General features: G+C 45.5%; 53 protein-coding genes, 3 pseudogenes and 1 other annotated feature (1 of these 57 running past the window's edge). Of the genes and pseudogenes, 2 read left to right on the plus strand and 54 right to left on the minus strand.

Annotation, left to right across the window (positions count from 1 at the left end; all coding sequences use genetic code 11):
- Positions 1–152 precede the first annotated feature (152 nt).
- From G4V62_RS04800 to G4V62_RS04830, 7 genes are all read right to left on the minus strand, one after another.
- Entirely contained in the window at positions 153–1,016 is an 864-nt protein-coding gene (locus G4V62_RS04800; protein WP_165199778.1) for a primosomal protein N' family DNA-binding protein, read from the minus strand.
- 7 nt (positions 1,017–1,023) lie between these two features.
- A complete protein-coding gene (gene coaBC, locus G4V62_RS04805) occupies positions 1,024–2,226 on the minus strand; it encodes a bifunctional phosphopantothenoylcysteine decarboxylase/phosphopantothenate--cysteine ligase CoaBC (RefSeq protein ID WP_165199780.1) in 1,203 nt (400 codons plus the stop codon).
- Positions 2,227–2,485: 259 nt separating this feature from the next.
- Positions 2,486–2,734 carry a DNA-directed RNA polymerase subunit omega gene (gene rpoZ / locus G4V62_RS04810; protein WP_312855437.1) on the minus strand — a complete coding sequence of 83 codons (249 nt, stop codon included), beginning with the start codon at positions 2,732–2,734 and terminating at the stop codon, positions 2,486–2,488.
- On the minus strand, positions 2,731–3,351 hold the full coding sequence (gmk, locus tag G4V62_RS04815) for a guanylate kinase (RefSeq protein ID WP_165199784.1): 621 nt from the start codon (positions 3,349–3,351) through the stop codon (positions 2,731–2,733). The genes rpoZ and gmk overlap by 4 nt, the downstream gene beginning before the upstream one ends.
- 3 nt (positions 3,352–3,354) lie before the next feature.
- The gene (gene remA, locus G4V62_RS04820) at positions 3,355–3,618 is read right to left on the minus strand and encodes an extracellular matrix/biofilm regulator RemA (protein ID WP_165199786.1); all 264 of its coding nucleotides are present in this window, start codon (positions 3,616–3,618) and stop codon (positions 3,355–3,357) included.
- A gap of 70 nt (positions 3,619–3,688) precedes the next feature.
- Positions 3,689–4,567 (minus strand): YicC/YloC family endoribonuclease, encoded by an 879-nt coding sequence (locus G4V62_RS04825; protein ID WP_165199788.1) that lies wholly within the window; start codon positions 4,565–4,567, stop codon positions 3,689–3,691.
- A 79-nt stretch (positions 4,568–4,646) separates the two neighbouring features.
- Complete coding sequence (locus tag G4V62_RS04830; RefSeq protein WP_376768270.1) at positions 4,647–7,325, minus strand: cation-translocating P-type ATPase; 2,679 nt, start codon at positions 7,323–7,325, stop codon at positions 4,647–4,649.
- 91 nt (positions 7,326–7,416) lie between these two features.
- Here G4V62_RS04830 and G4V62_RS04835 point away from each other — a divergent pair.
- Positions 7,417–9,122, plus strand: a pseudogene (locus tag G4V62_RS04835) (Rqc2 family fibronectin-binding protein).
- 98 nt (positions 9,123–9,220) lie between these two features.
- On the opposite strand, the gene pyrE reads toward G4V62_RS04835, so the two are convergent.
- From pyrE to G4V62_RS05065, 46 genes and pseudogenes are all read right to left on the minus strand, one after another.
- Positions 9,221–9,853, minus strand: a complete 633-nt coding sequence (gene pyrE, locus G4V62_RS04840) for an orotate phosphoribosyltransferase (protein ID WP_165200050.1) — start codon at positions 9,851–9,853, stop codon at positions 9,221–9,223.
- Positions 9,846–10,568, minus strand: a complete 723-nt coding sequence (pyrF, locus tag G4V62_RS04845) for an orotidine-5'-phosphate decarboxylase (protein ID WP_165199792.1) — start codon at positions 10,566–10,568, stop codon at positions 9,846–9,848. Before pyrF ends, pyrE begins: the two co-directional genes overlap by 8 nt.
- On the minus strand, positions 10,540–11,478 hold the full coding sequence (locus G4V62_RS04850) for a dihydroorotate dehydrogenase (protein WP_212508668.1): 939 nt from the start codon (positions 11,476–11,478) through the stop codon (positions 10,540–10,542). The genes pyrF and G4V62_RS04850 overlap by 29 nt, the downstream gene beginning before the upstream one ends.
- Positions 11,478–12,254, minus strand: coding sequence for a dihydroorotate dehydrogenase electron transfer subunit (locus tag G4V62_RS04855; RefSeq protein ID WP_165199796.1), 777 nt, complete (start codon positions 12,252–12,254; stop codon positions 11,478–11,480). The genes G4V62_RS04850 and G4V62_RS04855 overlap by 1 nt, the downstream gene beginning before the upstream one ends.
- Positions 12,251–15,462: pseudogene (gene carB, locus G4V62_RS04860) on the minus strand (carbamoyl-phosphate synthase large subunit). The gene G4V62_RS04855 and the pseudogene carB overlap by 4 nt, the downstream one beginning before the upstream one ends.
- Positions 15,449–16,543 carry a carbamoyl phosphate synthase small subunit gene (locus G4V62_RS04865; protein WP_165199798.1) on the minus strand — a complete coding sequence of 365 codons (1,095 nt, stop codon included), beginning with the start codon at positions 16,541–16,543 and terminating at the stop codon, positions 15,449–15,451. The pseudogene carB and the gene G4V62_RS04865 overlap by 14 nt, the downstream one beginning before the upstream one ends.
- Entirely contained in the window at positions 16,540–17,820 is a 1,281-nt protein-coding gene (gene pyrC, locus G4V62_RS04870; RefSeq protein WP_165199800.1) for a dihydroorotase, read from the minus strand. Before pyrC ends, G4V62_RS04865 begins: the two co-directional genes overlap by 4 nt.
- A complete protein-coding gene (locus G4V62_RS04875; protein ID WP_165199802.1) occupies positions 17,777–18,712 on the minus strand; it encodes an aspartate carbamoyltransferase catalytic subunit in 936 nt (311 codons plus the stop codon). The genes pyrC and G4V62_RS04875 overlap by 44 nt, the downstream gene beginning before the upstream one ends.
- Positions 18,713–18,889: 177 nt before the next feature.
- The gene (locus tag G4V62_RS04880; protein WP_165200052.1) at positions 18,890–20,179 is read right to left on the minus strand and encodes a solute carrier family 23 protein; all 1,290 of its coding nucleotides are present in this window, start codon (positions 20,177–20,179) and stop codon (positions 18,890–18,892) included.
- A 169-nt stretch (positions 20,180–20,348) separates the two neighbouring features.
- Complete coding sequence (gene pyrR, locus G4V62_RS04885; protein ID WP_165199804.1) at positions 20,349–20,888, minus strand: bifunctional pyr operon transcriptional regulator/uracil phosphoribosyltransferase PyrR; 540 nt, start codon at positions 20,886–20,888, stop codon at positions 20,349–20,351.
- Between the two features lie 228 nt (positions 20,889–21,116).
- Complete coding sequence (locus tag G4V62_RS04890; protein ID WP_165199806.1) at positions 21,117–22,034, minus strand: RluA family pseudouridine synthase; 918 nt, start codon at positions 22,032–22,034, stop codon at positions 21,117–21,119.
- Entirely contained in the window at positions 22,034–22,507 is a 474-nt protein-coding gene (gene lspA / locus G4V62_RS04895) for a signal peptidase II (RefSeq protein WP_165199808.1), read from the minus strand. Before lspA ends, G4V62_RS04890 begins: the two co-directional genes overlap by 1 nt.
- A 41-nt stretch (positions 22,508–22,548) precedes the next feature.
- The gene (ileS, locus tag G4V62_RS04900; RefSeq protein ID WP_165199810.1) at positions 22,549–25,320 is read right to left on the minus strand and encodes an isoleucine--tRNA ligase; all 2,772 of its coding nucleotides are present in this window, start codon (positions 25,318–25,320) and stop codon (positions 22,549–22,551) included.
- Positions 25,321–25,389: 69 nt separating this feature from the next.
- Positions 25,390–25,620 (minus strand) — a binding site (T-box leader).
- Positions 25,621–25,711: 91 nt separating this feature from the next.
- The gene (locus G4V62_RS04905) at positions 25,712–26,215 is read right to left on the minus strand and encodes a DivIVA domain-containing protein (RefSeq protein ID WP_165199812.1); all 504 of its coding nucleotides are present in this window, start codon (positions 26,213–26,215) and stop codon (positions 25,712–25,714) included.
- A 131-nt stretch (positions 26,216–26,346) separates the two neighbouring features.
- A complete protein-coding gene (locus G4V62_RS04910; RefSeq protein WP_165199814.1) occupies positions 26,347–27,129 on the minus strand; it encodes a YlmH family RNA-binding protein in 783 nt (260 codons plus the stop codon).
- Positions 27,129–27,392, minus strand: coding sequence for a YggT family protein (locus tag G4V62_RS04915; RefSeq protein ID WP_165199816.1), 264 nt, complete (start codon positions 27,390–27,392; stop codon positions 27,129–27,131). The genes G4V62_RS04910 and G4V62_RS04915 overlap by 1 nt, the downstream gene beginning before the upstream one ends.
- A gap of 4 nt (positions 27,393–27,396) precedes the next feature.
- Positions 27,397–27,846, minus strand: coding sequence for a cell division protein SepF (locus G4V62_RS04920; RefSeq protein ID WP_165199818.1), 450 nt, complete (start codon positions 27,844–27,846; stop codon positions 27,397–27,399).
- 26 nt (positions 27,847–27,872) lie between these two features.
- Positions 27,873–28,553, minus strand: coding sequence for a YggS family pyridoxal phosphate-dependent enzyme (locus tag G4V62_RS04925; protein WP_212508670.1), 681 nt, complete (start codon positions 28,551–28,553; stop codon positions 27,873–27,875).
- A gap of 18 nt (positions 28,554–28,571) precedes the next feature.
- Positions 28,572–29,360, minus strand: a complete 789-nt coding sequence (pgeF, locus tag G4V62_RS04930) for a peptidoglycan editing factor PgeF (RefSeq protein ID WP_165199820.1) — start codon at positions 29,358–29,360, stop codon at positions 28,572–28,574.
- Positions 29,361–29,452: 92 nt separating this feature from the next.
- Positions 29,453–29,716 carry a YlmC/YmxH family sporulation protein gene (locus tag G4V62_RS04935; RefSeq protein WP_165199822.1) on the minus strand — a complete coding sequence of 88 codons (264 nt, stop codon included), beginning with the start codon at positions 29,714–29,716 and terminating at the stop codon, positions 29,453–29,455.
- Positions 29,717–29,985: 269 nt separating this feature from the next.
- Positions 29,986–30,765: an RNA polymerase sporulation sigma factor SigG gene (sigG, locus tag G4V62_RS04940; RefSeq protein WP_165199824.1), complete on the minus strand. Its 780-nt coding sequence runs from the start codon at positions 30,763–30,765 to the stop codon at positions 29,986–29,988.
- An 87-nt stretch (positions 30,766–30,852) separates the two neighbouring features.
- Positions 30,853–31,578 carry an RNA polymerase sporulation sigma factor SigE gene (gene sigE, locus G4V62_RS04945; RefSeq protein ID WP_165199826.1) on the minus strand — a complete coding sequence of 242 codons (726 nt, stop codon included), beginning with the start codon at positions 31,576–31,578 and terminating at the stop codon, positions 30,853–30,855.
- A 16-nt stretch (positions 31,579–31,594) separates the two neighbouring features.
- A complete protein-coding gene (locus G4V62_RS21095; RefSeq protein ID WP_165199828.1) occupies positions 31,595–31,918 on the minus strand; it encodes a sigma-E processing peptidase SpoIIGA in 324 nt (107 codons plus the stop codon).
- The gene (locus tag G4V62_RS21100) at positions 31,915–32,499 is read right to left on the minus strand and encodes a sigma-E processing peptidase SpoIIGA (protein ID WP_165199830.1); all 585 of its coding nucleotides are present in this window, start codon (positions 32,497–32,499) and stop codon (positions 31,915–31,917) included. Before G4V62_RS21100 ends, G4V62_RS21095 begins: the two co-directional genes overlap by 4 nt.
- A gap of 293 nt (positions 32,500–32,792) precedes the next feature.
- Positions 32,793–33,956 (minus strand): cell division protein FtsZ, encoded by a 1,164-nt coding sequence (gene ftsZ, locus G4V62_RS04960; protein WP_165199832.1) that lies wholly within the window; start codon positions 33,954–33,956, stop codon positions 32,793–32,795.
- A gap of 29 nt (positions 33,957–33,985) precedes the next feature.
- Positions 33,986–35,266 (minus strand): cell division protein FtsA, encoded by a 1,281-nt coding sequence (ftsA, locus tag G4V62_RS04965; protein WP_165199834.1) that lies wholly within the window; start codon positions 35,264–35,266, stop codon positions 33,986–33,988.
- Positions 35,267–35,488: 222 nt separating this feature from the next.
- Entirely contained in the window at positions 35,489–35,860 is a 372-nt protein-coding gene (locus G4V62_RS04970; protein WP_165199836.1) for a small basic family protein, read from the minus strand.
- A 2-nt stretch (positions 35,861–35,862) separates the two neighbouring features.
- Positions 35,863–36,573, minus strand: a complete 711-nt coding sequence (locus G4V62_RS04975; protein WP_165199838.1) for a DUF881 domain-containing protein — start codon at positions 36,571–36,573, stop codon at positions 35,863–35,865.
- A complete protein-coding gene (locus G4V62_RS04980; RefSeq protein WP_246218266.1) occupies positions 36,566–37,291 on the minus strand; it encodes a DUF881 domain-containing protein in 726 nt (241 codons plus the stop codon). Before G4V62_RS04980 ends, G4V62_RS04975 begins: the two co-directional genes overlap by 8 nt.
- Positions 37,266–38,087, minus strand: a complete 822-nt coding sequence (locus tag G4V62_RS04985) for a cell division protein FtsQ/DivIB (protein WP_165199840.1) — start codon at positions 38,085–38,087, stop codon at positions 37,266–37,268. The genes G4V62_RS04980 and G4V62_RS04985 overlap by 26 nt, the downstream gene beginning before the upstream one ends.
- A 177-nt stretch (positions 38,088–38,264) precedes the next feature.
- Positions 38,265–39,182 (minus strand): UDP-N-acetylmuramate dehydrogenase, encoded by a 918-nt coding sequence (gene murB / locus G4V62_RS04990; protein ID WP_165199842.1) that lies wholly within the window; start codon positions 39,180–39,182, stop codon positions 38,265–38,267.
- 18 nt (positions 39,183–39,200) lie between these two features.
- Positions 39,201–40,292: a stage V sporulation protein E gene (gene spoVE / locus G4V62_RS04995; RefSeq protein WP_165199844.1), complete on the minus strand. Its 1,092-nt coding sequence runs from the start codon at positions 40,290–40,292 to the stop codon at positions 39,201–39,203.
- Between the two features lie 51 nt (positions 40,293–40,343).
- Positions 40,344–41,696, minus strand: a complete 1,353-nt coding sequence (gene murD, locus G4V62_RS05000; RefSeq protein ID WP_165199846.1) for a UDP-N-acetylmuramoyl-L-alanine--D-glutamate ligase — start codon at positions 41,694–41,696, stop codon at positions 40,344–40,346.
- A 1-nt stretch (position 41,697) separates the two neighbouring features.
- Positions 41,698–42,671 (minus strand): annotated as a pseudogene (gene mraY, locus G4V62_RS05005) (phospho-N-acetylmuramoyl-pentapeptide-transferase).
- A 16-nt stretch (positions 42,672–42,687) separates the two neighbouring features.
- The gene (locus G4V62_RS05010) at positions 42,688–44,046 is read right to left on the minus strand and encodes a UDP-N-acetylmuramoyl-tripeptide--D-alanyl-D-alanine ligase (protein WP_165199848.1); all 1,359 of its coding nucleotides are present in this window, start codon (positions 44,044–44,046) and stop codon (positions 42,688–42,690) included.
- On the minus strand, positions 44,046–45,518 hold the full coding sequence (locus G4V62_RS05015; RefSeq protein WP_165199850.1) for a UDP-N-acetylmuramoyl-L-alanyl-D-glutamate--2,6-diaminopimelate ligase: 1,473 nt from the start codon (positions 45,516–45,518) through the stop codon (positions 44,046–44,048). The genes G4V62_RS05010 and G4V62_RS05015 overlap by 1 nt, the downstream gene beginning before the upstream one ends.
- Positions 45,519–45,601: 83 nt before the next feature.
- Positions 45,602–47,560, minus strand: coding sequence for a stage V sporulation protein D (locus tag G4V62_RS05020; protein WP_165199852.1), 1,959 nt, complete (start codon positions 47,558–47,560; stop codon positions 45,602–45,604).
- 67 nt (positions 47,561–47,627) lie between these two features.
- A complete protein-coding gene (locus tag G4V62_RS05025) occupies positions 47,628–49,841 on the minus strand; it encodes a penicillin-binding protein (RefSeq protein ID WP_165199854.1) in 2,214 nt (737 codons plus the stop codon).
- Positions 49,842–49,911: 70 nt separating this feature from the next.
- Positions 49,912–50,280, minus strand: coding sequence for a cell division protein FtsL (gene ftsL, locus G4V62_RS19755; protein WP_165199856.1), 369 nt, complete (start codon positions 50,278–50,280; stop codon positions 49,912–49,914).
- Between the two features lie 16 nt (positions 50,281–50,296).
- Entirely contained in the window at positions 50,297–51,238 is a 942-nt protein-coding gene (gene rsmH / locus G4V62_RS05035) for a 16S rRNA (cytosine(1402)-N(4))-methyltransferase RsmH (RefSeq protein WP_165199858.1), read from the minus strand.
- A gap of 40 nt (positions 51,239–51,278) precedes the next feature.
- Positions 51,279–51,710, minus strand: coding sequence for a division/cell wall cluster transcriptional repressor MraZ (mraZ, locus tag G4V62_RS05040; RefSeq protein WP_165200058.1), 432 nt, complete (start codon positions 51,708–51,710; stop codon positions 51,279–51,281).
- Positions 51,711–51,895: 185 nt separating this feature from the next.
- Positions 51,896–53,515, minus strand: coding sequence for a bacillithiol biosynthesis cysteine-adding enzyme BshC (gene bshC, locus G4V62_RS05045; protein WP_165199860.1), 1,620 nt, complete (start codon positions 53,513–53,515; stop codon positions 51,896–51,898).
- A gap of 93 nt (positions 53,516–53,608) precedes the next feature.
- Positions 53,609–53,986, minus strand: a complete 378-nt coding sequence (locus G4V62_RS05050; RefSeq protein WP_165199862.1) for a DUF3397 domain-containing protein — start codon at positions 53,984–53,986, stop codon at positions 53,609–53,611.
- A gap of 177 nt (positions 53,987–54,163) precedes the next feature.
- Positions 54,164–54,661, minus strand: a complete 498-nt coding sequence (locus tag G4V62_RS05055) for an RsfA family transcriptional regulator (protein WP_165199864.1) — start codon at positions 54,659–54,661, stop codon at positions 54,164–54,166.
- A 168-nt stretch (positions 54,662–54,829) separates the two neighbouring features.
- Complete coding sequence (rpmF, locus tag G4V62_RS05060; protein ID WP_165199866.1) at positions 54,830–55,003, minus strand: 50S ribosomal protein L32; 174 nt, start codon at positions 55,001–55,003, stop codon at positions 54,830–54,832.
- 23 nt (positions 55,004–55,026) lie between these two features.
- Entirely contained in the window at positions 55,027–55,563 is a 537-nt protein-coding gene (locus tag G4V62_RS05065) for a YceD family protein (RefSeq protein ID WP_165199868.1), read from the minus strand.
- A 150-nt stretch (positions 55,564–55,713) separates the two neighbouring features.
- Between G4V62_RS05065 and G4V62_RS05070 the strand changes: the two genes are divergently transcribed.
- Positions 55,714–56,940 (plus strand): nucleotidyltransferase, encoded by a 1,227-nt coding sequence (locus G4V62_RS05070; RefSeq protein ID WP_165199870.1) that lies wholly within the window; start codon positions 55,714–55,716, stop codon positions 56,938–56,940.
- Between the two features lie 3 nt (positions 56,941–56,943).
- Here the strand turns inward: G4V62_RS05070 and G4V62_RS05075 are convergent, their stop codons facing one another.
- A protein-coding gene (locus tag G4V62_RS05075; RefSeq protein WP_165199872.1) for a SepM family pheromone-processing serine protease crosses the window boundary here: on the minus strand, positions 56,944–57,671 show its 3' portion. It continues 313 nt past the right edge of the window; 728 of the gene's 1,041 nt are visible here — the last part of the coding sequence; its start codon lies off the right edge, out of view — the gene reads right to left on this strand; its stop codon occupies positions 56,944–56,946.

Below are 57,671 nucleotides of genomic sequence, written 5' to 3' on the forward strand. Positions count from 1 at the left end.
GGAGAACAGCAACCTTAGAGCCAAAACGTTCTTTGAAGCGCTGCACCATCATCGGCGTTAACGATATTTCTGGCACGAGAACGATCGCTTCCTCACCTCTGCTAGCACATTGGCAATCGCTTGCAAGTACACTTCTGTTTTTCCGCTGCCAGTTATCCCATGCAGTAAAACGGCTTCGCTACCTTTTGATCGCATGCTTGCTTGATGGCATGTAACGCGTGCGCCTGGTCTTTCGAGAGCGTCAATGGTGGTTTAAGTGGACTGTCTATTGCAAAAGGGTCTCGATATTGCTCTCGCTCCTCAATCGAGACGATCCCTTTTTCTTCTAAAGCTTTTACAGTGGCATAACTTGCCTGGGCCATCTCTGTTAAACGGCTTAAAGCAAGACCGTCTCGTGCTTCCTGCAGGTGTTGAACGACGTCTTTTTGCCGAATGGCTTGGGCAGACAAGCGTTCATAAGCTCGCTCGGCGTCTATCGTGAGCGTGACCCATTTCACCTTTTTAATCGAGCCCTTGTCTTTTGCTTCATAAATGAGATCAAGCGCGCCCTGTTTTAAAGCAAGCTGTACTTCTCGCATGACATCAGGGTGCGCATCGATATCCTCCCAAAGCACTTCTTTGTTTCCAGCAAAAAAAGAACGCACTGTTTGTGATAACGCTTCTTCTTTTTGAAGAATGATTTTTTTTCGATAGGTTGATTTTAACGCCGAAGGAAGCATCGCTTGATAAGCAGAGATGAGAAAACAAAGCGTCGATTCAGCCAGCCACTTTCCCAGTGTCAATAACTCCTCTGTGAGTACAGGCTCCGGATCAAGCAACTCAACAATTGGCTTCGTTTTTAAAATGTCTGTCGTTGTTTTTACTTCAATGACCATGCCTTGAATTTTTCGTGGTCCAAAAGGAACGAGAACCCGCATGCCCGGTACAACCAGTCCTTCCCATTTTTCGGGAATCTCATAATCAAACAGCCGATCGGTCTGACGGACTGGCACATCGACAATGATAGATGCATACATCGTCAGTTCATCCTTTGTTCATAAGCTGATATATTTCACGAATTAGCTCTTCTGCAACTCGCTGTTTACTCATTCGTTGTAACGGTTTTTCCATGTCTTCTGTTATCATCGTCACTTCATTCTCATCAGATTGAAAAGCACTGTTTGGTCCGGCGATGGAATTGGCGACGACGAGATCCAGATTTTTCTTTTTCAATTTGGTTCTAGCATATTGCAGCACATTAGTTGATTCTGCTGCAAACCCGACGAGAAACGGCTTATCGGCTGCTTGGCCTAGATGCTCTAAAATATCCTTCGTTCGTTTCATTTCAATAACAAACGAACGATCTTTTTGTTTTTTTATTTTTTCCGTATGCACGTGAGCAGGCGTATAGTCTGCTACTGCTGCCGTTTTCATAATAAGATCATATTCACGATAAGCACTCATGACCGTACGGAACATGTCTTCTGCCGTAACGACTGGCACAAGCTGAACACCTTGAGGTTTATCGAGATGAACAGGACCTGAAACGAGAGTGACCTCTGCACCTTGTCGAGCCGCCTCAGCCGCCAGAGCGTACCCCATTTTCCCAGAAGAGCGATTGGTAAAAAAGCGAACTGGATCAAGCATTTCCTGGGTTGGTCCAGCCGTGACGAGTACTTTTTTCCCGTGAAGCAGCTGAGTCGACGAGTCTGCAAAAAAATGACTGATCGTCGCGACGATTTTTTCTGGTTCTTCGAGCCTTCCTTTGCCAACGTAACCACATGCAAGGTAGCCTTCATCCGGCTCGATAAAGCGTACACCTCGCTGAAATAACGTTTCGATATTGTCTTGGACAGCTGGGTGACCATACATATGTACATTCATTGCCGGCGCTACCCAAATCGGCGCAGACGTTGCTAGTAGAATCGTCGTGAGCATATCATCGGCAATGCCATGTGCCATCTTTGCCAATATATTGGCCGTTGCTGGGGCGACAATCACAAGATCCGCCCAATCTGCCACATCAATATGAGCAACGACCTCAGGATGATCTTCTTTAAATGTGTCCGTATATACGGGCTGCCGTGTTAATGCTTGAAAGGTAATCGGCTGAACAAATTTTTGGGCGGAATCTGTCATCACAACACGGACAGAGGCCCCCTTCTGCGATAATTGACTCGCCAGATTACACGCTTTATAGGCAGCAATTCCTCCAGAGACGCCTAAGACGATACGCTTTCCTTTCATCTCTTCACCTACTTTCATAAAATCATCACAGGCCATCGGATATCACAAACAATTGATGTGTCGCTGCTGCAGGCGCGTTACATTCGCCTAATAATCGACTAACGAACAACAGGCTCGTTAAAAAGAAAACAACCTATACCATTAGGTTGTTCACATTGTAGACAAAGTCGACCTTGACTTTGTCTGTTGCTTTTGTCCATTGTTATGTTTTAAAACGTGCCTATTTTTCAACCTGATTTGAAAACGAAGTTGAAAGTTGTTAAGTCGTCTGTGAATCTTCCTCAGAGTAATCTCCACGCAACGGCACAGTATCAACATAATCTACTGCTAATCGCCCGTTTCGAATTTCTTCAAGTGCCACACCAACATTTTTGTGCGAATGCGGAGACTTAATATAAGGCTGGTCATTCTCAAGCAATTGTCTTGCTCTTCTTGCGGAAACCGTTACAAGTGTATATTTGGAATCTATTGACTCCATCAGCGAATCAATCGATGGGTATAACATTATTGATCACTCTCCAGTGCTTTTTGATAAACAGATGCCACACGGCTGCGTTTGCAATGCTCAGCTGTGACAATGGCTTCGACACGTGAACACGCTTTTTCAATATGATCGTTCACGACGACATAATCATACTCGTCCATTAACTCAATTTCTTCTCTCGCTGCTTCCAGGCGGCGCGTGATCGTTGCTTCATCTTCTGTCCCACGCCCGAGAATACGCGAGCGAAGCTCAGCAAGAGACGGAGGGGCAAGAAAGAGAAAAACACCTTCAGGGAAGGCTTTCTTCACTTGCATGGCACCTTTTACTTCAATTTCTAAAAATACATCTTGACCCCTGTTTAACGTGTCATTGACGTAATCGATTGGTGTTCCATAATAATTTCCTGCATACTCGGCCCATTCTAACAGGCGATCCTCTTTAATGAGCTGCTCAAATTCGTCACGGGTTTTAAAAAAATAATCAACGCCTTCCACTTCACCAACGCGCGGAGCTCGTGTTGTCATCGAAATTGAATACTGTAATGATGTCTGCCTTTCAAATAAGGCTTTACGTACGGTTCCTTTACCTACCCCAGAAGGTCCGGACAGAACCAACAGTAGTCCCTTTTCTTTTAATTCCATCGTTTATCCTTCCTCCGGTAGTTCTTCTTTGTTCACTAACCGCTGAGCAACGGTTTCTGGCTGCACAGCTGATAAAATGACGTGGTCGCTATCCGCGATGATGACAGCGCGTGTCCGCCTTCCATATGTAGCATCAATAAGCATATTACGATCTCTTGCTTCTTGAATAATTCGTTTAATAGGTGCTGACTCTGGACTAACGATTGAAATGATTCGATTTGCAGAAACAATATTTCCAAAGCCAATATTAATGAGTTTAATACTCAACTGCCATTCCCCTCTCGCTTTATCATTCTAGCCTTTTGTCTTTCATTTTAAAATCAGGTACCGGTCAAATTTATTCAATATTTTGCACCTGTTCCTTCATTTTTTCGAGTTCAGCCTTCACGAGGATTACAGCCTCTGCGATGGAGAAGAGATGAGATTTTGAACCAATGGTATTGGCTTCCCTATGCAGTTCCTGCGTAATAAAATCCAATTTACGGCCCACAGGCTCTTCACTTTGAAGTGTTTTTTCAAACAGATGAATATGGCTATCAATACGAACTAGCTCTTCAGTGATGTCATACTTTTCAGCAAGAATCGCCACTTCAGCAAGCAGACGCTCCTCCGATGCTTCCGAAATGGCGTCATTTGCCTGCATATCCTTTAAGCGGGCAATCAACTTTTTTTCATATACGTCTGTAGCTTCAGAAGCATGGGCACGCACCTCACTGACGAGATGGCGTATCGTGTCAAGCCGCTTCATTAAATCGTTGTACAAGGTGTGCCCCTCTTCAGCTCTCATTTGTTGAAGCTGAGAGAGTGCCTCATCAGTGGCTTGCTGAATGTCATCCAGAAGGAAGGAAGGGACATTCTCTGATTCTTCCATTATTAAAACGCCTTCATGGTGAAAAAGAGACTCTAGCGTTACATCGTCATTCTTTTGAAACCTCTCTTTAGCTTGACGATAAGCCGTGACAATTTGTTCAGCCAATGCCCAATCAACCTTCACCTCTTTAGTGATCAGCGATTGTTCGTTAAAACTAATATGGACATCGATCTTCCCTCTTTGGATCTTTGAGGAGACGAGTGCCTTTATGCGTTCTTCAGCAGATGGAAGGGGGGAAGAGAGCTTGACGTTTATCTCTTTAAAGCGATGGTTAATGGATTTAATCTCTACGACGGTGCCATCCTTTGCAATCCCCCTACCGTATCCGGTCATACTTTTAATCATGGCTATCACATCCATACTTCATTTTAATGGATTTTACTGTGACAGACAAGTGGTGTACCGATTTAGGCTTCCAAATGCCTTAAGACTTCTTCAAGTGAAAGATGGATAATAAGAAAGTTGGAATAGCTGCCATACCCATCACGAGTAGCCATTCGCGAGCATCGAGCGGGACTGTATGAAAAATAGGCTGTAAAGCCGGAACGTACACAACTGCAACGACCATGACGAATGAAAGCAACACTGCCCCGACGAGATACATATTTTGAAAAGGGTTGCGATGAAAAATCGAGTGATCGCTCCGACAATCAAAAACGTGTACGAGCTGCGCCATGACGAGTGTTAAGAAAGCAACAGTCTGTGCTTCTATGAGTACACCGGTTTCCTCATAGGTGATTAGAAACGCCAAGAGTGAAACGATCCCGATGAGAAATCCGCGTGAAATAATTTTCCATGCGAGCCCACGGGAAAACACGCCTTCGTTTGGCGGACGGGGTTTTCGTTTCATTACATCGCCCTCGGGCTGGTCCATCCCTAAAGCAAGCGCGGGTAGCCCGTCGGTCACGAGGTTGACCCATAAAATTTGGATCGGAACGAGCGGCAGTGGCATCCCGAGAAGCATTGCAAAGAGCATCACTAAAATTTCACCGACGTTAGATGCCAATAAATAGCGAATAAATTTACGGACATTTTCGTAAATGTTCCGCCCTTCTTTCACTGCGGACTGGATTGTTTCAAACCGGTCATCAGTTAATATTAAATCCGACGCCTCACGAGCGACTTCGGTCCCTGTTTTACCCATAGAAATACCGATGTCAGCGGCTTTAATAGCTGGAGCATCATTGACACCATCACCTGTCATCGCACAGACGTGACCCCGTTTTTGAAACGCTTGGACAATCCATAGCTTATGCGCTGGTGACACTCTCGCAAAGACGTCAATGTTGTCGATCTCATTCGCGAGATCGTTTACAGTCATTTCTGCCATGTGACGCCCTTCCATCACCCTTCCACCCGTTCGGAGAATCCCTAAATCAGCTGCAATGGCTTCGGCAGTTTTTGCATGATCGCCTGTAATCATGACAGTTTTAATGCCAGCTTGCTGACATTCACGAATGGATTGCTTCACCCCTTCTCGTGGTGGGTCAAGCATTCCAGCCAGCCCGACAAGAATGAGCTGATCCTCTGCTAGCTGGAGCGTCGCTGCTTCTTCAAGCGAAGGTATTCGCTTATATGCGATGGCAAGCGTACGCAGTGCATCTTGAGCCATTTCGTCCACTTGCTTCGTCACTAGCGCTTTTTCAGAGGCACCGATTCGTTCGACTCGACCGTTCGACAATCGACGATTACAGCGGCTGAGGACGTAATCAGGTGCACCTTTGACAATAACGAAATACTCCTGTTTTCTGTTTTGGACAACAACACTCATCATTTTCCGGTTTGAATCAAATGGGTATTCCTTCTGTACCGAAAATTCCTCACGTAATTGAGCTCGCGAGATTCCAGCCTTCATCGCTAGTGTGAGCATCGCACCGTCTGTTGGATCGCCATTTAACACGTACGCACCTTCGTCATTTTCTTGAATGTCTGCATGGTTGCACAGCATGCCAAACGTTGCTAGCTGCAGCAAATGCTGCGATTGCTTTGGGTCTGCTTCACCGATCTGATCTCGTCGTTGAAAGGTGCCCTCAGGCGAATAGCCTGTACCGTGGACCCGCCACTCTTCTTCGCCTACACGTACACATTTTACCGTCATCTCATTTTTCGTCAGTGTCCCGGTTTTGTCAGAACAAATGACCGATGTACATCCGAGCGTTTCTACAGCTGGGAGCTTCCTTATAATGGCGTTGCGTCGGATCATTCGCTGCACACCTAAAGCAAGTGCAACGGTAACGATCGCAGGCAACCCCTCCGGAATGGCGGCAACCGCTAATGAAACACCAGCAAGCACCATCGTATACATATCATGACCTTGGACGATGCCTAAAAAGACGACCGCAGCTGTCAATAGCAGCGCACCAACGATTAATATTTTACCGAGCTCAGCAAGCTTTCTTTGCAATGGCGTTGTCGTTTGACCTGACGTATTCATCAGTTCAGCAATGCTCCCCATCGCCGTTTGCATTCCTGTCCCTGTCACGACCAATGTGCCGCTACCACGGGTGACGAGCGTTCCCATAAAACTCATATTGCTTTGATCGCCAAGCGGCAAGCTATCGTCCTCAAGCACATTCGTTTGTTTATCTACCGGCAGTGATTCTCCAGTCAATGCGGACTCGTCGATTTGCAAACGATCTGCTGACAAAAGCCGCCCATCAGCACCTACCCGATCACCTGCTTGGAGACGAATAATATCCCCGCGAACAAGGTCGGTTGAAGGAACCTTTTGCCAAAGACCTGAGCGTAGCACCATCGTTTGTGGCGCAGATAACGCCTTTAAAGCAGCTAACGATTTTTCTGCTTTTCTTTCTTGTAAGTACCCTAAGCAACCATTAATAATAATGATCGCCATGATTGCAAATGCATCAACGTATTCTCCCAACAACCCAGAAATTAGCGTCGCAGCAATTAAAACAAGCACCATAAAATCTTTAAATTGCATTAGAAACGTTTGCCATCCAGGTGTTAATTTACTTTCCTCCAAAGTGTTGGTGCCGTCTTTACTCCGCCGGTCGAAAACAGAACGGTCTGTGAGGCCATTCTCTGGATCAGTTTTAAACGCACGTATCGTCTCATTGACTGTTTTTTGATACCATTGCACGTATCTCATCCTCCTCTGCTCAACACCCATCCTATTCAGGCTTGTACGAAAACATGCTATACTTAGCATCACGAATGAGAGGTGATTAAGCATGTCATTTGATGGAGTCGTCACAAACGCGGTCGTCTCTGAAATGCAACATACTTTACTAGGAGGCCGCATCACAAAAATTTATCAGCCTTCTGAAACCGATGTGCTCATCACAATCCGAGCTCAGCGGGAAAATCATACACTGCTTTTTTCTGTACATCCTACTTACGCCCGCTTTCATGTAACAAAGGAAAAACGTGCGAACCCTAAAGAGCCACCAATGTTTTGCATGGTCTTGCGTAAGCATCTTGAGGGGAGCATCGTTGAAAGCATTGAACAACGAGGGTTGGAACGAATCATTACATTAAAAGCAAAAGGGAAGACAGAAATTGGAGATGCATCATTAAAAGAGCTCACCTTTGAATTAATGGGGAAGCATAGTAACCTCATTCTCATCGACAGCGAAACACAGCAAATTGTCGACAGCGTAAAGCACCTTGGACCGTCAGTAAACCGTCATCGTTCTGTCCTCCCAGGGCGGCCATATGTCGAACCTCCTTCACAGGAGAAGACGAACCCTCTGGATGCAACAGCAGATGATGTCTTGCGCATCGTTGATTGGAATGCAGGGCGAATCGATCGTCAACTCGTGAACGCTTTTGCAGGGCTTTCCCCACTGCTTGCCAAGGAAATTGTTGACCGGGCCGGTCCAGGGTCTAAAGAGAACATCGTCGAGGCATTTTTGTCTTATGTTCATATCGTCCGTGAGCAGAAGTTTAAGCCGATCATCTACCGCAAACCGAAAGAGCTCTTTTATGCGTTCCCACTCGCGCATCTCAAGGCAGAAGGAACAGAGTACACTTCACCTTCTCTAATGCTTGATGCCTTTTTCTCTGGCAAAGCTGAACGAGATAGAGTCAAACAGCAAAGCCAAGACATTGCCAAACTATTAACTAATGAAATGAAGAAAAATGAGAAAAAGCTGAAGAAGCTACAAAAAACGTTAAAAGATGCCGAAAAAGCTGATATGTATCAAAAGGAAGGCGAGCTCATCACTGCGCACATGCACTTAATTAGCTACGGTGATTCGTCGGTTGATGTCATCGACTATTACGACGAAGAGCAACCTACCATTCGATAGAACTTGATCCGAATCAGTCACCGTCTGAAAATGCGCAGCGCAAGTTTCAAAGATATCAAAAGCTTAAAAAAGCGCGAACTGTTGTCAAAGAGCAAATTGAACAAACCTACGAGGAAAACCGTTATTTAGATACACTCGTTGCACAGCTCGCTAAAGCAGGAACAGGCGATCTAGAAGATATTCGTGAAGAGCTTGTTGAACAAGGCTACTTAAAAAAGCGCCAATCTACAGTAAAAAAGAAAAAAAATACGGCACCTTCACTTTCCTTATTTGAATCGTCTGATGGTCACCAAATTTATGTAGGCAAAAACAATAAGCAAAACGAATACTTGACGAACAGGCTCGCTCATAGAGATGACCTCTGGTTCCATACAAAGGATATTCCTGGTTCTCACGTCGTCATCCGTTCAAAGGAACCAAGTGAGACAGCCATCATTGAAGCAGCATCGATCGCTGCCTTCTTTAGTAAAGCTGGGCAGTCGTCATCTGTACCAGTGGATTACACGAAAATCCGACATGTCCGCAAGCCAAATGGTGCAAAACCCGGCTTCGTCATTTACGATGAACAGCAGACGGTTTTTGTCACTCCTGTTGAAGAAGAGATTGACCGGTTGCGAAAGCAGTAAACAAAACGCAAAAAAGCACCCTGACACGTCAAGATGCTTTGCTTTCAAATGTGTAGACAAAGTCTTTTAAAGCTTTGTCTACACTTATTTATTGGAATTTATGATGTAACGACCCAGTCCGTTTTCTCAGGCGACTTCGTCCATTCTAACACTTGACTGGCTTGGTCTGCCTTCATACCTCGCTCTTGAGCGACTTCTAATAGTGCAGTAATCGTCGTTAACGAAATACACTCGATTCCGAGATCTTGACATTGCTGCATACTTTTTTCCATTTCATATGTAAAAATGGAAGCAATCCCTAACACCTCTGCCCCTTCAGATCGTAGCGCTTCGACAGCGGACAACGCACTGCGTCCGGTCGAAATTAAGTCCTCAATGACAATGACGCGCTGTCCCGGTTTAATCACACCTTCAATTTGTGAGGCGGTTCCATGCGCTTTCTTTTGTCCACGTACATAAACCATTGGGAGATCGAGCACATCGCTGATCCAAGCAGCATGAGGAATTCCTGCCGTAGCAGTCCCTGCAATCACATCTACACCGCCAAATTCTTCTTGAATCCGTTTGCCTAAGGCTTGAGCGACTTCACGGCGAATGGCTGGATAGCTAATTAAAAGTCTGTTATCGCAATAAATCGGTGCCTTTAATCCGGAAGACCACGTGAATGGATCGTCTGGCTGAATCGATACAGCCCCAATATCTAGTAAATGCGCAGCCACCTGTTTATCTATCTTCAATACTCACACGCTCCCATTCCTCTACAACTGTTTGATAAGCCGTCAATGGATCGTTCTTTTGCGTAATGCTTCGACCAACAACGATGGCTGTGCTTCCTGCCTTACGCGCTTCTCCAGGCGTCATCACTCGTTTTTGATCGTCAAGCGCATCTCCTTTTAAACGAATCCCAGGGGTCACTGTCCAAAAATCTGGACCAAAAGCATCACGTAGCATGGAGGCTTCATGTGCGGAGCAGACGACACCATCCAAGTGACTGTTTTGAGATAGCTTGGCATAATGCATAACCGCTTCTTGCATCGTTCCTTGCCAGCCTAGCTCTTCGGTAAGCATATAGTCGCTCGTACTCGTCAGTTGTGTGACGGCGACGCATTTTGGACGTTCGTTTTGCCCGCTTCCTTCTTCAAGGCCTTCAACAGCCGCCCTCATCATTTCCGAACCACCAGCTGCATGAACTGTCACTAAATCAATCCCTAGTCTCCCTAAATTTCTCATACCGTGGTGCACGGTCGTCGGTATGTCATGGAGCTTTAAGTCTAAGAAGACCGAATGCCCTTGCTCTTTTAACGTTTCAACAAACGAAGGCCCTTCTTTATAAAAAAGCTCCATCCCGACTTTTACCCACGTAGAACGTCCTTTGAAATCGGACATAAATGTATCAACTTGTTCTTTTTCTGGAAAATCAAGCGCGATGATGACTCGTGGTGGCAACTTTCTTCCAGCTCCTTCCTTGAATATCCTCTAATCGTTCGGCCCCAAGCGCTCGCAGCGCTGCCGGCAACGCTGAAATCAGCTCAGGACAGACCATTGGATTGACAAAATTTGCCGTCCCAACAGCGACAGCACTCGCCCCTGCGGAAATAAAATCAATGACATCTTGGACGTCTTGAATACCGCCCATTCCAATAACAGGGATGTTCACAGCCTGAGATACGTCGTAAACCATTCGAATGGCGACCGGTTTAACCGCTGGACCAGACAACCCACCAGTACGATTGGCAAGGATCGGTGCGCCTGTTTTTTCGTCTAGTCGCATCCCAAGCAAAGTATTGATGAGTGTCACTCCGTCTGCCCCTGCGGACTCAACCGCTTTCGCAACACCGACAACATCAGCTGTGTTTGGAGACAGTTTCACATAGACCGGCACTTCCGATACAGCTTTCACAGCTGTTGTCAGTGATGCCGCAAGCTCAGGTGTTGTCCCAAAGGCGATGCCGCCTTCTTTTACGTTCGGACAAGAAATGTTAAGCTCAAGCGCATCGACATGAGGTGATGCTGACAAGCGTACAGCCACGCTCACATAATCTTCCTCCGTAGCCCCTGCGACATTAGCGATAATGGGTACGTCGTACTGACTAAGCCATGGCAGCTCTTCGTCATATACCTTGTCAAGACCAGGGTTTTGCAAGCCAATCGCATTCAGCATACCAGACGGTGTTTCAGCCACACGCGGGGTCGCATTTCCGAATCGCGGCTCTGGCGTCGTTGCTTTAATCATAATCGCACCGAGTTTCGAAAGCGAATAGAAACGGGCATATTCTTTACCGAACCCGAAGCAACCTGAAGCAGGCATGATCGGATTTTTTAATGCTAATCCAGGAAGAGACACTGACAAATCCATTACAACACCACCTCCCCAGCCCGAAATACTGGTCCGTCTGTACATATTTTCTTATATGACGTTCCGCCGTCATATGTCTGACAAACACAGGCAAGGCAGGCCCCAACACCACAGCCCATACGCTCCTCTAATGAAACATACAGCTCTTTGTTAGGCAACGCTTGTTCTAAAGCACGTAGCATCGGTGTTGGTCCACACGAATAAATACGATCCGCCTCGCTGTCTGTCACGTCTGCCTGAAGCGCATCGGTGACGAGTCCCTGCATTCCGTAAGTACCGTCAACTGTCGTAACAGTTGTTGGCCCTAAAGCGGCAAATTCTTTTTCATAAAAAACCGACGTCATTGTATCAAAACCGAGAATATGGCGTACAGCAATGCCTTGATTTTTAAGCTGTTTCGCTAAGTAGTAAAGCGGAGGCACGCCGACGCCTCCACCAATAAGCAATGCACTGCGGCCTTCAGGAAGGTCCGTAGGGAAACCGTGCCCTAACGGACCAAGAACGTCGACCGTATCCCCCGCCCGCAAACGTGCTAGCTGCTTCGTTCCTTCACCTTGACGACGATAAATAATTTTAAGCTTGCGCTCTTTGACATCGACATCGCACAGAGAAATAGGCCGTCTGAGCAGTGGTGCTGTTCCTTCAGTGACACGCAGATGAACAAATTGTCCAGGCACAGTCATTTGCGCCACGAGGCTTCCGTACAGCTCTGCTTCAAAGACCGATTCGGCAATTTCACGTTGCTGAACGACTTCAAGGTGCTCTTTTTCAATCATACGGAATGAGCCTCCTTCGTGTCTTTCATATCCGGCATCGACTCTGCTTGAAAGCTCATTGACTCAAGGACACGCAAAATGGCTAATGTCGTATCGAGAGAGGTTAAACAGCCGACGCCATTTTCAACGGCTTCACGGCGAATACGGAAACCGTCTCTTGCTGGTTGTTTTCCTTTGGTCAACGTATTCACGACGAAGTGTGTCTTACCGCTGCGAATGACATCAATTAACGTTTCCCCAGAGCTGCCGATTTTTTGGACGACACCGACGTCAATGCCTCTTTCTTTAAGCATGTTGGCCGTACCTTCCGTAGCAAGTACGTGAAACCCAATCTGCTGAAAACGTTGAACGAGCGGCAAGGCTTCTTCTTTATCTTTGTCAGCGACTGTGAATAAAATTGTGCCATAGGACGGGATTTCCATTCCTGAAGCGATCAAACCTTTGTATAGTGCTTTTTCGACCGTTTGATCATGACCCATCACTTCGCCGGTTGACTTCATTTCAGGTCCTAAAGAAATGTCGACGCGACGAAGCTTCGCAAAGGAAAAAACAGGCACTTTCGTATACACACGATCGGTTGTTGGGAGCAAGCCCGTTGTGTAACCAAGCTCTTCCAATGTTTGTCCGAGAATGACTTTTGTCGCAACGTTTGCCATCGGAACACCCGTAATCTTGCTTAAAAATGGCACCGTCCTACTCGAGCGCGGATTCAGCTCAAGCACATACACTTGCTCATGATGGATAACAAACTGGATGTTTAACAACCCGACGATACCGAGACCGCGCGCGAGTGCAACCGTTGCCGCCTCAATGTCCTTCAAGCACTTCTCACTCAAGCTTTGTGGCGGGTAGACCGCAATCGAATCGCCACTATGAACACCCGCACGCTCGACATGCTCCATAATGCCCGGGATTGTCACTGTTTCTCCATCGGAAATCGCATCGACTTCGATTTCTTTCCCGGTCAAATAACGGTCTATTAATACCGGATGATCACGGCTTACACGAACCGCTGTTTTCATATAACGAAGTAAATCTTCTTCTTCGTAAATAATTTCCATCGCGCGCCCACCAAGAACGTAGGACGGACGAAGCAGTAACGGATAGCCAATGAATTGAGCGACATCAACAGCTTCATCAATCGACGTCACCGTGCGTCCTTCAGGCTGAGCGATACCAAGCTCATTCATCGCTTGTTCAAAGCGATCACGATCTTCAGCCCGATCCATATTATCAAGGGACGTTCCCAGAATTTGAACGCCTCGCTTTGCTAACCCGTCTGCTAAATGGATCGCTGTTTGCCCGCCAAACTGAACGATGACCCCTTCAGGCTGTTCCAAATTGACAATATGCATCACGTCTTCGACGGTCAAAGGCTCGAAGTACAGTTTATCCGAAATACTGAAATCGGTCGAGACCGTTTCTGGATTATTGTTAACAATAATGGCTTCATAGCCTGCTTCTTTAATCGCATTCACACAATGAACCGTCGCATAATCAAATTCAATGCCTTGTCCGATCCGGATTGGACCTGAACCGAGCACTAAAATAGATTTACGCTCACTTGGGGCTGATTCATTCTCTTCTTCATATGTTCCATAATAGTAAGGCGTTTTCGACTCAAACTCAGCCGCGCACGTGTCTACCATTTATAAACTGGGGAAATTCCCTCGTCCTGCCGAAGTCGTAGTACGTCCTCCTCTTGAACATCCCAAGCGCGAGCAATCGTCTCATCTGAAAAACCAAGGCGCTTCGCTTCGGTAAGAACCTCAACGTCATTTACATGATGTGAAAGTTGCAGTTGGAATGCGACAAGCTGCTCAATTTTGTGTAAGAAAAACGGATCAATCTTTGTCAACCGATGAACATCGTTGAAAGACCATTCACGTCTAAAAGCTTCCGCTAACAAGAATAACCGTTCATCATCTGCATCTACAAGGCGCTTTCGTAACTCTGAATCATTGACGTCTTGAACCTGTGCTGGAAGCAGCTCACTCACATCGGTTTCCAGGCTGCGAATCGCTTTCTGCAACGATTCTTCAAAAGAGCGCCCAATCGCCATCACTTCTCCAGTCGCTTTCATTTGCGTACCGAGCTTCCGATGCGCAGATTCAAACTTGTCGAATGGCCAGCGCGGGATTTTGCTAACAACGTAATCGAGTGCAGGTTCAAAACATGCGTATGACGTTCCAGTGACCGGATTCTTCATTTCGGCTAATGAAAGCCCAACGGCGATTTTGGCAGCAAGTTTAGCAATTGGATAGCCGGTTGCCTTAGATGCAAGCGCCGATGAACGACTGACGCGTGGGTTTACTTCAATGACATAATATTGAAAGCTGTACGGGTCAAGGGCGAGCTGGACGTTACAGCCCCCTTCAATTTCCAACGCTTGAATGATCGTTAAAGATACATTTCGTAAAAGCTGATACTCCCGATCGCTTAGTGTTTGGCTCGGTGCGACGACGAGCGAGTCACCAGTGTGAATGCCGACAGGATCAATATTTTCCATGTTACAAACGACGATGGCCTGTCCTTTGCTGTCCCTCATGACTTCATATTCGATTTCTTTAAAACCGGCAATACTTTTTTCAATCAAGCATTGGTTCACCGGACTGTTTTTTAAGCCGCTTAACACCGTGTCAGTTAATTCCTGCTCGGTATGACAAATGCCTCCACCTGTTCCTCCAAGTGTATAGGCTGGGCGTACGATAACAGGAAAGCCAACCCGCGTACTAAATCTTCTCGCTTCATCAAGCGTATGAATAATATCACTCTCAGGTACAGGCTGCTTTAACTCTCCCATTAGAGTTCTAAACTCCTCGCGATCCTCCGCCTGTTGGATCGCGCTCAGCTTCGTGCCGAGTATTTCAACGTTACATTCTTCAAGGACACCTGCTTCATGTAGTTCCACAGCGAGATTTAATCCTGTCTGTCCGCCAAGCGTTGGAAGAAGTGCATCTGGACGTTCTTTCCGGATGATCTTAGAAACGAATTCAAGTGTGAGGGGCTCAATATAAATCTCATCTGCTGTCGTCGTATCCGTCATAATTGTCGCTGGATTAGAGTTGACGAGCACAACAGTATAGCCTTCTTCTTTTAAAGCTTGGCATGCCTGTGTCCCTGCATAATCAAATTCAGCCGCTTGCCCAATGATGATTGGTCCTGATCCAAGTACGAGTATCTTTTGAATATCTTTACGCTTTGGCATGTACGAGCCCCTCCTTCTGCATTTGAATCATTTTCATAAACTTATGGAATAAGTGATTTGAATCTTCTGGGCCCGGTGAAGCCTCAGGATGATATTGCACGGAAAAAGCAGGTGCGGTTCGATGCTCCAAGCCTTCGACCGTTCCGTCATTTAAGGCGCGATGAGTGACAACAATATCAAGACCTTCTAACGATTCCTCTGCGACGGTGTAGCCATGGTTTTGCGACGTAATGTCGACGCGTCCTGTCGCAAGCTCCTGAACTGGGTGATTCGAGCCGCGATGACCAAATTTCATTTTGACCGTTTCTGCACCAGCTGCAAGAGCGAATAGCTGATGTCCAAGACAAATGCCGAACAACGGTACTTTTCCAATTAAGCCTTTAATCGTAGCAACGGCCTCTGGGACATTTTGTGGGTTGCCCGGACCGTTTGATAGCATGACGCCATCGGGATGCAGCTGTAGCACTTCCTCATACGTCGTATTGTAAGGAACGACGACGACATCACAGCCTCGCGCCGTCAGTTCACGTAAAATCCCGTGCTTCATCCCATAGTCTATCAAGACGACGCGATCACCACGACCAGGTGCACTATACGGAGAGCGTGTCGATACTTGCGCGACTTGGTTGATGGGAAAAACATCCTTCGCTAAAGAAGCAGCGACTTGATTTGCATCCTCTTCTATTGAACAAATCTTCCCTTTTAAAGTCCCGTGCTCACGAATTTGTCTCGTTAAACGCCTCGTATCAATCCCGCTTAACCCAGGAATGCCTTTCGACTCAAGAAATTGATGGATTGGCTCTTCACTACGCCAGTTGGACGGAAACACCGCATGTTCTTTGACAATGAGTGCCCCAAGCGAAGGTGAGATTGATTCAAAGTCATCTCGATTGATCCCGTAATTGCCAATTAAAGGGTACGTTAATGTAACAATTTGCCCACAGTAAGAAGGATCAGACAAAATCTCTTGATAGCCTGTCATTCCTGTATTAAAGACGACCTCTCCATTGACATCCGTAGTTGCGCCAAACGCCTCACCGACAAAAACAGAACCATCCTCTAACACAAGTTGTTTTTTCATTTACTACCGTCCCCTTTCCAAACGATCTGTCCGTTAACTATCGTAGCGACCGGCCAGCCTTCACACACCCAACCTGAGAATGGGGTGTTACTGCCTTTTGAAAGAAAATCTTCCGTTCGAATTTCATCTTTTTTTGCTTCATCGACTAAAATGACATCTGCGACCGTACCCTCTTTGATCACGCCGCCGTCAAGGTGAAACAGCTCCGCTGGCTTCGTTGACATCCATTCGACGAGCTGAGCGAGGGTCGCTTTCCCTGTCTTGACGAGATGCGTATACAAGAGAGGCAAGGCCGTCTCTAGACCGACAATTCCAAAAGGCGCGTAATGAATATCCTGAGCTTTTTCCTTCGCTGTGTGTGGTGCGTGATCGGTCGCGATGATGTCAATGGTTCCATCCAGAAGCCCTTCAAGCAGTGCTGCTTGGTCTTCTTTCGCCCGAAGCGGTGGGTTCATTTTGTAGTTAGGATCTAAACCAGGCAAATCATCTTCACAGAGGAGAAGGTGATGCGGTGTCACTTCTGCGGTCACGTTGATTCCTGCCCTTTTCGCATCACGAACGACGCGTACCGATTCCTTTGTGGAGATATGACAAACGTGGTAGTGACAGCCTGTCGCTTCTGCCAGCAAAACATCACGGGCAATATGTACAGCCTCTGATATCGAGGAAATTCCTCTTACATTCAGTGCTTCGGCGACACGTCCTTCATGAATAGAGCCACCTGTAAGCAAGGTGTTGTCTTCACAATGAGCGACGATCGTCTTTCCTAGCCGAGCAGCTTCTTCCATCGCACTTTTCATCATCCCTGCACTTTGGACGCCGACGCCGTCATCAGTAAAGGCAAACGCCTTCTCTGCCATTTTTTCCATTTCGACACGTTCTTTGCCAGCCTGATTTTTCGTAATCGAAGCGTATGGCAGAACCCGAATGACGCCATCTGTTTGCATTTTTTGATAGATTGCAGCCAATTGCTCAGGTGTATCTGGCACGGGTTTTGTGTTCGGCATTGCGCAAATGGTCGTAAAGCCGCCTCTAGCTGCCGCTTGTGAGCCAGTTTGAATGGTTTCCTTTGCTTCTCCTCCCGGCTCCCTTAAATGGACGTGCACATCGATTAAACCTGGCAGCAACGTTTTTCCAGCACCTTCAATCACAGTATGATCTTGTTCACTCATCTCCCCAATGTTGGCGATACGCTCAATTTTACCTTCTGAGATAAGCACATCGACCGGACGATTAGACGGCTGTGAAAGTTGAACCTGCTTGAGAAGGATTCCCATTTTTTTGACCCCATTTCTGTTGTAGTACGGCTTCGATGACCGCCATTCTAGTGAAAACGCCATTTGTCATTTGTTTAAAAATGCGCGATGACTCGCTTTCAACGAGTGCACTTGCCATTTCAACACCACGGTTCACCGGAGCAGGATGCATAATGATCGCCCCTGGCTTCATACGTGCTGCTCTTTCTTCCGTCAGTCCATGCTTCGAAAGATACGCTTTGTCAACAACGATTTGATCGTGTCGCTCATTTTGAATGCGCAGCATCATGACGACGTCACTATCTTGGACTGCTTCGTCAAAGTCTCGATAAGGCGCCACCTTTTCTAGGGAACGATCCCTCCACTTCTCTGGCCCGCTCACAGCTACGTCTACGCCCAATGTCGTTAAGGCCGTAATATTTGATCGTGCGACGCGGCTATGACAAATGTCGCCAGCTATGACGACTTTCAGGTCTTGAAATGTGCCAAATTCCTGATAGATCGTGACAAGGTCGAGCAGCGATTGTGTCGGGTGGTCTCCACAGCCATCACCAGCATTAATGATTGAACACGATGTTGCTTCGACGAGTTGTTCATAATACGCTTCTTCACAATGGCGAATGACGATCAGATCAACGCCGATAGACTCCAAGGTTTTGACCGTATCGTAAAGTGTTTCGCCTTTTTCAACGCTACTTTGCGACACTTCAAAGGGGATGACATCCATGCCTAGTCTTCGTTCTGCCATTTCAAAGCTGCTTTTTGTTCGTGTACTTGGTTCAAAAAAAAGATTGGCAGCAAACCATTGGCGTGGACATGACATTTGCTTCCCTTTTGCAAAGCTGTCCGCCGCTTCAATGAGTTCACTAAGCGTTTCTTTACTCAGAGATTGGATATTGAGCAAATGGTTCATAAGGGGAATCCTCCTTAGAATATTGCCCTGGACGCATCATGTTCTGGTCTTTTCGTACGATTCATCTGCACAAAAAAAGCCTGGCACAAAGACCAGACCGAAGTGAAGGCAAATGCCTTTTTCAGACCGTCATCCTTTGCGCGCCTCTCAGGACGTCTTTAAAAGATGCATGTTTCATTACGCTGCAGAATCATTATTTTGCGCTAGTGCTTCATCAACATTCATTGTTTTCTGCCGACCTGGCAAAACGAGGTTAAGGACAATCCCGACCAATGTCGCCAAAGCCATACCTGAAAGCTCGAAGCCTTGCACTCGAATGACTGCGCCACCGACACCGATCACGAGAATGACCGAAGAAATTATCAAGTTCCGTTTATCACCTAAGTCGATATGATTGTCCACGAGCATTCGCAAGCCAGAGGCAGCAATGATTCCAAATAAGAGGATGGATGCACCGCCCATGACTGACGCTGGTATGGAGGACACAAACGCCGCCACTTTTGCGGAAAAGCCGAACAAAATGGCTAACACCGCAGCGCCTCCTAAGACATACACAGAGAATACTCTCGTAATGGCAAGGACACCAATGTTTTCGCCGTACGTCGTATTTGGCGGGCCGCCAAGCATTGAGGAAATCATAACCGCTAAGCCATCGCCTGCGATCGAGCGATGCAAGCCCGGTTTTTTAAGCGTATTTTGACCAGTCACCTTACTCAGTACGAGCTGATGCCCTGTATGCTCAGCGAATGTCACCATGGCGACAGGAACCATTGCCAGCGCTAAGAGCCAATTCCATGAAGGTGTGTATGTGACAAATGGGATAAAAAAGTCCGGAGCCGCGAACCAAGGCGCTTCGACGATCGGCGTCGTATCGACGAGCCCAAAGTACAGAGCCGCACCATACCCACCAACCATTCCGAACAAGATCGGAACGAGGCTTAACACCCCTCTGAAGTACATCGCCGCAATGACACAGATGGCGAGTGTGATAAAGGCAACAGATAAATGCGTTAAGCTATACTCTCCCCCGCCTCCGGTCATCGCATTATCGATCGCTGTCGGCGCTAAGCCAAGACCGATAACCATAATCACTGGTCCGACAACAATCGGAGGAAGGATGGCGAATAACCATCCGGTACCAAATGCGTAGATCAGTAAGGACAAAATGCCGTAAAGTAATCCAGCCAGAAATGCGCCTAACATCGCTGTGTCTAACCCATCACCAGCAATCGCTGTCGTAAGCGGGGCAATAAAAGCAAAGGATGAGCCTAGATAGGCAGGAATTTGTCCCTTAGTTACAATAATGTACGTTAAGGTGCCGATCCCACTCGTAACGAGCGCAACTGCTGGGTCTAGCCCAGTTAAATAAGGGACGAGGACAGTCGCACCCACCATGGCAAACAAATGCTGAAACGAAAAGATCAACCAGCGATGGAAAGGCGGACGTTCATGAATGCCATACGTCATTTGATTCAACTCATTCACTCCTATCTATTCAGCGTAAAAGTCGTGTTCATCCACAAAAAAAGCTCCTCACTGCATATTCCAGGCAGGAGGAGCTACTTTCTCAGTCCGACGATGTCGTGCCGAGAAAGATTTCCCCCTTTTGTTGCCTCTCTGGACACCATTAAAAGGGTTAACTTGTATGAATACTCACTTGATCTAGCGAATCAATTTCGGTGAGTTGCACATGAATTTGTTCTTGATTTGAAGTAGGTATGTTTTTGCCAATATAATCCGGGCGGATCGGCAGCTCACGATGTCCTCGATCGACAAGCACTGCAAGCTGAATATATTGTGGACGCCCTTGATCCATAATCGCATCCATGGCAGCCCGCACAGTGCGGCCGGTATAAAGAACGTCATCGACAAGTACGACCGTTTTATCGTTGATCTCAGTATCAATGTCAGTTCCTTTTAGCTTAGGCTCTAAATTGTCCGCTTTAATCGATAAATCGTCACGGTACATCGTAATGTCGACTTCACCAACTGGCGGACGTATGCCTTCAATTTTTTCAATCCGATCGGCCAACCGTGTCACCATATAGACGCCCCGTGTTTTAATGCCAATTAAGACGAGCGATTGGACACCTTTATTCCGTTCAATAATTTCGTGGGCAATTCGTGTCAGGGCGCGTTGAATCGCTTTTTCGTCTAACACAATCGCTTTTTCCATCGAAACCCCTCCTCCCGTTATCATAATTCCTTAAGGGTACAAAAAAGCCTTCCTATCGCTGTGACAGGAAGGCTTGCAGAACAGCTGAGAAGAAATGGAATGTCTTCAAGGACGACGCACATTTCCCCTCAATACTGTCTGATAACCGTACCTTTCTGTGTCTCACAGGACCAGTTTAAAGGACTCTTATTCAGATATTTTTTAGTATACTTGACGAGGGTCTTCTCGTCAAGACGAAGAACGTAAATCATCGACAAGCTTCGCAAAAATAGGCGGTGGTGGTGCCGTCAAATGTATAGATTCATTCGTTCTCGGATGAACAAACCCTAATGTCTCCGCATGTAAGGCTTGGCCATCACAAGAAAGCGTCTTTTTATACCCATATTTCGGATCGCCTGCCACCGGATGCTGAATGTAAGCCATGTGCACACGAATTTGGTGCGTTCGGCCCGTTTTCAAACGACATTCTACGAGCGAATACCCTGCAAATGTTTCCAGCACGGTAAAATGAGTGATTGCTTCTCGTCCACCATTCGGCACAACCGCCATTTTCTGCCGGTCGGCGCGATCCCGTCCAATTGGGGCATCGATTGTGCCGGTTTCGTGCGTAAAATTCCCATGGACGATCGCCTTATAAGCACGGTGCACTGCCCGATTCTGTAGCTGACGAACTAACGCCTCATGGCTTACATCATTTTTGGCAACCATGAGAAGCCCTGACGTATCTTTGTCTAGCCGATGGACAATACCTGGGCGCATCATCCCGTTAATGCCTGAAAGGTCTGTGCAATGATGAAGCAGCGCATTCACTAACGTCCCTGATGCATGCCCTGGTGCTGGATGGACTACCATCCCCGAAGGCTTATTCACGACAATCACATCTTCGTCTTCATAATATACATCTAAAGGAATCGGCTCTGGTTCAACCTGAATATCTTCAACAGGCGGAACAGTGACGACGATGGCATCACCTGTCTGCACCTTTACCTTCGCTTCAGCACGCGTCCCGTTCACAGTCACGTGCCCCTCTTCAATCCATCGCTGCACTTGGCTTCGTGATGTCTCTTCCAGCTGCGTTGCCACCCATTTATCTAAACGATCTTTTTTTGCTGTTTCTTCAACGGTGAACTCAAACATCTCTTCCATTATTTGGACGCCGACCTTTCCGTAGGTTTTTCAATAAATGACTGAATGATCATACAGATGACCCCGACGACCAATGATGCATCGGCAATATTAAAGATTGGGTAGTTGTAGTTAATGACCGGGATAACAAAGTCAAAAAAGTCGACAACTTCCTGGTGCACTAAACGGTCGATAAAGTTACCAATCGCGCCACCTAAAATGAGGCCTAAGGCAACTCCCGCCAAGGGACGATAGCGGCCATATGTTTGCATATAGTAAATGACCGCAATGATGACGAGGACTGTGACAATATAGAAAAACGTCATTTGCCCTTGCAAAATGCCCCAAGCGGCACCTCGATTCCGATGAGAAGTAAGGTAAAAGAACCCTTCAATCACAGGGATACTTTGCCACAAATCCATATATCGCAATACGAGCCACTTCGTCACTTGGTCAAGCACAATCATGACCACAGCAAGGATGTAATAGCGCATACCATTCAACTCCTTTTAAGTTCAAGCGTGAAAAAGCTCATTTATTCAACGTCTTCAAGAACGAGGGAGTCGACGACAGTTGCACAGCGGCTGCACAAGTCTGGGTATCGCTCGTCGTTTCCTACATCTTCAGTCACGGTCCAGCACCGCTCACATCGTTCGCCTTCTTTGGCAGACACTTTAATCTTCAGATGCTCAAACGTTCTGACGTCGTCTCCGTCTATCTCTTCTTTTATTTGAACACCTGACACGATAAGGAGTTGTCCTAAATTGTCCGTACGTAAAAGAAGGTCTTTCGCTTCGGTGGTTAAAGGAGCAATATCCACTTGGGCCTGTAATGATTTACCAATGACTTTCTCATTACGTGCTTCCTCAAGTGCCTTAAGCACCTCATCTCTGAGTGTCATAAATGATTGCCAAAAAGTCATATCTTCTTGATGATCGCTGGCAAGCTCCGCCGTCGGCATCGAAGCTAAGTGAACGCTGTCCTCTTTTGTATCGGTTAAATGCTTCCATGCCTCGTCCATCGTATGTGGCAATAATGGCGCAAGGAGCACGAGGATGTCTTTTAATGTATCGTACATCACTGTCTGAATGGCTCGACGTCTACTGTCATCTGCTTTTTCAATGTATAGAACATCTTTCGCAAAATCTAAGTAGAACGCGCTTAAGTCATTCGTGCAAAAATGGTGAACGGTTTGAATCACTGTGGAGAAATCGTAACGCTCGTATGCATCTCTAACTTCTTGAATAACGTGCTGACGCTTAAAGTGAATAAAACGATCAACGCTCGTCAAATCAGCAAAAGTTACGCGATTATCCGCAGGCGAAAAATCAGCGATATTTCCGAGAAGGAAGCGAACAGTATTACGAATTTTACGGTAAGCTTCAGCGACTTGCTTTAAAATGTCTTGGGAAACGCGCACGTCCGCTTGATAGTCTGACGATGCCACCCAAAGACGCAAAATATCAACACCGAGCTCCTTCGCCACATCTTGAGGAGCAACAACGTTCCCTAACGACTTACTCATTTTCCGACCGTCGCCATCGAGCGCGAACCCATGAGAGATAATTGTTTTATAAGGCGCTTTCCCTGTGACTGCAACAGCGGTGGACAAAGAACTGTTAAACCAGCCACGATATTGATCGCTCCCTTCCAAGTAGACATCAGCTGGGCGCACGAGCTCATCTCGCTGCTCCAGTACGGCGTGATGTGAAGATCCAGAATCAAACCAAACGTCCATAATGTCTTTTTCGCGAGTAAACTGACCATTCGGACTGTGCTCTGATACAAAACCCTCAGGGAGAAGGTCTTTCGTATCCCACTCAAACCAAATGTTCGAGCCATGCTCACGGAATAACTCAGCGACATGAGTAATTGTTTGATCCGTAATGATCGGCTCCAAATTCTCACCATAAAACACAGGGATCGGCACACCCCAAGCACGCTGTCGCGAAATACACCAGTCTTCGCGATCACGGACCATATTGCGCAGTCTCGTCTCACCCCAGGCCGGATACCATTCGACTTCCTCGATGTTTTTCAGCATATCAGCACGGAAATCTTTAATCGAAGCAAACCATTGCGGTGTCGCCCGGTAAATCACTGGCTTTTTCGTACGCCAGTCGTGAGCATATGAGTGAGTAATAAATGACAAGTGTAAAAGCGCACCGTTTTCTTTTAAAAGCTCAGTAATGGCTGGGTTCGCCGCATCATAAAACTGACCTTCGAATCCTGATGCTTCCTCCGTAAAATAACCGCGTTCATTAACAGGCGACAAAATCTCAAGACCATACGTTTTTCCAATATGAAAATCTTCTTCACCATGTCCAGGCGCTGTATGAACACAGCCTGTCCCTGCGTCGGTCGTCACATGATCGCCAAGCATGACAAGCGACGTACGATCATAAAATGGATGCTGTGCAGTAATGTATTCTAACTCACGACCTTTGATCGTCCGTAGCACACGTGCTTCTTTCCATTCAAGAATGTCTTTTAAAGCCCCAAGGCGTTCTTCAGCGACAACAAGCTTGCGCCCTGCCTCCTCCACGACGGCATAGTCAAGATCACGGTGAACAGAAATGCCGAGGTTTGCCGGAAGGGTCCACGGTGTCGTCGTCCAAATCACCAGTTCTTCATCGGCTTGTAGAACACCTTTGCCATCCTCCACTTTAAATGCAACGTAAATAGATGGCGAGCGCTTGTCTTTATATTCAATTTCCGCTTCCGCCAGCGCTGATTCAGACGATGGTGACCAATAGACAGCCTTTAAATCCTTGTAAATGTAGCCTTTTTTAGCCATCTCACCAAACAGTTCAATTTGCGCCGCTTCATACGATTTATGCAATGTTATATAAGGATTGTCCCAATCAGCCTGAACACCGAGGCGCTTAAATTGCTCACGTTGACGATCGACTTGCTTCAATGCGTATTCTTCACATTTAGCACGAAATTCAGCAACGGATAGTTTTTTCCGATTAACTTTTTTCGTTTTCGTTAATGCAGTTTCGATTGGCAGACCGTGCGTATCCCAACCAGGGACGTACGGCGTATGATACCCGCTTAATGATTTATAACGAAGAATAAAATCTTTTAAAATTTTATTCATCGCATGACCGAGATGCAAATCCCCATTCGCATAGGGTGGGCCATCATGCAATATAAAAAGGGGGTTGTCCTTCGTCTGCTCCATAAGCCTTTCGTAGAGCTTCGTCTCCTCCCATTCTTGTTGAATGGTTGGCTCACGATGAGGCAAATTCGCCTTCATCGGAAAAGCGGTTTTTGGCATTAGCAAAGTTTTTTTATAATTCACGTTTCTCATCCTTTCGCTCCTAATTAGCATAACCAAACCATCTCAAAGCAAAAAACCTCCCCATCCCTAACTAGGGACGAGAAGGTTCCCGCGGTACCACCCTGCTCCTTTTTGCAAAACGCACAAAAAGTACTCGTTGCCTTTAACGCCGGCCTGCGTTCTCTTTTACTCGTATGTCCTTACATTCAAAGAGAATACTCCAAGGGGATGCTCCTGCCAGCAACGATGCACGGCTTTCACCAATACCGGGCTCTCTGTGAATCCATCACTAAACAAGCGTGTCCTTGTCAACGCATTCTAGTTATTCTCTATTATGTTCATGCTTTTATCTTCCCATTACAGTGAACATATTATATGTAATTACAGAGAAAAAAGCAACGATAGCGCCAATCTATGAACGGCGCGCAAGTAGCTCTTCTTCTTCTTCATCGATCGGCTCCATCAAACGGTCCCAGTCTTCATTATCAATGAGGTCCATTTGCGCCTCAAGCAGCATACGAAAACGCGTGCGATACACGTTTGCCTGCTTTTTCAATTCCTCAATATCCATTGTAATTCTTCGAGACTTTTCAAGGCTTTCATTAATAATCCGATCGGCATTCTTCTCTGCTTCTTTGATGATGAGACGGCTTTCTTTTTCTGCATTTCTCTTCACGTCATCCGCCGTTTCTTGGGCAACAAGGATCGACTTGTTTAACGTCTCTTCTATATTAGAAAAATGCTTTAAACGCTCGGTCAACTCATCAACTTTTTGCTCCAGTGATTTCTTTTCCCGTATGACGAGCTCAAAGTCTTTAATGATCTGATCCAAAAACTCGTTGACCTCGTCCTCATCATATCCTCGCATGCGCCGGCTAAATTCTTTGTTGTGTATATCCAATGGCGTTAAAGACAAAGAAAACACCTCCCCATTAAATTGGATCTTTTTTAAGTTTAGATCAAAACGAACCGAACATATCTCTCGTCACTAACGCTATGTGCGTTTATTTATTCGACAAACTTTCTCGTTTTTCCTTCTGTTTCGTATCAGCTTTTTTTGACGAATGTCGATAATCGAAATTTTGCGCGCCTCGTTTGTCCTTCAATCGAAGAAATAAACAACCGTCCATACCCCCGCAAACTTAAGACATCTGAAGGCTGAACTTCAAAAGAACCTGCGTCAATGATTTGAAAGTTAACTTTTACCTTTCCGGCCTGTATTAGCGCTGAAGCTTTCGCTCGAGATAAACGGAACCCTTGGGCTAACACAGCATCTAACCGCAGAGATGCAACGATGAGCTGCTGAGGCTGCCCTTCCTCAGCTGGTATTATGACTTCATGCGGCGGCTTTTCTTTGAGCTTGATTGTCGCTTTTCCTACAGAAGTGAGCTCTCTTTGTACAAAAGATGCAACTTCTTCGGCAACGATCAATTGATAACGAGGTGGATTGCTAACGATGTCCCCAAATTTTACGCGATCGAGCCCGACATTCATTGCTGCTCCTAATACGTTAGAGTGCTCAAGCGTGACGAACTTTACCGGATAGACGATTTCAAAGCAAACAATCCCATAGTCGTCGGTCTCCGGCACCATATAATCCGGCGCAAACAAAAGCCGCTGCCGTTCCGCTCCTTGATAGCCACCATGGCTATATAACGAAATATCCGATCTATTCCCAAGCAGCTCTTTGGCAATCGCAAGTTGTCTCGGGTCAAGAAAATCCGTTAACTTTGGAGCGTATTGTTGCTCCACTTGCATGATCCAATCGAGCACTTGGTCGACAAATGCTCGCTCTTCCACACGGTAATGCTGGTACACGTGCTGTGACATTAAATAAACATCCTCGCCAACTGATAAGCTCCAGAAATCGCTAGTTGCAGCGTAATGATCGCAACGATCGGCGAAATATCAATCATGCCGAGCGGAGGAATAATTCTTTGAAAAGGCTCCATGTACGGTCTGACAAGCCTTCCAATCAATTGTCCGAAAGAAGATTCTCGCGCATTCGGAAACCACGACATGAGCACGTACACGATAATGACGTACATATAGAGTTGCAGCACATTAGCTAACACAACAAATAATTGACTCATTTTTTCACCATCCGTTATTTCTTCGATCTTGCTCATGTTCAGTGTGTATCATATCTGTAATCGACCCGGACACATCAACATTATCCGGTGTACATAAAAAGGTGTTGGATCCTAGCTTTTGAATATCTCCGCCGAGGGCATACACCGTTCCGCTTAAAAAATCAACAATTCGCTTGGCTTGATCATTCGGAATGCGTTGCAAGTTGATGACGACACTCTTGCGATTTTTTAAATGGTCGGCAATGTCCTGTGCCTCGTCATACGCTCGAGGTTCAACGAGCATCATTTTTGCTGATTGTTGCACACTTTGCAACGAAACGACATTTTGCTTCCCTTTTTTATGTGAGGATGGCATGTCTTCCTCATACCCTAACTCAGTCTCCTCACTTTCATACACTTCATACTCTTCATCGTCCATTTCAAAAAAGCGTTTAAACTTATCTTTAAAACCCAAGGATTGACACCTCCCTAGCCTGTGCTTTACGTGTTGGATTGAACTAGCATTGAGCCAATCCGAATATGCGTAGCACCTTCCTCAATGGCAATTTCAAAATCGCCTGACATGCCCATTGACAGCTCATGGCATGGTGCGAATGGGAGCTTGAGCGCCTGTACTTCTTCTTTCAGACGCGCAAGCTGTTGAAAACAATGACGTAGCAAACTTTCATCAGGTGTATGAGGTGCCATTGTCATTAACCCACAAACGTTTATTCGCGGATACACCTCTAACTCTTGAATAAAAGGAACAACATCAACTGGAGCCAGTCCATGTTTACTTTCTTCACCCGAAACGTTGACTTGTACGAAACAGGATACTTTCTTCTGTGCCCTTTTATCAATCTCTTTTGCCAGCTTGAGACGATCAAGGGAATGAAGACGATCCACTTGATCAATGACATCTTTCACTTTTCTCGTTTGTAATGAACCGATAAAGTGAAAGTCAGCTTGTCCTTTTAAAGCTTCATACGTTTCCTGAAAGCCTTCTATTCGGTTTTCACCGAGGTGCTGAATGCCTCCCTTGACGAGTTCTCTAGCAATATCGACAGTGGTATATTTTGTGACCGCAATCAGGGTGACGTCTGCTGGCTGACGGCCAGACCGTGCGCACGCCTCACTGATTCTCGATTGCACCTTTGCAATGTTGTCTTGAATTGAATTCAATATCTCTTGCTGCCTCCTCTAAGCCATCATTCGTATAAAAGCGGCATGCCTGCCTGTCGGTGCCGAGCGCCGGTGGGAAAATAGCCACTCAGAATGACAAATTGTACATAGCTCAGATACGTCAATATGCTCTTGAGGGATGCCATGAGCCATGAATATCCTTCGGTTGAGCTGCCGCAGGTCGAGTAAGTATTGTCCTCCACCTAAAGAGCTCAATGTCTTTTCCTTAAATTGATCCGGCACTTTTTCGGCGACATCTGTACCTACTTGGTAGCATTGTGCGCATATTGCCGGACCAACAAGTACATACATCTCTTCAGGCAAAACATCGTCCGTCTTCCAAAGTTCGACAAGGCGACCGGCGATCCCTGCCACTGTTCCCCGCCAACCTGCATGAAGAACAGCAATTCTCCCTGCATTTCTTGCATAAACTAAAACGGGCACACAATCGGCATAAACGAGTGAAAGTACAACCCCTGCTTGACCCGTCCATAGACCATCTGCTTCACGAAGATCGTCGTCTTCTGTCTGTTGGTCGACAGACAGAATCGTCGTCCCGTGTACTTGTTTTGCAGTATACATATCCTTCGTCGTGCAATCAAGCTCTTTAGCTAGCCATGTATAATGCCGCTGAACAGCTTCCTCATCATCCCCGACTTGTAAACCTAAATTAAATGAATCATAGGGGGCCTCACTCGTGCCCCCTTGCCTCGTCGTTACACCTGCAATGATCTCGTCTTGAAAACGCGGCCAATAGAATAGCGGCAATGCTTTTGACGTACGCAATTGCATTAGATCTGAAACCATACAATCTCCTTTACAAATGCAGCTTCTTCTTTAGCTCTTAGTGTAGCACATCTCTACCTTAGAGGGTATGCACAAATACCGCTTTTCCTCGATTACGCTTCCTCAGCCGTCGCTTTTTCGAGCATGTCTGATTTTCGAATAAGAATAACGTCTGAACCGATTTTAACAATTTGACTCCAAGGGATAACAATTTCTGAATCACGTTTAAATCCTAGCATTTTCCCTTCCCCAGGAATCACTATGGATTCAATTTTCCCTGTCGATAGAGAAATTTCAAAATCTCCAATATGTCCAAGTCGTTTACCATCAGCGACATTGACGACATCTTTCGCTTGCAAACTTGACATTTTCACCATACCTCCACCTCCTCCCTTCAATATATGGCGTTAACCATACTTTTTAGAAGTCAAAAGGAGGGGCATAGACAACATAAAAAAAGAGCCAATTCCCTTGGCTCCCTAAGTGCAGACAACGCCGAACTTGTCTTTGTCCATCGTTTTTTTATTTAGCAACTCTCCTGTAAGTAACGCTCCTATGTTTCCAACGACTTAAAACCACTTGCATTCACTTTGCAAACTTATGAAAGGATAGCGAGTAGCGTACTAGCGATATGGTGGAAACATCATCACTGTTGAATATGCTTATTCATCTGGTGAATGGCTGCTTTTTCAAGACGGGACACTTGCGCCTGGGATATGCCGATTTCATCAGCCACTTCCATCTGCGTTTTCCCTTGAAAAAACCGCTTTGTCAAAATCATTTTTTCTCGTTCGTTGAGTCTACGCATCCCTTCTTTTAACGCAATTTCTTCAACCCATTGCAAATCCTGCTGCTTATCATCACTTAGTTGGTCCATTACAAAGATCGGATCTCCACCATCATTGTAAATCGGCTCAAATAAAGAGACAGGGTCTTGAATGGCGTCGAGGGCAAAAACAACATCTTCATGCGGCAAATCCAACTCACGAGCAATCTCTTGAGCGGTCGGCTCTTTTGATGTCGCAGCCACCAATTTCTCCCGCACTTGCAAAGCTTTATATGCCACATCTCTAAGCGATCTTGATACGCGAATTGGATTATTGTCACGAAGATATCTTCGGATTTCACCAATAATCATCGGGACAGCATATGTCGAGAAGCGGACATTTTGACTTAAATCAAAATTATCTATAGATTTCATTAGTCCAATACAACCTACTTGAAATAAGTCATCAACAAATTCACCACGATTATTGAAACGCTGCACCACACTGAGCACGAGACGCAAGTTTCCATTGACTAGTGATTCACGCGCAAAGTCATCACCTGCCTGCATTTCTCTAAACAACTTTCGCATTTCCTCGTTTTTAAGTACAGGTAATTTCGACGTATCAACGCCGCAAATTTCAACTTTATTTCGGGTCAATCATGTCCCTCCTAACGGTCGTGTCGATTACAAGAATCAGTATCTCCGTCAAAAGGGAAAATATGCAGGCGTCGTGTCTTTGAAAAATTACAACATTTTATTAAATTCTTTTTTTAACCGTTTAATAATGCGTTTTTCCAGCCGTGAAATGTAGGACTGAGAAATGCCTAACAGGTCAGCAACATCCTTTTGTGTTTTCTCCTCACCATCTGCAAGGCCAAATCGCAGCTCCATAATTTGCTTTTCCCGATCATTTAAGGTGGCTAATGAGGTCACAAGCAACGCCTTGTCCACATCGTGTTCTACGTTGCGCGTCGTTATGTCTTCATCAGTTCCCATCACATCCGAAAGTAACAGCTCATTTCCGTCCCAGTCGATGTTTAAAGGTTCATCAAAAGAAATTTCTGATTTTGTCTTATTATTTCTCCGCAAGTACATTAAAATTTCGTTTTCAATACAACGAGACGCATATGTCGCCAGTTTAATCTTTTTCTCTGGGTTAAACGTATTGACAGCTTTAATTAAACCAATGGTACCGATACTGATTAGATCCTCAATATTGATACCTGTGTTTTCAAATTTACGGGCAATGTATACAACAAGGCGTAAATTCCGCTCAATGAGAACAGATCTTGCTTCTTCATCACCCGTTGGCAATTTTTCAAGCCATATGGCTTCCTCTTCTTTAGAAAGCGGGGGTGGAAGGGCTTCACTTCCTCCAATATAGTAAATGTCCTCTGGTTTCATCTTTAATTTCACGCAGATTTTATGCCAAATTTGTACAGCTTTATTTTTAAAATGTTCCCAATTCATCGAATATACCCCCTGTTTAAACTGAATGCGATTGTTGCTGACGTATTAGAGATGGGTGCACTAAAGCGTTATATTCCCCGCTTGGTGATAAGTCCATGGTCGTAAACGCAACAAGGACATTGGACGTTGACCATTGTTGTTTTCCATCTGATATCATTAACAGCTCCGGATAAAACCCCGCTACCATTCCCGAAGCGTTTCCCATGCTGCGAAAAGGAATGAGACAAAATGAAGGTTTGGCACCGGCACCATGTTCAAATGAGGCTTCAAGCGGGCGTTCGATCAATTTTTCAACGAACGGATCTTTCTGCGGGAGCAGGCTAGCATTGAGAAAGATCACAGGTTTTTTGTTACTGGGTCAGAAAGGTGATTCCCCGTATCAATAAATCCTTTCCCATACAGGGTTTGTCCCAGTAAATGCAGTTCAAAATCGACGATTCCTTGAAAAGTCTGGCTCACTTCTTCAGCAAAGCGCAATCTTTTTTTAGAAAAATATAGTAGTGCAGGAAAGCTTAACAGGACAAACAGCCAACTGACAGGATGACCGTATCCACCGCTATAGGTGACAAATCCTGTCCCAGAAGTCGCTGAAGGGATTTGTAGAAAATGAAAGATACCGATCATGCCACCACCTACAGCAAAAGTAACAAAATAAAATGTCATGAGCGCCTGTCCAAATGCTCGCAGCCTATGAAAACGAAAAGTCACGAGGACCATTCCTATAGAAATGAACCCTTTGAAAATAGGATGACCGATCATGGCGCTATAAGGTGTGAATAACCCGATAACGATGAGTGAACCAAGAAACCCTCCTAAGATTAGCCTTCTTTTTCTCACTTTTCGTTTCAAGACAATTGCCGTCAACCATAAGAGCCAAGTATCAAACAACAGATTTAATAACCAAATGAGGTCCAAATACATGAAATTGGCATCGGCCCCTTTTCCATGAAAGCTGATGTACAGTATATCTTTTTTATATGAGAAAGTCTGTCGGAATATGAGTCCTATCGAGACAAAGCCTTTCACAAAAATCTGCAAGAACTCAGAACCTTCGAAGGGATATGATACGATATGCCATTTCCTTCACCGCCGATTTTTTTCACTTTTCTACGGTTTTTGCGCACCTAAAAAAGCCCGCCTCTACACGAAATAGAGACGAGCTTTCAATTCGATTTGTTAGGAAATCAATAATAGCATTTTATGGCGATAAAAGATTATCGGCGTCTACGATTGCGATTCCGTAAAAATGTTGGAATATCTAAAGTCTCCTCTGGTTGCTGAGGCTGTTGTGACCTTACAGGCTCTTGACGCTCTTCTTTTAAAGGGGGTGGTGTATGATCTTGCGGTGCCGCTTTTGAATAGCGCTGCTGACTCTGTGGTGTTGCGCCCTGTTGCGGTCGCGACGGCTTTCCAGGCTGAAGCTCACTTTCAGAAAATCCTGTCGCAATGACAGTAACTAAAATTTCGTCTTTCAAATCTTCATTAATGACTGAACCGAAAATCATATTCACTTCTTGATCCGACGCATTTGCGACGATATCAGCAGCCTCTTGTACTTCATACAAGCTCAGGTTCGATCCACCAGTAATATTCATAATGACACCTTGCGCGCCATCGATAGACGTTTCAAGTAATGGAGAGGAAATCGACTTTTTGGCTGCTTCTGCAGCACGGTTTTCACCGGTTGCGATTCCAATTCCCATTAATGCTGACCCACGATCAGACATAATCGTCTTTACGTCGGCAAAGTCGAGGTTAATGAGGCCTGGTGTAGCAATTAAATCGGAGATACCTTGCACCCCTTGACGAAGAACGTTATCCGCTTCTCGGAAAGCTTCAAGCATTGGTGTATTTTTATCGACGATTTCAAGTAGACGATCATTTGGGATAACGATCAAAGTGTCCACTTTTTCTTTCATCGTGTCAATACCGCTTGATGCTTGTGTAGCGCGCTTACGACCTTCAAAAGTAAATGGTCGTGTGACGACACCTACTGTCAACGCTCCAAGCTCTTTTGCAATGGATGCAATCACTGGGGCTGCGCCTGTTCCAGTGCCTCCACCCATTCCAGCCGTAACAAATACCATGTCCGCTCCTTTGAGCGCTTCCTCGAGCTGTTCTTTACTCTCTTCAGCCGCTTTTTTTCCAACCTCAGGATTCGCGCCTGCCCCCAAGCCGCGAGTCAACTTTCCGCCAATCTGCATTTTCACTTCCGCTTTTGATAAATTCAAAGCTTGGTTGTCTGTATTCACAGCAATAAATTCGACGCCTTGAACACCGTGCTCAATCATTCGATTGACAGCATTGCTGCCCCCGCCACCGACGCCGATCACTTTGATCGATGCTAATTGATCCATACTCGTATCAAACTCCAGCATGTAAGATCCTCCTAAACGATTTTTCTCTCTTACTCAAAAAATTTATTAAACCAATTCTTCATTTGTGTTGAGAAGCCAGGTTCTTTTTTCCCACCTGACTCTGCTGCGGGGGTTTTCTTCTTTTTCACAGGACGATCGATTTCTTCAGAAGCAATGGAAGCAGCAACTTCTTTTCCTTGCACCTTCATATTACGATGGGCAAACTGTATGACACCTACACCCGTCGTATATTGAGGCTCTCTGACACCGATATAATCCGCGATGGCAACGCGCACGTTATGTCGTGTGACGTCCTGGGCCAATTCAAGTACCCCAGGCATACTTGCGGTACCACCTGTCAAAACAATACCACCGGGCAATTGTTTGAAACCCAGTCGCTGCAATTCATCCATAATCATGACAAACATCTCTTCAATGCGAGCTTCGATAATTTCCGCGATGTCGAGCTGTGTGATCGTCTGGGTTTGATTACTCCCAATCATCGTCACTTCAAAGGCTTCTTCTTCTGAAGCTAAATCGTAAAAAGCGTGTCCATACGTTTTTTTCAGCTTTTCAGCCTCTTCCGTCGTCGTCCGTAATCCAATGGAAAGATCTTTAGTGATCAAATCTCCTCCGACTGGAAGCATGGTCGTCCCCTGCAGAATGCCTTCATCAAACACAGACACGGTCGTCGAGCCAGCACCTAGATCAACGAGTGCAACGCCGATGTTTTTTTCATCGGCTGATAATGCAACTGAGCCCGCTGCAAGTGGCTGTAGACAAATGTCGATAATTTCCAATCCCGCTTTTTCCACACACCGCAACGTATTATGCAACATCGTTCGTGATCCAGTGATTATGAGTCCTTCCATTTCAAGACGAACGCCTATCATCCCACGAGGGTCATTAATCTCATCTAGTCCGTCGACGATAAACTGCCGAGGGATGACATCGATGATTTCTCGCTCAGGAGGAATGGAAACAACTTGCGCTGCATCGATAACTCTAGCGACATCATCATCAGTGACCTCTCTGTTTTCACTGCCAACCGCAACGACTCCATGGCATGGTAGCAAATCAATATGATTGCCTGCGATGCCAACAATGACACGCTGGATATCTACCCCTACCATTCGCTCAGCCTGCTCAACAGCCTTTTGGATAGAAAGCACGGTTGCATCTATATCTACAATAGACCCTTTTCGTACGCCTTTAGAGCTGACGTTCCCTACTCCAATGACATTTAAGACGTCACCTGACAGTTCTCCTAAAATCACTTTAATATTGGACGTACCGATGTCTAAACTTACATAGATTCCATTGCTGTTCAATCCTTGGCACCTCCCTTAAATAAACAAATCCACATTTCTCATTGTAAGTTAAACGTATCGAAGGGTGGTCTGGAATCCACGTATCTTCCGTCCGTTCACTTTGTGTGATTTCTAAATTCTACGTCCTCTTAAAGAAAATTTTCGTTTGTTTTGCTTTGTTTATATACTATATCTTCAAATCGTTACACAATGTATTCAACAAAGGATGCCTTTTCCCTTTTTTTATGTAGATTTTTTTCCGTTGTCAGGCTTATATGAATCACTCCATTTTGCCAGTAAAAGACGTCGAATTGCAGCTATATTGTTAAACAGTCTTACACCAAATGCAAAAATGGCAGCCAAATATAAGTCTACACCAATATGAACCCCTAGAAAAGCCAAACCTGACGCTAATAACATATTGAAAAAAAAGCCACTGACAAAAACTGAATTATCAAATGTACCTTGCATTTGTGCACGAATACCACCAAATAGAGTATCGAGCGCTGCCAACACAGCAATTGATACGTAACTGGCATATTCAGGTGCTACATGTACACCGGAAAAAAGACCGACAAACAGCCCGATCAAAAAGCCTAGAATAGGTAACCACATGATCAGCTCCCTCCTTTATCACCTTCTACAGGACTGATCTCCTTCAATCGAGCATGTCCCTGATAAGCTGACAATTGAAGATCTTCTTTGACTTGAGCTGACAACTTCACATTTTCTGTCGCGAAGTCATCTACCGATTGGGAGTAAGAAATCTTCGCATGAAGCTTTTCCGGATCGTCAGTCAATACTTTGATTTCAAATGGATACGGAGGAAGCGGCTCATTATCAATATAAGTCTCCCCATTCACTTCACGAATGGGCGTCGTTGCCGACAAACGATACCCCGCAATCTCAATTTCTTTCGCACCATACCGATTCAGCTCATTAATTAAACGTGTCAACAACGCGGGTGACAGCTCTTCCACACGTTCACCGAGTAAAGCTTCATCAAACAATTCACTGACATACAGCAAAACGCCATCCCCGGATGTTTCAGTCAGACCAGCTTCTTTTTCTAGCTCATCTAAAGTCTCCCGAAGTGCCTTTTCACGTGATACCGATTCTCTCGCAGAGTAATTATTCTCAATCGTCTCGTATTTTGTGATTTCTCGCAAGAGCTCAACAGATCGCTGCTGTTCTTTTTTTAAATCTTGTCGAATTTCCCAAACGTCTCTCGTATCTCGCGTCTTTTCTTGATCTGATGTATTCAGTTGCAGCGCTAAAAGCAAACCTAATGCCAGTGTGACGACGGTTATGGATAAACGCTTAACCATGTGTTACGCCATCCTCATCTAAATGTGCGGGTAGCTCATACGCGTCACTCGTTTCAACCCGTACCGTAATATTGTCAGCGACAAGCTGCTCTACCACACCACCGGCCAAATTCAAGGACGCGCTCAAGGTGTCTGGGTCACCTAACCCTGTAATTTCAAACGGAGCCGTTGATTGCTGTCCGTCAATCGTAATGACAGGTCCTGTACAGACGATAAATGAGTTGCTCTTTAACCTCTGCCCATTGATTGCCACTGCATCAGCACCTGCAGCTTTGAGCTCGTTCACTACTTTGTGAACATGACTTTCGTGCACGAGATAGTCATTAATATTTTCCTCCTCAGGCACATAAGATGGGTCAGAGAGAGACACCTTCACCCCAGGACCTTGAATGGGAATGTCGCCGATCAGCATGCGTAGCTTTTCGACTTCTTCGACAAGGTTAAACAATGTATCCTCCTGGTTGGCAAATTCGTTTTCCATCTGTTGAATGGTCGTTTTCTTTTCTGACAGCAATGACGTCAATTCGAGGTTCTGTTGCTCAATTGAAATGAGCTCTTCACGAAGTTCGTACTCTTCTTCCCATGCATCTGAAGACAAAGTAGGTGGAGACTGCTTCGTATTTTGGTAGGAAAACGCCAGCAAAAAACCGAGGACTGCTAAAACGATAAATAAAACAGACTTCTGTACCGTTTTATTGACTTTCATTTTCTTCATCATGCTTATCGAGCTCCTTGGAAGCATCTTCCTCCCCGTAGGCTTTAAAATAGGATGCCACACCTAAATGGATGACCCCTTTTTGCTCAGGATCTAATTGAGCAACGATCGACGGATAGTCTGCCATCTTTTGCGCAAAGCCTTTCACCATCGTATGTATTTCATATCCATCGTTCATATAAACAATTACACGCATTGGTTCGTCAGCAGTAGGTGCATAAGTGACCGTAGAAATGGCATTTAAAACGAGCTCCGGCACATCTTCAAGCTCAGCAGCGATAATCTTGAGCGCTTCATCATCATTCCACGATTCCAGTAAAGGCGCTGAAGTTGGCAACTGTTCCTCAGACACGTCGGATAAAAGCACACCGTTATCAAGAAGCGGATGAAAACGTCCTTCTTTTTCAATATAAGCTAACCTTTGATGCTCTTTAATGGAAATATTCACTTCGTTTGGAAAATGCTTTGTGACAGTCGCTTGCGCAATTTCTTCATGATTTTCGATCCGTTTGGCAACTTCGTCTTCTTGCAGCTGCACAAAACTCGTCTCTTGTGAGACATCTGCCAATGATACCACTTCATCTTGAGAAACGTAGTGCGTTCCAGTAACCTTAACCTCTTGAACATGACTAAATGGGGATTGAAAATAAAGAATGACAGCGATCAAAATGAAAAACACTGATAAATAAATAATGAGCATTGAATTGGCTTTTCGTTTTCGTTGCTTTTTAATACCCGGAATTCGGTCTTCAAGGTGATAAAGCTTTCCTTGCTTGTTCGTGTCCCCTCCCTCCTTCATCCAAGCCTCTCCTCCATTCTTATCATCGTCATCTGGGTGCAGTCTCTCCTCTGAGAAGTATGATGGTAGATGTTTTTTCCAAAAGCAAAGCAGATGAACGCAAGAAAAACGGCTGAATGGCCGTCTTCTCAGTTGTCTTCGTAAATGTTAGTTTAACACAAAATTGCTGCGATGAGTTTAATGCGCTACCTCTGTTCCAATTATTTCAATTTCTGTTTGCAGTTGAATGCCCGTCTTCTCAAATATCGTGTCTTGAACGTGGCGAATGACCGCCTTCACATCCTCTGCTTTGGCGTCTCCTATATTGACGATAAAATTTGCGTGCATTGGTGAAACTTGCGCTCCCCCGATGGAAAACCCCTTTAACCCTGCTTTCTCAATCAGCTCGCCAGAATATGAGGGTAATGGGTTACGGAAAATGCTTCCTGCACATGGTGAATCATAGGGCTGAGTATTTTTGCGATACGTCTTATAGGTTTTCATCTCGTTCGTAATGTCTTTCGCATTTCCCTCTTTTAGCTGAAATCGCGCCTCTAGACAAATGCCAGGGCGTTCTTTTTGCAAGACTGTCGTTCGATAAGAAAACTTCATCTCTTCATTGGACAGCCATTCCATTGTCCCATCTGCAAATAAAATGTGTGCTTCTTTTAGGACGCGAGAAACATCCGAGCCATGTGCGCCTGCATTCATATAGACCGCACCACCAACGGATCCAGGAATACCGCCGGCAAATTCAAACCCAGACAAACCGTCGCGGCTCGTCATCACAGCCAGCTTTACAAACGGATATCCGCCGCCGACCGTCACGAGATTACCATCCTTTTTATAATGATCTAACCCTTTACCAAGTTTAATCACGACACCCGATAAACCTTCATCAGGTACAAGCAAATTGGACCCTCGTCCAATCACGAAGATTGGCGCCTGATGGGCTTTCGCCACCGCGACAGTTTGTTTAAGCGCCTCAATAGAATGAGGAATAACAAACCATTCTGCAGGGCCGCCAATCCGAATGGTTGTATGTTTGCTCAACGGCTCATCCTGTCGGACGGAAGCATTCTCTATTTGTTCCAATTCTGCCGCCAGATTTTTCACATTGTCACGCTCCTTTATTCATTTCGCATGCTTGCTTACATTCAACAAAACGCCTACAGCTACGAGCATTAATGTTAACGAGGACCCTCCATAGCTTAGAAACGGAAGGGTGATGCCGGTGACAGGCATAAGTCCAGTGACAACCCCTATATTGATGGCAACTTGCAAAGCAATCATCGTACAGATGCCTACCGCAATTAATGAGCCATACATATCCGGCGCACCAAGGGCAATGCGGACTCCTCTCCACAACACAAAGGCAAATAAAAGGAGAACGAAAAAGCCACCGATGAAACCTAGCTCTTCAGCCACGATCGAAAAAATAAAATCCGTTTGCGGCTCCGGCAAATAAAAGTACTTTTGCCTCGATTGACCAATACCAAGACCTAATAAACCACCTGGCCCAATAGCGTATAACGACTGAATGATTTGAAAGCCACTGCCGAGAGGATCAGACCACGGATCCATGAACGACGTAATTCGCTGAATTCGATACGGCGCCGATAAAATTAACGCGGTAAAACCAGCCAAGCCTGCCACCCCGAGCACAACAAAGTGGCGGATTCTCGCCCCGGCAATAAACAGCATAATCATACAGGTACCGACCATCACCGTTCCAGTTCCTAGGTCTGGCTGAAGCATAATCAATCCAAAAGCAGAAAATATTAAGCCTAATGCAGGTAAAACGCCCCTGCGCCACTCAACAATATATTTTTGTCGAGCTGCTAAAAACCGAGCTAGAAAGGCAATCATTGCTAATTTAATAAATTCCGAGGGCTGAATGCTAAAAGCACCGACACCAAGCCAGCTTCGCGCTCCACCTCGAACAAGTCCAACGCCGGGAATTAATACGAGCAGAAGCAGTAAAAAACAAATGATTAATAGGATAAGTGCCCATTTTCGCCAGTTCCAATAGTCGATGTTCATCACTAAAAAGAGGGCAACAACCCCAAGACCGGCGAATAAAAGCTGACGCTTGGCAAAGAAGAATGGATCTTCAAACCGATAGTCCGCCCAAATGGCACTTGCGCTATAAACCATAATAATACCAATCGCTACGAGAAGCATAGTGACAGTAAATAGGAAAAAGTCTGGCGTGTTTTTTTTCATGAACGAAGACACCTCAAGTCCGTATCGAAATTAGCAGGCAGACAACCCCTCCTAATTCAGCGTATGCACAGACTTGGTGAACATGTCTCCTCGTTCTTCAAAAGTTTTAAACTGATCCCAACTCGCGCATGCTGGTGACAATAAAATGACATCACCAGATTTAGAAAGAGCGTACGATGTCTGCACTGCTTTTTCTACATTATCGACACGCGCGATGTGTTCTATCCCTACTTCATTTCCTAATTGCTCTAAACGCGCAGCCGTTTCACCAAAAGTGACGAGTGCGCGAACGTGTGACATACTTTCCTTTAATTCCTCGAAGCTCTGACCACGCTCCAAGCCACCAGCAAGTAAAACGACAGGCTTTGTAAACGCGCACAAAGCGTGCTTCGTGGCTAATGTATTTGTTGCCTTTGAATCATTGTAAAAGTGTCGACCATCCACTGTTGCTACAAACTGCAGCCGGTGCGCTACCCCGGTAAAAGTAGTCAAAACATGGGCAATGCCTTCGGGCGTAGCACCTGCGGAGGAAGCAGCATGCACTGCAGCAACGATATTTTCAAGGTTATGTGCTCCCGGAAGGGCAATATCGTTTACATCAATGACCTTCGTCCCCTTAAGCCAAAGCACTCCTTCATGGACACCAGTTTGTTCATCACTTAACCCATGCGACTGAAATGTAACTAAAGGAGCTTGCGGCAAGGCATTGATTTCCTTTAGATAGGCTTGCGCCTGTCGCTGAACAAAAAGATCATCTGAGGCGTCCATATTCGTAAAAATCCGGGCTTTCGACGCGATATAATGCTCCCATGAGCGATGATAGTCTAAATGCGCCTCGTAAAGATTGAGCAGAACCGCAGCATGCGGTCTAAATGCTTCTGTTCCCGCAAGTTGAAAGCTTGAAAGCTCCATGACGATGACATCATCAGCTGTTGCTTCTTGAGCGACGTCTACAGCCACGGTGCCGATATTTCCAGCAATTCGGGACGAAACACCTGAGGCGAGCAGCATTTCATGGATGAGCGTCGTCGTCGTCGTTTTCCCGTTTGATCCAGTCACAGCCACAATCGGAGCTTCAGATAAATGGTATGCAAGCTCGACCTCTGTCCAAACAGGAATGCCTTTTTCTTGTGCTGCTTCAATGATCGGATTTTGATATGGGATTCCCGGGTTTTTGACAATGAAATCACAGTGATCAGTCAATTGAACGGGGTGGCTACCACACACGACTTGTATGCCCTCTTTATATAACGCCTGCGCATCAATATTGTCTTGGTAAGGCAGTCGGTCATTGACCGTAATCACAGCACCTAGTTTCTGCAACGCCTTCACCGCAGCCATACCACTTTTCGCTAGCCCGATCACGAGGACGCGTTTTCCCTTTACACTCGTGAATTTTTTCATCCTATATCCACACCTCTACGTAAATTCCAAGCGCAGCAAAGAGAAAAGCAGCCGCCCAGAAGGTGACTACAACCCGCCATTCTGACCACCCTGATAACTCATAATGGTGATGAAGCGGACTCATCTTAAACACCCTTCTCCCCGTCAACTTAAATGAAATAACCTGGATGATCACCGACAGGGTTTCAAGCACAAACACCCCACCAATAACAATAAGCAAAAGCTCTAGCTTTGTCATAATAGCGACAGCTGCCAATGCACCGCCGAGCGCTAGAGAGCCTGTGTCACCCATAAACACTTTCGCCGGGTTCGCATTGAAGACGAGAAAACCTAGAACCGCTCCGACAATTGCTATACAAAAAACAGCGACATCCACCTGTCCGAGATACCAAGCTAAAACACCGAAGGCACCAAAGGCAACAGCTGATGTTCCTGCCAGCAAGCCGTCCAAGCCATCGGTTAAATTCGTAGCATTGGACGTACCGATGAGCATAAATATGACGAGAAGCGGAAACAAAAGGCCTAAATCAACACTTAAGCCAGTGCCCGGAAGCTCAATATACGTTTCATGATCGAGTAAATACAAGCCGACACAAAAACCGATTGAGATGAGAAGCTGGCCAGCCATCTTTTGTTTTGACGTAAGCCCTAAGTTTCGTTTAAGTACGACTTTAATAAAATCATCGAGAAATCCTATCAAACAAAAACCTAAGAAGACAGCAAGCATTAGTAGTGTCTCTGGACTTATGTAGTAGTATCGCATCGTTATTAAACCGGCAGCACATACAGCAGCGACAACAATAATAATGCCGCCCATCGTTGGCGTTCCCGTTTTTTCTGATGCGATTGTGGGCCTTCCTCACGAATTTTTTGACCAAACTTTAATCGTCTAAGCATAGGAATTGCGACTGGCGAAAATAGTACAGACAAAATGAATGCAAGACCTATTGCAAATAATAATGCTTCTTCAGGAATCATAACCAGTCACCTCCTATTTGTCTTTTAATGCATCTACGATCTGTTCGAAGCGCATCCCTCGTGAAGCTTTAAACAGGACAACGGCGTTTTCTTTTAACAACGGTTTGATTCTTTCTGCAGCCTGTGTCGTGTCTAACACATGCTGGACATCAACTGACCCCTGTTTACGCGCCTCCTCAGCAATCCACTTTGCGCGCTCACCAACGGCAACGAGATGAGTCACTGGCGCCGACACTTCGCGCCCGACACTTCGATGCATCTCTGCCTCGTACATGTTTCCAAGTTCAAAAATATCACCGAGTACAGCAATTTTTGCTGTCGCCTGCTCGAGTGATTTTAATGTTTTTAACGCCGCCTTCATTGACGTCGGGCTTGCATTGTAAGCATCCTGAAGAATGATACTTCCATTTGGCCCTTCAAGGCGCTCCATACGCATTGGTGTCATTGTTGCCTGCGTTAAACCTCGCTGGATCGCGGCCGTTTCCATCTTGAGTGCTTTTCCAATGGTTACTGCATACGCTGCATTCTTTACATTATGCTCTCCTAAAAACGGTAATGTGTATTCTTCACCATCTAGAGCAAATCGCTGCTCACGATGATTTTGACCATTTAACACCAATTTGCTGTCGGATGTTGGCGAAAAGCCGATTCGTTTTACCCTAGAGGTTTCCCACCCGTCAAGTAACGGCTCATCCCCATCGACAATCAACATGCCTCGATCTTGTAAACCGTAAGCAATTTCTTTTTTCGCTTCAGCAATCCCTTCCCGTGAGCCTAAATATTCAATGTGGGACTCGCCGATATTCGTAATGATGGCAAACGAAGGTTGGGCAATGTCACTTAAGCACTCAATTTCTCCTTTATGATTCATCCCCATCTCTAAAACAAGGTATTCTGTATCCGGAGACATTGAAAGAATCGTTAACGGCACCCCGATATGATTATTTAGATTGCCTGCTGTTTGGTGGGTTCGCCCCCGCTCTTTACAGACACTGGCAACAAGATCTTTTACCGTTGTTTTTCCATTACTCCCGGTAATGGCGATCACGACTGGGTGAATATTTTTGACATAATGCGCAGCTAGTTTTTGCAGCCCTTCAATTGTATCATCTACAAAAAAGATACTGCATGCTTCTTCCACCGATGGAGGGAGCGTTTCACTGCGTGCCCATAACAACGCGACTGCCCCTTGCTTTACAGCATCTGCAGCAAAATCGTGTCCATTAAACCGTTCGCCAACAATAGGAACATAAAGTCCACCCGACATCTCTTCTCTCGTATCACGTGACACCATCGTAATGCTAGACGGGACATTGCTTGCTAAACGATGATCTGGGAACAATTGCTGTAACTCTTCAATGGGTAAGTTCATCATCTTAGCCTCTCCTTCAGTGCCTCACGCGCTTCTTCCCGATCATCAAAATGAACCGTGTGATCTCCGATGATTTGATACGTTTCATGCCCTTTACCTGCGATCAAAATGACATCGCCTTCTTGTGCATCATTGATCGCTCTATAAATCGCTTCACGCCGATCTTCAATGACAGTGAACTGATGCTTACTTTCGTCTAGCGGCTCAATCATGTCAGAGAAAATTTGCTCGGGGCTTTCGGTACGTGGATTATCGTTCGTAAAAATAGCGACTTCAGCATAGTGTACCGCTACTTGCGCCATTTTCGGACGCTTCGTTCGGTCGCGGTCCCCTCCACAGCCACAGACGACAAGCAAGCGATTTTTCGTCAGCTCTCTCGCTGTCTGAAGCACGTTTTTCAAACTGTCTGGTGTATGTGCATAATCAACAATGACCGGGAAACCTTGTCCGGCATCAACAAGCTCAAAACGTCCTGGTACTCCTTGAATGCGCTCAAGGCCTGCTTTGATTTCCGTTATAGCGACCCCTCCTGCATAACAAGCGGCAGCAGCGGCTAATGTATTATAAACGTTAAAGGTGCCTGCCAACGGAAGGGTCACTTTGCATGTGCCTTCTGGTGTCACTAACGTGAAGCTCGTGCCATGTCCTTGTAATGACAGATCTTTGGCCATGACGTCTGCTTTTTGCCGAATACCATACGTCAATATAGCAGCCTGAGTTACATTACGAAAAGACGAAAAAACGGGATCATCTACATTGAGCACAGCATACGTTTCAGATACATCTTTCTGCCATGCAGGAAGAGACGAAAAGAGCAGCCGCTTCGCATCTTTATAAGCTTCCATCGACGAGTGGAAATTAAGGTGGTCTTGACTTAAATTCGTAAATACGGCGACATTAAATTGGCAGCCTCTCGTTCGTCCTTCTACGAGGGCATGAGATGACACTTCCATCACCGCTCTTTCGACACCTTCGTTCATCATCTGCCGAAGCGACTGTTGAACCGTAAGAGACTCTGGCGTTGTGTTTGGTAATGGATATGTCGCTTCGCCGATACGAAGTCCAACAGTACCCATTGTCGCCGTTTTTTGCGCATGACACTCATAGATCGATTGAATAATATACGTCGTCGTCGTCTTCCCGTTTGTCCCTGTCACCCCTGTCAGGTGAAGCGCATCACTTGGATACCCAAAAAACGCGTTCGCCACTTGGGCGAGCGCTGTTCGTGAGTCATTCACAAGCAAAACGGGAAGCGTCGTATTGACAGGTTTTTCAGCGATTATCGCTACAGCGCCTTGCGCCTCCGCTTCACCAACGAGCTCATGACTATCAAAGCGTGTTCCTTGAATACATACGAAGAGATCCCCGTCCTCTGTCTTTCTCGTATCCATTGAAATGCCCTGTACGTCAAGCGCTGGAACAGGTTCTCGAAAAAAAGGCAATGCTTGCTTGATCAGTTCATTTAACTTCAACGCCCTCACCCCTAAACTACAACTAAAAGATTTTTTCTACATCATCACTTCACTATAGAAGTGTTAACAAACAACGAACTTCCTTAATCATTAACACCTGCTTTTGACTCGTTGTTTAAAGTGGCTTTCTCGCCCCAGTATACACGAATGACAGCACCTTTCTCTACTTTTTCTCCAGGCGCAGGAGCTTGGGCAACAATGACATCGCCTTCACCGTTATGCTCTATCGTAAAGCTGGACAAATGATGCCTGATTTCCTTTTTCGTCAACCCTAAAAGGTTCGGCACTTCCACAAGAATTGGATCGGTATACGTTCGCTCTTTCTCAATTTGTCCACTTCTTTTTTCAACGCCGAGTGCCATTAAGCTATCGCCAATAATATTCCCAGCAACAGGCGCAGCAACAACCCCACCAAATTGAACTGTACCTTTTGGATTGTCCACTGCCACAAAGACAACGATTTGCGGATCATCCATCGGTGCTACGCCCATGAAAGAAACGATATAGTTGTTTTGTAAATATTTTCCGTCGACAGCTTTTTGTGCCGTTCCTGTTTTGCCGCCGACGCGGTAGCCTTCGACGAATGCATTCTTCCCTGTCCCTTGAGCGACGACGCTCTCTAAAGCACGGCGCACCTCTTTTGATGTTTCTTCAGAAATCACTTGTCGTTTCATCACTGGTGTTTCTTTATCGACAACCAATCCGCTCTCTGGGTCTACCCACTCTTTTGCTACATAAGGCTGATATAAATACCCACCGTTGACAGCTGCAGCGACCGCTGTGACTTGCTGGATCGGCGTGACACTTATCCCTTGACCAAACGAGGTCGTTGCCTGCTCTACAGGGCCGACACGGTCGAGATCAAATAAAATGCCCGTACCTTCTCCTTGCAAATCAATGCCCGTTTTTTTACCAAAGCCAAAGTCGTGCACATATTGGAAGAGTTTCTCCTTCCCGAGCTTTTGTCCCATAACGACAAATCCGGGGTTGCACGAATTTTGTACGACCTCAAGAAAGGTTTGTGAACCGTGACCGCCGCGCTTCCAGCATTTAATTTTAGCGCCGCCGACTTTAATTGAGCCGGAATCATGAAATGTATCGTTGTCTAAGTCTAGGAGCTTTTCTTCAAGGACGGAGGCAAGCGTGATCACTTTAAACGTCGATCCCGGCTCAAACGTACTCCATATCGGCAAATTGCGATTATACACTTCTGGAGGAACTTCTTTATACTCTTCTGGATCATAGTCAGGCCGGCTCGACATCCCTAAAATTTCACCTGTGTTTGGATCCATCGCGATGGCCATCAGCCCATCTGGAGAAAATTTGGCCTCGGCTTCGTCTAATTCACGCTCAATGATTGTCTGTACCTTGGAGTCGATCGTCAACCGCAAGTCCAAACCATCCACTGGCGCTTTATAGCGATCGGCCTCTCCTTTCAGACGCTGCCCTTTTGCGTCCGACATAAACGATAACGATCCTCTTTCTCCTTCAAGCTCGTCATTGTAAATCGCTTCTAAACCAGTCAAGCCTTGATTGTCAATGCCTGTAAAGCCGAGCACGTGCGATAAATAACTTCCAAACGGGTAGTGCCTTTTTGAATCTTGCGTGACATACACGCCGGCCAATTCTAATGCCCGAATGGCTTTTACTTTGTCCTCTGATAGCTTCCTGCCTTCCGGATGAACCTTAACGATATTTTCATTTTTCGTCATAAAATCGTACGCGCGCTCTACAGTCATTTCGAGCACAGGTGCCACCTGTTTAGCAGCCTCTGCGGGATTTTCAATTTGCCTTGGGACGACATACAAAGACGGTGCGCTTACATTCGTCGCTAAAGGAACGCCATTTCGGTCCAAGATCTCCCCGCGCTCTGGTTCAAAAGGTAAATCCCGGCTCCAAAGCTCCTCAGCCTTCTCAGTAAGACTCTCCGCCTCAAACACTTGTACATAAACTAGGCGTGCGGCAATAATCGCAAACACAATGCCACCGGCAAACAGTAAGTAAATGAGTCGTTTTCGAACGGTTCGATTCGAAACAAACACAAGCGGGACCCTCCTTCTCTAGCTAGTCCACTCTATGCGCTCGTCTCTCCTCGTAGAACCGATCTCTCTAGCTCGTTTCCTCCTCAGAAGGCGGAAGTGTTTCCTCGGTACCATTCGCATCAGTAGCAGAAGGGTCGGCTTCTTCAGATTCGCCCGCACCGTCCTTAGCTGTTTCTTCCAATGACGCTTCATCTTTTTCTGGATTTGGCTCTGCTAGCTCGACAACGACGTAATCGCCTTGCACAACGGTATGCCCCGGCTGAATGCTTTGCGTTGTCACATAACCACTCCCCATCGTATTCGGCTCAACGCCGAGCAACTCTGCCAAGATCATAAACTCGCGATAACTATACCCTGTCAAATCAGGCATCGTATATGAATCGCCAGCGAGGACAAATACTCGCGAGCCTGACAGTACTTTCTGTTGCGGCAGAGGTCTCTGTTCTTGAACGGCCCCTTCACCAATGATGACTGGAGTCAGTCCTGATTCAGCAAGCACTTGTTGTGCCTGGGCCGAATCCATACCATTCAGATCAGGAACGGTATTGCCCGTTTGGCTTGCCGCTATTTTTTCTTGAGCCGCTTTCGGAGCGATATCTAAATACTGCATACTGTTATGAACTAAAGGCTTGACGACTTTAGCAACTGGCTGTGAGCCGTTTTCCGGATAGCCGTATTGGTTTAATCCGAGCTTAGGCTGTTTAATTCCTACGTAAAACACAAGCTCAGGGTCTTTTTCGGGAACAGCACCGAGAAACGAGAAAATATAATTGTTATGACCCGTCATATACCTCCCGTCTTCGCCTGCAATTTGCGCTGTTCCTGTTTTTCCGGCAATATCATAACCTTCCATCTCATAGGCTCTACCTGTTCCGACGGAAGACGAGACGACTGTCCCGAGAATCTCTGTCACTTGCTTAGCAGTATCTGCTGAAATAGGCGTACCTGCCACTTCAGGTTCAGATTGGTAGGTTACTTCATCTGTGTCACTATCCCGAATCTCCTTAATGATATAAGGCTTCATCATTTTCCCACCGTTTGCAATAGCGGTCATTCCTTGAACTTGTTGAATCGGTGTGATGGCAGAGCCTTGACCAAAGGTCGTCGTTAATTGTTCGATCGGATAATTATACAAAAGCCTCCCGCTTGCTTCATTCGGTAAGTCAATCCCTGTCGGTTGATCTAACCCAAATGATTTTAGATACTCTAAAAACAACTCTGGACCGAGTTTTTCCATCCCGAGAATCCCAACGACAACGTTGGATGAACGTTGGATGCCTTCTAAATACGTAATTGTGCCCCAATGCGTTCTTACGTCACTAATAGATGATGATCCATTAAAAGAATATCTACCTGATTGAAAATACGCATTCGGATCAAAGACCCCTTCTTCAATCGCAGCAGCAAGTGTAAAAACTTTCATTGTTGATCCAGGCTCAAAACGATAGGAAATAGCGTCGTTTTGATAGTTCGTAATGTCTCTCGTATTCGGATCAAACGTCGGATAATTGGCCATCGCTAAAATTTCACCCGTTTTAGGGTTGGCGACAATCCCAATCATATTTTCAGGTGTATACTCTTCGTGAACACGATTCATCGCGTCTTCAAGGAACCCTTGAATTTTTTGATCAAGTGTTAAATAAACAAAATCTCCATTATCTGGAGGCGTGATGGATGATTCAACATCGTCAATGCGCACATTGTGCTTATCACGACCGTATTTCATTTGCCCTGGCGTAGCCGCCAACTGATCATTTAGCGCTTGCTCAAGACCCATCGCGCCGACGATGTCGCCTTCTTCATTTTCATGAGTATATCCGAGGACATGCGAGGCAAAAGCCCCATTGGGATAAAACCGTTTATTTTCTCTTCGAAAGTAGACACCTTCTAAATCAAGTGCCTCAATCTCTTCCATAACTTCATAACTTAGTTTACTGCCGGCTGTTCCAAATTCCACTTGGAACGGCCCAGGATCTTCTTCGGTGGATGAGACATCTAGTTGATTATAGAGATAGGATTGTTCAACACCTAGAATCGGCGCCAATTCCTTAGCCACCTTCTCCTTATCTTTCACACTCCCTGGGAAGGTCTCACGCACAATTGCATAAAGTGTATAGGATTGAACATCCTGAGCAAGCGGTAAACTGTTTCGATCGTAAATCGTCCCTCGCTTTGCGTCCAATGTTTCGGAAACAAGCCGCTGATTTTGAGCGTATTCTTCTAAATCGACACCTTCAACTTGTTTCGCCGCCTGAAGGTAGACTAATCTTCCGAAAAGCACAAAAAGAGCAGGATAAAGACCAATAGCAATATCCTGACTCCTGCATTTACGGATGGGTTTTTTTTGTTACTCATTCGCGATCCCCCGGTTCCTCGCTTTGCACATTTTTGACTTGATCTTTATTGAGTGTTAATCCGTGTTTTTCAGCAATTTCTTTTATACGGTCAGGCTGGCTTAAGATTGCCTTTTCTTCTTCAAGTCCATCGATCTGGTCTTGGATCTCTCCAATAGAAGTGTCAAGGGACTTGGTTTCATAATTCGCCTGATAAATCGAGGCGCTATTCATTAAAATAATGACCGCTAAACCGATAAAAACAGAAGAAACCCCAATGTACAAAAGCATTTCTACAGGTGCTATTTTACTCTTTTTAACGCGAACAACACGCTTTTGCGGTTCAGACTGTAGCCTTTTTTGTCTAGCTAAAGCATTATTCCCCACACACGTCCCTCCCAAATCAATGGTGCTCTAATTTTTCCGCAACCCTTAATTTTGCCGATCGCGCCCTCCGATTTACTGCTAATTCAGTCTCGGATGGTAACAATGGCTTTCGATTAACTAGGCGTAGCAGTGGCTTCATCTCATCTGGAAGCACCGGAAGCCCTCGTGGCACTTCCTTCGGTGTACTCAGCTCTTTAAATAGGCGTTTACAAATACGATCTTCCAACGAATGAAACGTAATGACAGCAATCCGCCCTCCTGGAAGCAACAGGTCGATCGCTTGCTGTAATGCTTGCTCAAATACATTAAGCTCATCGTTCACAGCAATGCGAATGGCTTGGAAAACTCGTTTTGCGGGATGACCACCTTTACGGCGTGCCGCAGCCGGAATCCCTTCTTTAATCACTTCCACAAGCTGTCCTGTCGTTTCTATGGGTTGGCGCTCACGTACTGCTTCAATCCTTCTGGCAATGGATTTGGCAAACTTTTCTTCCCCATACTGAAAAAAGATACGGACAAGCTGCTCATACGGCCATTCATTCACAACCTCGTATGCAGATTCTTTCTGCTTCTGATCCATACGCATATCTAAAGGGGCATCTTGATGAAATGAAAAACCCCGCTCCCCTTCATCTAGCTGAGGTGAAGAGACGCCTAGATCAAATAACACCCCATGAACTCCCTGAATGTCTCTCTCAAACATATTTGCTTTTAGATGTTTAAAATTACTATGGATTAAGTGAAGGTTTGGATAGGTGGATGTTAAGGCTTTCTTCGCGGCTTCAAGCGCGGTTTCGTCTTGATCAAAGGCATAAAGCGTGCCCTCGTCATTTAGCTGCTCCAAAATACGCTTCGAGTGACCCCCGCCACCGAGCGTACAGTCGATGTAAGTGCCTGAAGGCTGAATATGTAGTGCCTCCACAGATTCTTCGAGTAGCACTGTTGTATGCTGAAACATTGTTGCCACACCTTTCTCGCTTTCTCTTTCTACTGAAGGCTTATATGTCTACATCCAGCATATTCTCAGCCAATTCAGAGAAGCTCTCTTGGGAGATGTCAAAATAGTTGTCCCACGCATCTTTACCCCATACTTCAATACGGTTGGACACGCCTATAATGACGCATTCTTTTTCAAGCGACGCATATTTACACAGAGGTGTCGTAATGTTTATTCTTCCCTGTTTATCCAGCTCACATTCGGAAGCTCCCGATAAAAAGAAACGAGTAAACGCACGAGCGTCCTTCTTCGTCAGTGGCAGCTGTTTTAATTTATCTACTAAGTGCTGCCATTCTGCCATTGGATAAATAAATAGACATTGATCCAAGCCTCGGGTAATGACAAACAATTCACCGAGCGGCTGTCTAAATTTAGAAGGAATGATAATGCGGCCCTTCGCGTCGATTGAATGGTGGTATTCTCCCATGAACATATCGGCTGCCCCACTTTCACCTACTAACTTACCACAACGCTCCACTTTCCACCACTCTTAATACTATATTATTCTTTTGTAACTAAAAAAAACCTGCCGTCGTTGGCAAGTTTTTTTTATCACTTATGTGTCACCAAACACGTTTATTAAATTTCCCGCGCGAGACGAAGCTGTCTAAAGGGTCATTACAGCTCAATTTGTTGCATGTAATGATCGTTGACAATAGGCTCTGCAATAAGCTCGTGAATCCAATCCACACCAAACCGATTGAGCCAATAAAAGCCGTTATACACGCGATCCTGTGGAGTTTTTCCAGGGAACAGCAACGTCTCTAACGTTGGATACCCAGCAAGTTCTTGTTGATGTGCTTTTCGTATCGACTGACCAAACCGCTTTTCCAACCATGTTCGCTGTTTGTTCCATTGACGACGTGCTGCATCAGCTACCGTCTGACCATCCGGCAATTCAGCTGCCAATGAAGAGAATAGGGTATTCATCTCCTCATAATGCTCACTAAGCTGCTGAAGAATATGACCGAGCTGATCGGTTTGCAGCTGCGCTTCACGTTGCGCGCGAAACACATCCACTCCCTCCTGACAAATATCTTCAACCGTCAATTGATACGTATCCATCCATTTACGAGCAGTCGAATCAACGATCGTCGCATGCATTCGCGGAACAATCGGAGGTAAAGTAAAACCAAATTCATGAAAAGCATCCTTTAGAACGGACCAATAGAGAAGTTCTCCTGGCCCCGCAACAAATGTCAACACGGGCAAAACGTACTCTTGCATTAATGGACGTGTAACTACGTTATTACTTAGTTTGTCAGGTTCATTCTCAGCCATCACAAGAAGCTCGTCTATATCATACAGCAATGTCCGTTGACGGTCTGTAAAACGCTGGTCAGATAGACGCTCTAGTAAAAAGCGTTCACCTTTAGAATGAACAAATATGTGGGCAAGTTCCCGGTCTAAATCAAGAGGTTTTCCGAAGCCTTCTTTAACTAGCTTTTCTTGCGAATGAAAAACATGACGATGCACAGCTTCATTTTTCATTAGCAGCTCACGAAAAAAAGGCGCTTCTAGTTTCCGTAACTCGGGATCATGGGCATTGATAAAGACGACACCTTCATGGGCAAAAAGTTTTGCCATTAACCTGCCGAAGAAATCAACATAAGTTGTCGAGGAATGAAGCTCATCAACAGCCAATTTATATAGATCTTTCGTAAAAGGAGTTTCTCCGTACGCTAAAAAAGCTTCTTGTAGCAGCTCTTCTGCAGCTTGATAGTCAAGCTTCATATCTGAAACTGATTGTTTCACCTTCTCATGCCTAGGGAGCGCTTTCTTCTGAAGCTTATCCCCTGATGGTAAGAACAAATGATTAATTTCCGGAAAATCATGATCTTCACCTGCAATCCAAAAGACAGGAATGACGGGAACGCCAAGCTTCATTTCTTGCGTGCGCGCCCACTGGATGGTTCGAATCGTTTTAAACAGCGTAAATAGAGGTCCCGTTAAAAAACCAGCCTGCTGTCCGCAGACAACCGTGACGGCATCTCGATCTTTTAAACGTTCAATATTTCTAAAAGTCGTTTCATCTGCGTCTAGCTGTTGATTAAAAGCATGCAAAAGATCCGCAAGCTCTCCCCTCGGAAAATCACGATTTTGCAAAGATGCGAGTCGCGCTCGCATCCCATCATCATTTAAGTTGTAATCAAATCGGTCACAAACCGACTCTTCTTCATTTATGTATGCTTTTAAAAGCGAATTTCCTTGGATATGGGTGGTCGTTCTGACATACATGTCGAGCCTTCCTTTCTGCATTCCCTTTGCATGTGAAGCGGGATATCTATCGAACAGTATAGCAAAAAGAATAATGAAAAAACATTGAACTGCTTAGCTAAATAACGCAACAATATGGATCACTACGCCAATGAACAGCAATAACCAGTAGCCTGTTGCAAAAATTAAGAAACTAAGGCGCCATGTGCTTCGTAGCGCTTTCCACAGCTCAATGCGCTCTCCTAAACGCCACTGTCTAATAACAAACCCAGCTATTATCAAGCAAATCACGATGACCAAAAACCAAAACAGTGATATCCGCAGCAAATCCATGAGCAAAAAATGCACACTAAAAATAAACAATATCGTCGTTAGATCTACCGTAAGAAAAAATGCCTTTCTGTTCCCTACCCGTTTACGCAAAATAAACCATAGAAGTACAAACACAAAAGGAGGACAGATCATCATTACGGCTAACAAAGAAATTAGCATCATTCAAGCTCCTCATTTTACACTCTTTCTTTTGCCATTATACAGGCGTGTTTTCTAAAACAACAGTTTTTTCTCCAAACAAAAAAAGCCTTCCTAGAGGAAAGCCTAGAGTGCTGACAAAGTTTAAAATGAGCTTTGTCAACGGTCTGTGAGCCCCTGAGCGGAAAGCCTCACTAATTAGCGCACATTTTTCGACCATTCACGTGCCTCAGCAATCACTCGCATGAACGACTGGTATTTCTCAGTTAAATCCGATAGCTCTGACTCTAGCGCAATTACTTTTTCTTGAAGATGCTGTTTCTCTTCCTTTTGTTTATCTAACAGTGCCTGTAGTTGTTCATACTCTTCCGCGTGCTCTCTCCAAGCTTTTTTAGCTGCATCTAAAGCTTCTGCGACGCCTCTTGTTTCTTCATTCATTCCATCATCATTCATTGCCTGGTCTACTACAATCCCTTGTTGCTTACGCGACGCTTTCGCCTCTTCAATTTGCTCTGAACACTGTTTGCGAATTGCAGCATTCCAGCGAAACCCACAAGCTGCAGGTGTTCGCTGCACTTGTACTGCAACCTCTTCAAATGCTTTAAGCTGTGTACTTCCTGAACGTATATGTCGGAGCACGACTTGAGCCAATAGCTCGTCTTCCTCACTACTCCATGCATCTTGTCGAATCTTCACAAGGCATCCCCCTTTTGTGCAGTTGCTTATAAAACATATGCGACATACTCAAAAGATAGACTTTCAAATCTCTGAAAATCACAATTTCAACTCATGGAGCCAGCCTCTTTGCAGCTTGCCATTTAAAAAAGCATCCGCTTTTTTAGCGAATGCTTTTACTGCAAGCCATTATTTGCTTACAACTTCTTTGCCTTTGTAATGACCGCAAGATTTGCACACACGGTGTGAAAGCTTTAGCTCACTACAGTTCGGACACTCAACCATACCAGGTACACGCATTTTAAAGTGCGTACGACGTTTATTTTTACGTGTTGTTGATGTTCTTCTCTTAGGTACTGCCATCTCTAACACCTCCTTCAATCAACTTATGCATTCTCATCATCTTTGTCAAAAAAGCGCTGCAAAGAGGCAAGACGTGGATCGACATCAGACTTTTTCAATTCCTCAGTTACGACCTCCCAGTCCTCGCCTTTTTGCGGAGCTGGGCTCTGTTCCGGTATGTCTTCCTTATACACTTTCATTGGAATCTGTAGTAAGATTCTTTCAATGACATAGGGGGTAAGGTCGATAAATCCATCGATGACAGGATGAAGGTCATCATCCCAATCTTCATCATAATCAGAGGTTTCATTCTCTAGGGCGAATATTTCTGTCGATGAAAAAGAAAGTGGAAACTCTACATCCAATAACGTTCGCGCGCATGGGAGCACAAGCGTCCCTTTCATTTTCAAATGAAATACATACCTATTACCTGACCGATAACCATATCCCTTCACATGGAAAGGTGAGGCGTCACGAATATCGCTAGACCGCTTTTGCAAAAGCTCTTTTACTTGGGTGTCCTCAGAAAATGAAAACATGTCATCCTGATGTCCACCCAATTCATTGAAATGCCATTTCACGCTATTTCCCTCCAAAGCACAAGGATTATTATAATCGTCAACGTCCGAGTTTGTCAACGTTCTCGTAGATGTCTATAATGATGTGTAGCTTATCGGTACTCTAGCATAGAAAGCTTTGTCCTGCAATTCATTCCCAAAAGGAGGCCATGTATGAAATCCGTTGGACTCGTTGTTGAATACAACCCTTTTCACAATGGACACCTCTACCATTTGCATGAAAGCAAACGAGCGAGCGGCGCTGAAGTCGTAGTCGCTGTCATGAGCGGAAGCTTTTTACAGCGAGGTGAACCTGCTTTACTTCCCCGTTGGGAGCGTACACAAATGGCACTTGCTGCTGGAGTTGATGTCGTCATCGAGCTCCCTTATACGTTTGCCGTCCAACGCGCTGACCTTTTTGCACTTGGGGCCATCTCCATCCTAGACAATATAGGCTGTGATGCGATCTGTTTCGGAAGTGAGTCTGGCAACCTTGATTTGTTTAACAACGCGGTACAAACAATACAATTTAAGCGTGAAGAATACGATGCGCTTACTCGCCAAGCGGTCGCAGAGGGAATTTCCTATCCAGCCGCAACCCAAAGAGCTTTTCAAGAGCTCGTCTCAGGTGAACAGTTAGACCTTTCCAAGCCGAATAACAGCTTAGGCTTTCACTATGTCAATGCCCTTTACACCCTGAAGTCAACAATGAAACCTTTAACGATCGCGCGAAAGCATGCCGACTACCACGATACGGAAATGGCAGGGTCCATAGCGAGTGCAACCGCGATTAGAGAAGCATTTTTTTCACAAGGCACATTGTCTGCAGACATCTTACAAGCGCTACCACCGTCAACAGCTACAATTATGAACAACTACATAGAGACATACTCGAAGCTACATCATTGGGAAGATTATTTTCCAATGTTACAGCACCAGCTTAATACGGCAACAGCTGCACGTTTACAAGAAGTATACGAAATGGAAGAAGGACTCGAACACCGTTTTCGTAAATACCGTTTTACTTCTGGCTCATTTCAAGCACTGCTGGAGGCTGTCAAAACGAAAAGGTACACGCGAACACGACTCCAGCGCGCATTGACACACCTTTTGACTGGCGCACTGAAAGAGTCGATGAAGCCGATTGCGCGCTCACCATTAGAACATTTGCCACAAGCCGCACGACTGCTTGGATTTTCAGAAATCGGGCAAAAGTTTTTACGCGAAGCGAACAAAAACGATGACTTTACCCTTCAAACCCGCTGGAAGGAAGCCCAATGCCACCACCAAGTGTTTTCCGAACAAGCAGCTATAGTACATGCGCTCTGTCTGCCAAGCCCTGAGCAAACCATTCGGATTCGGGAGGAAATTAATCGGATTCCGCTCATGAAAACACCGTAAACGTTATGCCACAGGCTCTAAAGCTTCCAGGTAATGAATGGCATCTTCTAAAGTGTCCACCGGAACGATTGTCATCGCGGTCTGAATATCTTTAGCGGTGGCATCGGCGTCCTTGAAATTATCTCCCGATCGCGGTGCAAAAAACACATCCGCCCCTGCATTATCAGCCGCGACGACTTTTTGCTTAATCCCGCCAATGGCGCCAACACTTCCGGCAAAATCGATCGTTCCCGTGCCAGCAATCGAGCGTCCTCGTGTAATATCCTGATCGACAAGCCGGCTGTATATTTCTAAAGAAAACATGAGGCCGGCTGAGGGCCCACCGATTTCCTCACTTTTAATCACGACCTCGGGATCACTTGTGACACTGTAGTTCATCGTTAAGCCGACACCAATCATTGGCTTTTCCACGTCATTAAGGACACCTTTCGTAATTGGCACTTCGACGTTCCTCTCTCGCCCATCGCGTTCGATCGTTAAGCGAATGCGATCACCTTCCCCAAGAGCGGTTACTGCGTTTGATAAATCAGTCTCATCATTGACGGGCTCGCCTTCGATGGCCTTGACATTATCCCCAATCGCTAAATGCTTTTCTGCAGGAGCGCCAGGTTTTATGTAGCTAATCAACGCATCTTCTAAAATTCGTTCGACAGGTTGGCCAGCAGCCGTAAAAGCTGCATAGGTCGCCTTTTCTTTAGAGTTTTCCATTAACAATAGCTGCCGCTGGTTAT

Source organism: Litoribacterium kuwaitense (assembly GCF_011058155.1).
GTDB classification, from domain to species: Bacteria; Bacillota; Bacilli; order Bacillales; family DSM-28697; genus Litoribacterium; species Litoribacterium kuwaitense.

Bases quoted from the DNA above. Each gene is read 5' to 3' on its own strand.
- spoVE (WP_165199844.1), bottom strand. From the start codon at position 40,292: ATGAAAAAAAACACGCCAGACTTTTTCCTATTTACTGTCACTATGCTT.
- ftsZ (WP_165199832.1), bottom strand. From the start codon at position 33,956: ATGCTGGAGTTTGATACGAGTATGGATCAATTAGCATCGATCAAAGTG.
- bshC (WP_165199860.1), bottom strand. From the start codon at position 53,515: ATGTATGTCAGAACGACCACCCATATCCAAGGAAATTCGCTTTTAAAA.
- G4V62_RS04880 (WP_165200052.1), bottom strand. From the start codon at position 20,179: ATGACGTATGGCATTCATGAACGTCCGCCTTTCCATCGCTGGTTGATC.
- G4V62_RS04890 (WP_165199806.1), bottom strand. From the start codon at position 22,034: ATGGAAGAGATGTTTGAGTTCACCGTTGAAGAAACAGCAAAAAAAGAT.
- G4V62_RS04910 (WP_165199814.1), bottom strand. From the start codon at position 27,129: ATGTCACAGCACGTGTACCAGCATTACCGTGTGGAAGAGCGAGCATTT.
- G4V62_RS05070 (WP_165199870.1), top strand. From the start codon at position 55,714: ATGAAATCCGTTGGACTCGTTGTTGAATACAACCCTTTTCACAATGGA.
- pgeF (WP_165199820.1), bottom strand. From the start codon at position 29,360: ATGGTTTCAGATCTAATGCAATTGCGTACGTCAAAAGCATTGCCGCTA.
- sigE (WP_165199826.1), bottom strand. From the start codon at position 31,578: ATGAATTGGGAACATTTTAAAAATAAAGCTGTACAAATTTGGCATAAA.
- rsmH (WP_165199858.1), bottom strand. From the start codon at position 51,238: ATGTTTCAGCATACAACAGTGCTACTCGAAGAATCTGTGGAGGCACTA.
- gmk (WP_165199784.1), bottom strand. From the start codon at position 3,351: ATGGAATTAAAAGAAAAGGGACTACTGTTGGTTCTGTCCGGACCTTCT.
- G4V62_RS04915 (WP_165199816.1), bottom strand. From the start codon at position 27,392: ATGAGTCAATTATTTGTTGTGTTAGCTAATGTGCTGCAACTCTATATG.
- G4V62_RS05010 (WP_165199848.1), bottom strand. From the start codon at position 44,046: ATGAACTTACCCATTGAAGAGTTACAGCAATTGTTCCCAGATCATCGT.
- G4V62_RS04980 (WP_246218266.1), bottom strand. From the start codon at position 37,291: ATGATGAAGAAAATGAAAGTCAATAAAACGGTACAGAAGTCTGTTTTA.
- G4V62_RS04800 (WP_165199778.1), bottom strand. From the start codon at position 1,016: ATGTATGCATCTATCATTGTCGATGTGCCAGTCCGTCAGACCGATCGG.
- G4V62_RS04850 (WP_212508668.1), bottom strand. From the start codon at position 11,478: ATGGATTTGTCAGTGTCTCTTCCTGGATTAGCATTAAAAAATCCGATC.
- G4V62_RS04825 (WP_165199788.1), bottom strand. From the start codon at position 4,567: ATGATTAAAAGTATGACCGGATACGGTAGGGGGATTGCAAAGGATGGC.
- pyrC (WP_165199800.1), bottom strand. From the start codon at position 17,820: ATGGGAATCCTTCTCAAGCAGGTTCAACTTTCACAGCCGTCTAATCGT.
- G4V62_RS04970 (WP_165199836.1), bottom strand. From the start codon at position 35,860: ATGTGGTTACCTATTCTAGGCTTTTTGATCGGGCTGTTTGTCGGTCTT.
- G4V62_RS04985 (WP_165199840.1), bottom strand. From the start codon at position 38,087: ATGAAGGAGGGAGGGGACACGAACAAGCAAGGAAAGCTTTATCACCTT.
- coaBC (WP_165199780.1), bottom strand. From the start codon at position 2,226: ATGAAAGGAAAGCGTATCGTCTTAGGCGTCTCTGGAGGAATTGCTGCC.
- G4V62_RS04875 (WP_165199802.1), bottom strand. From the start codon at position 18,712: ATGAACCATTTGCTCAATATCCAATCTCTGAGTAAAGAAACGCTTAGT.
- pyrR (WP_165199804.1), bottom strand. From the start codon at position 20,888: ATGGAAAAAGCGATTGTGTTAGACGAAAAAGCGATTCAACGCGCCCTG.
- G4V62_RS05050 (WP_165199862.1), bottom strand. From the start codon at position 53,986: ATGCTAATTTCTTTGTTAGCCGTAATGATGATCTGTCCTCCTTTTGTG.
- rpmF (WP_165199866.1), bottom strand. From the start codon at position 55,003: ATGGCAGTACCTAAGAGAAGAACATCAACAACACGTAAAAATAAACGT.
- G4V62_RS21100 (WP_165199830.1), bottom strand. From the start codon at position 32,499: ATGTATTTGGACCTCATTTGGTTATTAAATCTGTTGTTTGATACTTGG.
- G4V62_RS04865 (WP_165199798.1), bottom strand. From the start codon at position 16,543: ATGAAAAAACAACTTGTGTTAGAGGATGGTTCTGTTTTTGTCGGTGAG.
- mraZ (WP_165200058.1), bottom strand. From the start codon at position 51,710: ATGTTCATGGGAGAATACCACCATTCAATCGACGCGAAGGGCCGCATT.
- G4V62_RS04975 (WP_165199838.1), bottom strand. From the start codon at position 36,573: ATGGTTAAGCGTTTATCCATAACCGTCGTCACACTGGCATTAGGTTTG.
- murD (WP_165199846.1), bottom strand. From the start codon at position 41,696: ATGAAAAAATTCACGAGTGTAAAGGGAAAACGCGTCCTCGTGATCGGG.
- lspA (WP_165199808.1), bottom strand. From the start codon at position 22,507: ATGCGCTATTACATCCTTGCTGTGGTCATGATTGTGCTTGACCAAGTG.
- G4V62_RS04855 (WP_165199796.1), bottom strand. From the start codon at position 12,254: ATGATTGAAAAAGAGCACCTTGAAGTCGTTCAGCAACGTGAAATTGCC.
- G4V62_RS04935 (WP_165199822.1), bottom strand. From the start codon at position 29,716: ATGGTGAAAATGTCAAGTTTGCAAGCGAAAGATGTCGTCAATGTCGCT.